This is a genomic window from Actinomadura craniellae (assembly GCF_003289645.1).
Classification (GTDB): Bacteria; Actinomycetota; Actinomycetes; order Streptosporangiales; family Streptosporangiaceae; genus Actinomadura_D; species Actinomadura_D craniellae.
In genome coordinates this window covers 115343-171440 of record NZ_QLYX01000014.1, presented here as the reverse complement: position 1 = coordinate 171440, position 56098 = coordinate 115343, and the positions used below count along the sequence as shown (strand labels likewise).

General features: G+C 72.4%; 54 protein-coding genes (2 of these 54 cut by a window edge). 29 read left to right on the top strand and 25 right to left on the bottom strand.

From position 1 onward, the window contains the following. A protein-coding gene (locus DPM19_RS26490; protein WP_111870755.1) for a Ppx/GppA phosphatase family protein crosses the window boundary here: on the top strand, window positions 1-921 show its 3' portion. The gene continues 93 nt to the left of window position 1, outside the view; only the last 921 of its 1014 coding nucleotides appear in the window; its start codon lies beyond the left edge, outside the window; its stop codon occupies window positions 919-921. A gap of 10 nt (window positions 922-931) precedes the next feature. Here the strand turns inward: DPM19_RS26490 and DPM19_RS26485 are convergent, their stop codons facing one another. The 4 genes from DPM19_RS26485 to DPM19_RS26470 form a co-directional block, all read right to left on the bottom strand. Then, window positions 932-1753: an SAM-dependent methyltransferase gene (locus tag DPM19_RS26485; RefSeq protein WP_158566900.1), complete on the bottom strand. Its 822-nt coding sequence runs from the start codon at window positions 1751-1753 to the stop codon at window positions 932-934. A gap of 87 nt (window positions 1754-1840) precedes the next feature. After that, window positions 1841-2665, bottom strand: coding sequence for an SAM-dependent methyltransferase (locus DPM19_RS26480; RefSeq protein WP_158566899.1), 825 nt, complete (start codon window positions 2663-2665; stop codon window positions 1841-1843). 116 nt (window positions 2666-2781) lie between these two features. After that, complete coding sequence (locus tag DPM19_RS26475) at window positions 2782-3582, bottom strand: SAM-dependent methyltransferase (RefSeq protein ID WP_158566898.1); 801 nt, start codon at window positions 3580-3582, stop codon at window positions 2782-2784. Window positions 3583-3716: 134 nt separating this feature from the next. Continuing rightward, complete coding sequence (locus DPM19_RS26470; protein ID WP_158566897.1) at window positions 3717-4541, bottom strand: SAM-dependent methyltransferase; 825 nt, start codon at window positions 4539-4541, stop codon at window positions 3717-3719. Between the two features lie 142 nt (window positions 4542-4683). Here DPM19_RS26470 and DPM19_RS26465 point away from each other — a divergent pair, with 142 nt between their 5' ends. The 3 genes from DPM19_RS26465 (at window position 4684) to corA (ending at window position 7770) form a co-directional block, all read left to right on the top strand. Beyond that, the gene (locus DPM19_RS26465; RefSeq protein ID WP_111870750.1) at window positions 4684-6471 is read left to right on the top strand and encodes a thiamine pyrophosphate-requiring protein; all 1788 of its coding nucleotides are present in this window, start codon (window positions 4684-4686) and stop codon (window positions 6469-6471) included. Window positions 6472-6581: 110 nt separating this feature from the next. Beyond that, on the top strand, window positions 6582-6743 hold the full coding sequence (locus tag DPM19_RS35430; protein ID WP_158566896.1) for a hypothetical protein: 162 nt from the start codon (window positions 6582-6584) through the stop codon (window positions 6741-6743). 58 nt (window positions 6744-6801) lie between these two features. Then, window positions 6802-7770, top strand: coding sequence for a magnesium/cobalt transporter CorA (gene corA, locus DPM19_RS26460; RefSeq protein WP_233510764.1), 969 nt, complete (start codon window positions 6802-6804; stop codon window positions 7768-7770). A 25-nt stretch (window positions 7771-7795) separates the two neighbouring features. Here the strand turns inward: corA and DPM19_RS26455 are convergent, their stop codons facing one another. Next, the gene (locus tag DPM19_RS26455) at window positions 7796-8302 is read right to left on the bottom strand and encodes a winged helix-turn-helix transcriptional regulator (RefSeq protein WP_111870749.1); all 507 of its coding nucleotides are present in this window, start codon (window positions 8300-8302) and stop codon (window positions 7796-7798) included. Window positions 8303-8359: 57 nt separating this feature from the next. Here DPM19_RS26455 and DPM19_RS26450 point away from each other — a divergent pair, with 57 nt between their 5' ends. The 6 genes from DPM19_RS26450 (at window position 8360) to DPM19_RS26425 (ending at window position 13793) form a co-directional block, all read left to right on the top strand. Further along, a complete protein-coding gene (locus tag DPM19_RS26450; protein ID WP_199485292.1) occupies window positions 8360-9760 on the top strand; it encodes an MFS transporter in 1401 nt (466 codons plus the stop codon). Window positions 9761-10309: 549 nt separating this feature from the next. After that, on the top strand, window positions 10310-11239 hold the full coding sequence (locus tag DPM19_RS26445; protein WP_111870747.1) for an ATP-binding protein: 930 nt from the start codon (window positions 10310-10312) through the stop codon (window positions 11237-11239). Next, window positions 11236-11673, top strand: coding sequence for a roadblock/LC7 domain-containing protein (locus DPM19_RS26440; RefSeq protein ID WP_111870746.1), 438 nt, complete (start codon window positions 11236-11238; stop codon window positions 11671-11673). Before DPM19_RS26445 ends, DPM19_RS26440 begins: the two co-directional genes overlap by 4 nt. Further along, the gene (locus DPM19_RS26435) at window positions 11670-12011 is read left to right on the top strand and encodes a DUF742 domain-containing protein (protein ID WP_111870745.1); all 342 of its coding nucleotides are present in this window, start codon (window positions 11670-11672) and stop codon (window positions 12009-12011) included. The genes DPM19_RS26440 and DPM19_RS26435 overlap by 4 nt, the downstream gene beginning before the upstream one ends. Continuing rightward, window positions 11989-12567 (top strand): GTP-binding protein, encoded by a 579-nt coding sequence (locus DPM19_RS26430; RefSeq protein WP_111870744.1) that lies wholly within the window; start codon window positions 11989-11991, stop codon window positions 12565-12567. Before DPM19_RS26435 ends, DPM19_RS26430 begins: the two co-directional genes overlap by 23 nt. Beyond that, on the top strand, window positions 12567-13793 hold the full coding sequence (locus DPM19_RS26425) for a styrene monooxygenase/indole monooxygenase family protein (RefSeq protein WP_111870743.1): 1227 nt from the start codon (window positions 12567-12569) through the stop codon (window positions 13791-13793). The genes DPM19_RS26430 and DPM19_RS26425 overlap by 1 nt, the downstream gene beginning before the upstream one ends. On the opposite strand, the gene DPM19_RS26420 is transcribed toward DPM19_RS26425, so the two are convergent. Continuing rightward, the gene (locus DPM19_RS26420; RefSeq protein WP_158566895.1) at window positions 13772-14650 is read right to left on the bottom strand and encodes a type 1 glutamine amidotransferase; all 879 of its coding nucleotides are present in this window, start codon (window positions 14648-14650) and stop codon (window positions 13772-13774) included. The two genes, DPM19_RS26425 and DPM19_RS26420, sit on opposite strands and share 22 nt — an antisense overlap. Window positions 14651-14813: 163 nt before the next feature. On the opposite strand from DPM19_RS26420, the gene DPM19_RS26415 reads away from it, so the two are divergent. Both DPM19_RS26415 and DPM19_RS26410 read left to right on the top strand, forming a co-directional pair. Then, window positions 14814-15071, top strand: coding sequence for a DUF4235 domain-containing protein (locus tag DPM19_RS26415; RefSeq protein ID WP_111870741.1), 258 nt, complete (start codon window positions 14814-14816; stop codon window positions 15069-15071). Beyond that, complete coding sequence (locus DPM19_RS26410) at window positions 15068-16036, top strand: YihY/virulence factor BrkB family protein (RefSeq protein ID WP_111870740.1); 969 nt, start codon at window positions 15068-15070, stop codon at window positions 16034-16036. Before DPM19_RS26415 ends, DPM19_RS26410 begins: the two co-directional genes overlap by 4 nt. Before the next feature lies 1 nt (window position 16037). Here DPM19_RS26410 and DPM19_RS26405 read toward each other — a convergent pair whose 3' ends face one another. After that, window positions 16038-16604 (bottom strand): TetR/AcrR family transcriptional regulator, encoded by a 567-nt coding sequence (locus tag DPM19_RS26405; protein WP_111870739.1) that lies wholly within the window; start codon window positions 16602-16604, stop codon window positions 16038-16040. 44 nt (window positions 16605-16648) lie between these two features. On the opposite strand from DPM19_RS26405, the gene DPM19_RS26400 reads away from it, so the two are divergent. The 3 genes from DPM19_RS26400 to DPM19_RS26390 all read left to right on the top strand — a co-directional run bounded on the left by DPM19_RS26400 (window position 16649) and on the right by DPM19_RS26390 (window position 19429). Continuing rightward, entirely contained in the window at window positions 16649-17167 is a 519-nt protein-coding gene (locus DPM19_RS26400) for a GNAT family N-acetyltransferase (RefSeq protein ID WP_111870802.1), read from the top strand. 280 nt (window positions 17168-17447) lie between these two features. Continuing rightward, complete coding sequence (locus DPM19_RS26395; RefSeq protein WP_111870738.1) at window positions 17448-18659, top strand: helix-turn-helix domain-containing protein; 1212 nt, start codon at window positions 17448-17450, stop codon at window positions 18657-18659. An 8-nt stretch (window positions 18660-18667) separates the two neighbouring features. After that, window positions 18668-19429 (top strand): TetR/AcrR family transcriptional regulator, encoded by a 762-nt coding sequence (locus tag DPM19_RS26390; protein WP_111870737.1) that lies wholly within the window; start codon window positions 18668-18670, stop codon window positions 19427-19429. 41 nt (window positions 19430-19470) lie between these two features. On the opposite strand, the gene DPM19_RS26385 is transcribed toward DPM19_RS26390, so the two are convergent. Beyond that, window positions 19471-19695: a hypothetical protein gene (locus DPM19_RS26385; RefSeq protein WP_146778996.1), complete on the bottom strand. Its 225-nt coding sequence runs from the start codon at window positions 19693-19695 to the stop codon at window positions 19471-19473. 178 nt (window positions 19696-19873) lie between these two features. Between DPM19_RS26385 and DPM19_RS26380 the strand changes: the two genes are divergently transcribed. Together DPM19_RS26380 and DPM19_RS26375 are read left to right on the top strand one after the other, a co-directional pair. Beyond that, entirely contained in the window at window positions 19874-20641 is a 768-nt protein-coding gene (locus DPM19_RS26380; protein WP_111870735.1) for an XRE family transcriptional regulator, read from the top strand. Window positions 20642-20670: 29 nt separating this feature from the next. Continuing rightward, on the top strand, window positions 20671-21849 hold the full coding sequence (locus DPM19_RS26375; protein ID WP_111870734.1) for an acyl-CoA dehydrogenase family protein: 1179 nt from the start codon (window positions 20671-20673) through the stop codon (window positions 21847-21849). A 38-nt stretch (window positions 21850-21887) separates the two neighbouring features. Here the strand turns inward: DPM19_RS26375 and DPM19_RS26370 are convergent, their stop codons facing one another. Beyond that, a complete protein-coding gene (locus tag DPM19_RS26370; RefSeq protein WP_146778995.1) occupies window positions 21888-22736 on the bottom strand; it encodes an expansin EXLX1 family cellulose-binding protein in 849 nt (282 codons plus the stop codon). A 202-nt stretch (window positions 22737-22938) separates the two neighbouring features. Here DPM19_RS26370 and DPM19_RS26365 point away from each other — a divergent pair, with 202 nt between their 5' ends. From DPM19_RS26365 to DPM19_RS26345, 5 genes are all read left to right on the top strand, one after another. After that, window positions 22939-23463, top strand: a complete 525-nt coding sequence (locus DPM19_RS26365; protein ID WP_111870732.1) for a toxin-antitoxin system HicB family antitoxin — start codon at window positions 22939-22941, stop codon at window positions 23461-23463. Window positions 23464-23474: 11 nt separating this feature from the next. Next, window positions 23475-24410 (top strand): DUF4097 family beta strand repeat-containing protein, encoded by a 936-nt coding sequence (locus DPM19_RS26360; RefSeq protein WP_233510763.1) that lies wholly within the window; start codon window positions 23475-23477, stop codon window positions 24408-24410. Window positions 24411-24880: 470 nt separating this feature from the next. Then, the gene (locus tag DPM19_RS26355) at window positions 24881-25819 is read left to right on the top strand and encodes an ATP-binding cassette domain-containing protein (protein ID WP_111870731.1); all 939 of its coding nucleotides are present in this window, start codon (window positions 24881-24883) and stop codon (window positions 25817-25819) included. Further along, a complete protein-coding gene (locus DPM19_RS26350; RefSeq protein ID WP_111870730.1) occupies window positions 25816-26589 on the top strand; it encodes an ABC transporter permease in 774 nt (257 codons plus the stop codon). The genes DPM19_RS26355 and DPM19_RS26350 overlap by 4 nt, the downstream gene beginning before the upstream one ends. A gap of 145 nt (window positions 26590-26734) precedes the next feature. Next, window positions 26735-27451 carry a DUF6891 domain-containing protein gene (locus DPM19_RS26345; protein ID WP_111870729.1) on the top strand — a complete coding sequence of 239 codons (717 nt, stop codon included), beginning with the start codon at window positions 26735-26737 and terminating at the stop codon, window positions 27449-27451. A 110-nt stretch (window positions 27452-27561) separates the two neighbouring features. Here DPM19_RS26345 and DPM19_RS26340 read toward each other — a convergent pair whose 3' ends face one another. From DPM19_RS26340 to DPM19_RS26315, 6 genes are all read right to left on the bottom strand, one after another. Beyond that, window positions 27562-28293: a hypothetical protein gene (locus DPM19_RS26340; protein ID WP_111870728.1), complete on the bottom strand. Its 732-nt coding sequence runs from the start codon at window positions 28291-28293 to the stop codon at window positions 27562-27564. Between the two features lie 174 nt (window positions 28294-28467). Beyond that, window positions 28468-29229 carry a class II glutamine amidotransferase domain-containing protein gene (locus DPM19_RS26335; protein WP_111870727.1) on the bottom strand — a complete coding sequence of 254 codons (762 nt, stop codon included), beginning with the start codon at window positions 29227-29229 and terminating at the stop codon, window positions 28468-28470. A 43-nt stretch (window positions 29230-29272) separates the two neighbouring features. Then, complete coding sequence (locus DPM19_RS26330; RefSeq protein WP_111870726.1) at window positions 29273-31039, bottom strand: N-acetylglutaminylglutamine amidotransferase; 1767 nt, start codon at window positions 31037-31039, stop codon at window positions 29273-29275. A 49-nt stretch (window positions 31040-31088) separates the two neighbouring features. Beyond that, window positions 31089-33581, bottom strand: coding sequence for a carboxylate--amine ligase/circularly permuted type 2 ATP-grasp protein (locus DPM19_RS26325; protein WP_111870800.1), 2493 nt, complete (start codon window positions 33579-33581; stop codon window positions 31089-31091). 63 nt (window positions 33582-33644) lie between these two features. Next, a complete protein-coding gene (locus tag DPM19_RS26320) occupies window positions 33645-34679 on the bottom strand; it encodes a magnesium transporter CorA family protein (protein ID WP_233510762.1) in 1035 nt (344 codons plus the stop codon). Further along, a complete protein-coding gene (locus tag DPM19_RS26315) occupies window positions 34676-35671 on the bottom strand; it encodes a LacI family DNA-binding transcriptional regulator (protein WP_199485291.1) in 996 nt (331 codons plus the stop codon). Before DPM19_RS26315 ends, DPM19_RS26320 begins: the two co-directional genes overlap by 4 nt. 116 nt (window positions 35672-35787) lie before the next feature. Here DPM19_RS26315 and DPM19_RS26310 point away from each other — a divergent pair, with 116 nt between their 5' ends. After that, the gene (locus tag DPM19_RS26310) at window positions 35788-37005 is read left to right on the top strand and encodes an MFS transporter (RefSeq protein WP_111870724.1); all 1218 of its coding nucleotides are present in this window, start codon (window positions 35788-35790) and stop codon (window positions 37003-37005) included. Here DPM19_RS26310 and DPM19_RS26305 read toward each other — a convergent pair. Beyond that, entirely contained in the window at window positions 36960-38525 is a 1566-nt protein-coding gene (locus DPM19_RS26305; protein ID WP_111870723.1) for a dolichyl-phosphate-mannose--protein mannosyltransferase, read from the bottom strand. The two genes, DPM19_RS26310 and DPM19_RS26305, sit on opposite strands and share 46 nt — an antisense overlap. A gap of 58 nt (window positions 38526-38583) precedes the next feature. On the opposite strand from DPM19_RS26305, the gene rsmI reads away from it, so the two are divergent. After that, window positions 38584-39432 carry a 16S rRNA (cytidine(1402)-2'-O)-methyltransferase gene (gene rsmI / locus DPM19_RS26300; RefSeq protein WP_233510761.1) on the top strand — a complete coding sequence of 283 codons (849 nt, stop codon included), beginning with the start codon at window positions 38584-38586 and terminating at the stop codon, window positions 39430-39432. A 117-nt stretch (window positions 39433-39549) separates the two neighbouring features. Then, the gene (locus DPM19_RS26295) at window positions 39550-40812 is read left to right on the top strand and encodes a glycosyltransferase family 87 protein (RefSeq protein ID WP_111870721.1); all 1263 of its coding nucleotides are present in this window, start codon (window positions 39550-39552) and stop codon (window positions 40810-40812) included. 553 nt (window positions 40813-41365) lie between these two features. On the opposite strand, the gene DPM19_RS26290 is transcribed toward DPM19_RS26295, so the two are convergent. The 6 genes from DPM19_RS26290 to DPM19_RS26265 all read right to left on the bottom strand — a co-directional run bounded on the left by DPM19_RS26290 (window position 41366) and on the right by DPM19_RS26265 (window position 48271). Further along, window positions 41366-42358, bottom strand: coding sequence for a glycoside hydrolase family 26 protein (locus DPM19_RS26290; RefSeq protein ID WP_233510760.1), 993 nt, complete (start codon window positions 42356-42358; stop codon window positions 41366-41368). Next, window positions 42288-43238 (bottom strand): 16S rRNA (adenine(1518)-N(6)/adenine(1519)-N(6))-dimethyltransferase RsmA, encoded by a 951-nt coding sequence (gene rsmA, locus DPM19_RS26285; RefSeq protein WP_111870720.1) that lies wholly within the window; start codon window positions 43236-43238, stop codon window positions 42288-42290. Before rsmA ends, DPM19_RS26290 begins: the two co-directional genes overlap by 71 nt. Before the next feature lie 192 nt (window positions 43239-43430). Continuing rightward, window positions 43431-44213 carry a resuscitation-promoting factor gene (locus DPM19_RS26280; RefSeq protein WP_111870719.1) on the bottom strand — a complete coding sequence of 261 codons (783 nt, stop codon included), beginning with the start codon at window positions 44211-44213 and terminating at the stop codon, window positions 43431-43433. 165 nt (window positions 44214-44378) lie between these two features. Next, the gene (locus tag DPM19_RS26275; RefSeq protein WP_111870718.1) at window positions 44379-45191 is read right to left on the bottom strand and encodes a TatD family hydrolase; all 813 of its coding nucleotides are present in this window, start codon (window positions 45189-45191) and stop codon (window positions 44379-44381) included. After that, window positions 45188-46981: a methionine--tRNA ligase gene (gene metG / locus DPM19_RS26270; protein WP_111870717.1), complete on the bottom strand. Its 1794-nt coding sequence runs from the start codon at window positions 46979-46981 to the stop codon at window positions 45188-45190. Before metG ends, DPM19_RS26275 begins: the two co-directional genes overlap by 4 nt. A gap of 42 nt (window positions 46982-47023) precedes the next feature. Beyond that, window positions 47024-48271: a glycosyltransferase family 2 protein gene (locus DPM19_RS26265; RefSeq protein ID WP_233510759.1), complete on the bottom strand. Its 1248-nt coding sequence runs from the start codon at window positions 48269-48271 to the stop codon at window positions 47024-47026. A gap of 272 nt (window positions 48272-48543) precedes the next feature. Between DPM19_RS26265 and DPM19_RS26260 the strand changes: the two genes are divergently transcribed. Beyond that, window positions 48544-50088 (top strand): hypothetical protein, encoded by a 1545-nt coding sequence (locus DPM19_RS26260; protein WP_199485290.1) that lies wholly within the window; start codon window positions 48544-48546, stop codon window positions 50086-50088. 146 nt (window positions 50089-50234) lie between these two features. Here DPM19_RS26260 and DPM19_RS26255 read toward each other — a convergent pair whose 3' ends face one another. After that, a complete protein-coding gene (locus DPM19_RS26255) occupies window positions 50235-51833 on the bottom strand; it encodes a serine/threonine-protein kinase (protein ID WP_111870715.1) in 1599 nt (532 codons plus the stop codon). A gap of 154 nt (window positions 51834-51987) precedes the next feature. Between DPM19_RS26255 and DPM19_RS26250 the strand changes: the two genes are divergently transcribed. The 3 genes from DPM19_RS26250 (at window position 51988) to DPM19_RS26240 (ending at window position 55168) form a co-directional block, all read left to right on the top strand. Continuing rightward, complete coding sequence (locus DPM19_RS26250; RefSeq protein WP_199485298.1) at window positions 51988-52881, top strand: 4-(cytidine 5'-diphospho)-2-C-methyl-D-erythritol kinase; 894 nt, start codon at window positions 51988-51990, stop codon at window positions 52879-52881. Between the two features lie 82 nt (window positions 52882-52963). Then, window positions 52964-53371: a hypothetical protein gene (locus tag DPM19_RS26245; protein ID WP_111870713.1), complete on the top strand. Its 408-nt coding sequence runs from the start codon at window positions 52964-52966 to the stop codon at window positions 53369-53371. A 39-nt stretch (window positions 53372-53410) separates the two neighbouring features. Continuing rightward, entirely contained in the window at window positions 53411-55168 is a 1758-nt protein-coding gene (locus DPM19_RS26240; protein ID WP_111870712.1) for an ABC-F family ATP-binding cassette domain-containing protein, read from the top strand. A 3-nt stretch (window positions 55169-55171) separates the two neighbouring features. Here the strand turns inward: DPM19_RS26240 and DPM19_RS26235 are convergent, their stop codons facing one another. Both DPM19_RS26235 and DPM19_RS26230 read right to left on the bottom strand, forming a co-directional pair. Beyond that, window positions 55172-55675, bottom strand: coding sequence for a MarR family winged helix-turn-helix transcriptional regulator (locus tag DPM19_RS26235; protein ID WP_111870711.1), 504 nt, complete (start codon window positions 55673-55675; stop codon window positions 55172-55174). A gap of 61 nt (window positions 55676-55736) precedes the next feature. Next, window positions 55737-56098, bottom strand: partial view of a toll/interleukin-1 receptor domain-containing protein gene (locus tag DPM19_RS26230; RefSeq protein WP_111870710.1) — the 3' portion only. The gene runs 37 nt beyond the window's last position; 362 of the gene's 399 nt are visible here — the last part of the coding sequence; its start codon lies off the right edge, out of view; it ends in the stop codon at window positions 55737-55739.

Genomic DNA, 56098 nt, shown 5'->3' with positions numbered 1-56098 from the left:
GTCAAGTACCCCGTCCGGCTGGCCGAGGCCACCGGCCCCGGCGGAGAGATCGAGCGGGCGGCGGTGCGCCGGCTGGCCCGGGCGGTCGCCCGGGCGGCGGACGCCGCCCGGGACGCGGGGGCGGCCGAACTGATCGCCTACGCCACCTCGGCGGTGCGCGACGCCGCCAACGCGACCGAGGTCGTGGAGCACGTCACGGCGGCCGGCGGCGTGCGGCTGGGGTTCCTGAGCGGCGCGACCGAGGCCCGGCTGACCTTCCGGGCGGCCCGCGCCTGGTTCGGCTGGTCGGCGGGGCCGATCCTGCTGGCCGACATCGGCGGCGGCTCGCTGGAGATCGCCTACGGCGACGGGACGGACCCGCAGGTGGCCCTGTCGCTGCCGCTGGGGGCGGGCCGGCTGACCCGCGAGCACCTGCCGGACGACCCGCCCGGCCGCAAGCGGGTGAAGCGGCTGCGCCGCCGGGTCCGCGACCATTTCGCCGAAGTGCTGGCCGAACTGCCGCCGCCGGCCGACCGCCGGGCGGCACGGCCGGTCGCCGCCTCCAGGACCTTCGAGCAACTGGCGATCCTGGCCGGCGCACGCCAGGGGCACGCCCCCCGGCGGCTGGAACTGTCCGCGCTCCGCACCTGCGGCCGCGACCTCGCCACCATGGAGGCGGCCCGGCGCGCCCGGCTGCGGGGCGTCTCGGCCCCCCGGTCCCGGCAGATCGTCGCGGGCGCGGCGGTGGCCGAGGCCGTCATGGTCGAGCTGGGCGTGCCGGCCTTCGACCTCTGCCCCTGGGCACTGCGCGAGGGGATCGCGCTACGCCGGTTGCAGGGGATCTCCGGCCTCGACGGCGCCGGGGACATCGCCCACCTGATCCAGCCGTTCACCCGGCCCGGCCCGCGCCGGGTGCCGGTCACCGCGTGCGCGTCGACCTGAGGTTCTCGCCTCAGGGTTTCCGGCCGATCCCGCCGACGACCCAGAAGGCGGAGGTGTCGATGGTGGGCTCGCCGGGGTCGGGCCGCCAGTCGGGGAGGGGGACCACGCCGGGCGGCACGGGCCGGAGGCCGTCCATGAAGTGCTCCACCTCCTTCCAGGAGCGGGCCCTCTCACGGTGACCGTCGACCATCCCGCGCTCCGCGTAGAGCCGGGCGAGCGCGGCGGTGGCCTCGGGCCGGATGTCGCAGATCGCGTGGGTGATCAGCAGGTATCCGTGGCCGGACGGCAGGCGCTCGACGATCCGCCGGACCATCGCGGTGGCGAGGTCGTCATCGGCGAAGTCGGCGAGCAGTGACTGGAGCAGGATCGCGACCGGGGCGTCCAGGTCGATGATCCGGGTGAGGTCGGGGTGGTCGAGCATCCGGTCGGGGTCGCGGGCGTCGGCCTGGACGAAGCGGACGGGGCCGTCGATGTCGACGCACGCCCGTCCGTGTGCCACCACGACGGGGTCGTGGTCGACGTAGGCGACCTTCGCGTCGGGGGCGACCGGTCGGAGCACGTGGTGCAGGCTGTCGGGGGTGGGCATGCCGCACCCGACGTCGATGAACTGCCGGACTCCAGCCTCGACCAGGAACCGGGCGGCACGGTCGGCGAACTTGCGGGCCTCCTGGAACAGCAGCGGAATCTCCGGTGCGATCTCCAGGGCGAGCCGGGCGAGCTCGCGATCCGGCGCGAAGTTGTCCTTGCCACCGGCGAAGCGATCGACCACCCGGGCGTGGGAGGGCATCGTGGGGTCGAACCTCGGCAGTTCGGCGGGCCCCGGTGAAGTCACGCGGCCATGGTAGCCCCGCATTCACCTACGACTCGGGCGAACAGGTTTGTTCGGTGCCGCATTATCGTTCGACGGCGATTCCGCGGTTCAGGGCTTCTGGCCGATCCCGCCGACGACCCAGAAGGCGGAGGTGTCGATGGTGGGCTCGCCGGGGTCGGGCCGCCAGTCGGGGAGGGGGACCACCCCGGGCGGCACCAGCCGGAGGCCGTCCAGGAAATGCTCCACCTCCTTCCAGGAACGGACGTTCTCCTTGTGCTCGCCCTTGACCGTCCCCTGCTCCTGGTAGAGCTGGGCGAGCTCGGCGGTGACCTCGGGCCGGATGTCGCGGACCGCGTGGGTGACCAGCAGGTATCCGTGGCCGGACGGCAGGCGGTCGATGAACCGCCGGACCACCGCGGTGGCGACGTCGTCCTCGGGGATGACGGTGAGCAGCGACTGGAGCAGGATCGCGACAGGGGCGTTCAGGTCGATGATCCGGGTGAGGTCGGGGTGGTCGAGCATCCGGTCGGGGTCGCGGGCGTCGGCCTGGACGAAGCGGACGGGACCGGTGATGTCGATGAGCGCCCGTCCGTGTGCCACCACGACGGGGTCGTGGTCGACGTAGGCGACCTTCGCGTCGGGGGCGACCGGTCGGAGCACGTGGTGCAGGCTGTCGGGGGTGGGCATGCCGCACCCGACGTCGATGAACTGCCGGACTCCGGCGTCGACCAGGAACCGGGCGGCACGGTCGGCGAACTTGCGGGACTCCTGGAACACCATCGGCAGTTCCGGTGCGATCTCCAGGGCGAGCTTGGCGAGCTCGCGATCGGCCGCGAAGTTGTCCTTGCCGCCGGTGAAGCTGTCGGTCACCCGGGCCTCGGAGGGCACCGTGGGGTCGAACCCTGGCAGTTCGGCGGGCCCCGGTGAAGTCACGCGGCCATGGTAGCCCCGCATTCGCCTACAACTCGGGCGAACGGATTTGTTCAGCGCCTGCCACCTCGGGTCGATCCCGTGGTTTCGTGCGTCGTCGAGGGGCGGCGCCCGGCGGTTCAGGGTTTCCGGCCGATCCCGCCGACGAGCCAGAAGGTCGCGGTGTCGACGGTGGGCTCGCCGAGGTGGGGCCGCCAGCCGGGGAGGGGGACCATCCCGGGCGGCACCAACTGGAGGCCGTCCATGAAGTGCTCCAGTTCCTTCCAGGAACGGGTGTTCTCCTTGTGCTCGCCCTTGACCACCCCCTGCTCCTGGTAGAGCCGGGCGAGCGCGGCGGTGACCTCGGGCCGGATGTCGCTGACCGAGTCGGTGATCAGCAGGTATCCGCAGCCGGACGGCAGGCGCTCGATGATCCGCCGGACCATCGTGGTGACGACGTCGTCCTCGGTGATGGGGGAGAGCAGCGAATCCAGCAGGATCGCGACGGGGTCGTTCAGGTCGATGACCTGGGTGAGGTCGGGGTGGTCGAGCATCCGGTCGGGGTCGCGGGCGTCGGCGTGGACGTAGCGGACGGTGTCGTGGACTTCGGCGAGTGCGCGCCCGTGCGACACCACGACGGGGTCGTGGTCGACGTAGACGACCTTCGCGTCCTGAGCGATCGGCCGGAGCACGTGGTGCAGGTTGTGGGGGGCGGGCATGCCGCACCCGACGTCGATGAACTGCCGGACCCCGGCGTCGACCAGGAACCGGGCGGCGCGGTCGAAGAACCTGCAGCGCTCGCGGAACAGCACCGGCAGCTCCGGCGCGATCTCCAGGAAGATCTCGGCGAGGCCGCGGTCGGGCGCGAAGTTGTCCTTGCCGCCGGTGAGTCTGTCGAACACCCGGGCCTGGGAGGGCACCGTGGGATCGAACCTCGGCATATCAGGAGGCTCGGGCGAAGTCACGCGGTCATGGTAACCCCGCATTCGCCTACGAACCGGGGGAACATGCTTGCTCAATTTTCGCTAACTCGGGGTGACTCTGCGATTTCGTCCGCCGCCGAGGGGTCTGCGGTTCAGGGTTTCTGGCCGATCCCGCCGATGACCCAGAAGGCGGAGGTGTCGATGGTGGGCTCGCCGGGGTCGGGCCGCCAGTCGGGGAGGGGGACCATCCCGGGCGGCACGAGCTGGAGGCCGTCCATGAAACGCTCCACGTCCTTCCAGGGGCGGGCGTTCGTCTTGCGCTCACCCTTGATCGTTCCCTGGTCCTGGTAGAGCTCGGCGAGCAGCGTGGTGACCTCGGGCCGGATGTCGCCGACCGGGTGGGTGACCAGCAGGTACCCGCAGCCGGACGGCAGGCGGTCGACGAGCCGCCGGGCCGTCGTGCGGGCGACGTCGTCCTCGGTGATGACGGCGAGCAGCGACTGGAGCAGGATCGCGACCGGGCTTCCTAGGTCGATGACCTGGGTGAGGTCGGGGTGGTCGAGCATCCGGTCGGGGTCGCGGGCGTCGGCGTGGACGTAGCGGACGGAGCCCTCGACTTCGGCGAGCGCGCGCCCGTGCGTCACCACGACGGGGTCGTTGTCGACGCAGGCGACCTTCGCGTCCGGGACGATCGACTGGAGTATGTGGTAGAGGCTGTTCGGGGTGGGCATCCCGCACCCGACGTCGATGAACTGCTGTACCCCGGCGTCGACCAGGAACCGGACGGCGCGGTCGAAGAACCTGTGGGACTCGCGGAATATCACCGGCAGTTCCGGTGCGATCTCCAGCGCGAGCCGGGCGAGTTCGCGGTCGGGCGCGAAGTTGTCCTTGCCGCCGGTGAAGCGATTGAACACCCGGGCCTCGGAGGGCACCGTGGGATCGAACCTCGGCATCTCAGGGGGCCCGGGCGACGTCACGCGGCCATGGTAGCCCCGCATTCGCCCGTGACTCAGGCGGACAAGTTTGTTCGACGCCCTTTAACTCGGGGTGATTTCGCGGTTTCGTGCACCGCTCCGGGGAAGCGCGGACGGGAGAGTACCCGGCGAAAGGTGAACGATCATGGCTCCGACGGTGGGCGACCACGTGCTCCAGCGGCTGCGCGAGTGGGGGGTGGAGTACGTCTTCGGCTACCCCGGGGACGGGATCAACGGGATCCTGGCGGCCTTCGGCCGGGCCGGCGACGACCCCCGGTTCGTGCAGAGCCGGCACGAGGAGATGGCGGCGTTCCAGGCGGTCGGCTACGCCAAGTTCAGCGGCTGGCCCGGGGTGTGCATGGCGACCAGCGGCCCGGGCGCGATCCACCTGCTCAACGGCCTGTACGACGCCAAGCTCGACCATGTGCCGGTGGTGGCGATCGTCGGTCAGACCGCGCGCAGCGCGATGGGTGGCAGCTACCAGCAGGAGGTGGACCTGCAGACCCTGTACAAGGACGTCGCCGGCGCGTTCGTGCAGACGGCGACGGTGCCCGCGCAACTGCCCAACCTGATCGACCGGGCGATGCGGATCGCGCTGGCCGAGCGGGCCCCGACCTGCGTGATCATCCCGTCCGACCTCCAGGAGGAGACCTACGAGCCGCCCGCCCACGCGTTCAAGAACGTGCCGTCCTCGGCGCCGGGCTACGTGCGGCCGGTGACCCGGGCGCCCGAGAGCGAGGTCGAGCGGGCCGCCGAGGTGATCAACGCCGGCTCGAAGGTGGCGATCCTGGTCGGCCAGGGCGCCCGGTACGCGGCGGCGGAGGTCCAGGAGGTCGCCGAGCTCACCGGCGCCGGGGTGGCCAAGGCCCTGCTCGGCAAGGACGTCCTGCCCGACGACCTGCCGTATGTCACCGGGGCCATCGGGCTGCTGGGCACCCGCCCCTCCTACGAGCTGATGCGCGACTGCGACACGCTGCTGATCGTCGGCTCCAACTTCCCCTACAGCCAGTTCCTGCCCGAGTTCGGGTCGGCCCGGGCCGTGCAGATCGACATCGACGGCCGGCTGATCGGGCTGCGCTACCCGACCGAGGTCAACCTGGTCGGCGACGCCGCGGAGACGCTGCGCGCGCTGATCCCCCGGCTGCGCCGCACGGAGGACCGGTCCTGGCGCGAAGGCGTGGAGCGGGGTGTCGCGCGCTGGTGGGAGGTCGTGGAGCGGCAGGCGCTCGTCCCGGCCGAGCCGATCAACCCGATGCGGTTGTTCTGGGAACTGTCGTCCCGGCTGCCCGACGACGCCATCGTGACGGCCGACTCGGGGTCGGCGGCCAACTGGTACGCCCGCGACCTGAAGTTCCGCGGCCGGATGCGCGGCACCCTGTCGGGGACGCTGGCGACCATGGGGTGCGGGGTGCCGTACGCGATCGGTGCCAAGTTCGCCCACCCGGGCCGGCCCGCGATCGCGCTGGTCGGCGACGGTGCGATGCAGATGAACGGGCTCGCCGAGCTGATCTCGATCAAGCGCTATCACCAGCGGTGGTCCGACCCCCGGCTGATCGTGGCCGTCCTGCACAACAACGACCTCAACCAGGTCACCTGGGAGTTGCGGGCGATGGGCGGGTCGCCGAAGTTCGAGGAGTCCCAGACGCTGCCGGACGTGTCCTATGCCGCGTTCGCCCGCTCGATCGGCCTGGAGGGCATCGAGATCGAGAAGCCCGAGGCGATCGGCCCCGCCTGGGAGCGGGCGCTGCTGTCGGACCGGCCCACCGTCCTCGACGTGCACTGCGACCCCGACATCCCGCCCATCCCGCCGCACGCGGACTTCGAGCAGATCAAGGACGTCGTCGAGGCGATCGCCAAGGGCGACCCCGACTCCTGGGGCGTGGTGCGCAAGGGTGCCCGGACCAAGGCGCAGGAGTTCTTCGGGCGGCGGTGACGGCTGCTCGCGCGCATGCCGCGCCGCATGGCCGGGTAAGCGCCCTAACGTCGGACCACAGCGGTTGACGTGGGAGAACACGGTGCGTTGAGCACCGTCTGGGGGAGACGATGAGCGAAGCGATGATCGTGCCCGAAGGTGTGCCCGAGCCGGGCGGGGTCGGCCAGACCCCGCTCGAACCGGAACTGGAGGGGCCCACCGAGCTCGGTGTCCGGCTGGAGGAGGCGATGGCCGAGGCCGGGGTGCGGCGCGAGGACCTCATCGGCGAATAGCGGTTTTCCCGGAAGGGTTCCCTGACGCCCGGCATGGTCGAGAATGAGCCGGGTGATAGTGGACCAGGCCATTTACCGCCGTGGCAGCCGGAAGACCATCACCGGTGACATCAGTGACGCCTTCGACGCGGCGAAGGCCGGGGGCGACGACTGCTTCCTGTGGATCGGCATGCACGAGCCGACCCGGGAGGAACTGGACCTGGTCGCCGACGAGCTCGCCTTGCACCCGCTGGCCGTGGAGGACGCCGTCAACGCCCACCAGCGGCCCAAGCTGGAGCGCTACGGCGACAGCCTGTTCGTGGTGGTCAAGACCCTGCACTACGCGGAGCCGACCTCCCAGATCGAGGTCGGCGAGATCATGGTGTTCCTCGGCGCCGACTTCGTCGTCACCGTCCGGCACGGCCGGGCCAATCCGCTCTCCGCGGTGCGGGCCCGGGTCGAGGCGGCCGAGGAGATGCTGTCGGCCGGGCCCGCCGCGGTGCTCTACGCGGTCTGCGACGAGGTGGTCGACACCTACTCCGCGGTGACGCACGAGATCGAGGCCGACATCATGCAACTGGAGCGGGCGGTGTTCAGCCCCGGGAACCGGGACGTCACCGCGGAGATCTACTCCCTCAAGCGCGAGGTGCTGGAGTTCCGCGGCGCGGAGGACCCGCTCGTCCCGGTGCTCCAGGACATCGTCAAGGGGCGTTACGAACTGTGCGCCGGGACCCTGGAGTACTTCCGCGACGTGCTGGACCACCTGCTGCGGGTGGACCGGCAGGTCGACGCGCACAACGAGCTGCTCAACAGCGTGCTGAACGCGCACGTCGCGCTGATCGGGCTGCGGCAGAACCAGGACATGCGCAAGATCTCCGCCTGGGCGGCGCTCATCGCGGTGCCCACCATGGTCGCCGGCATCTACGGCATGAACTTCGTCCACATGCCGGAGCTGAAGTGGGCCGCCGGCTACCCGATGGTGTGGGGCATCATGATCTTCGTCTGCCTCCTGACGTACTGGCGGCTGCGCAGGAGCGGCTGGTTCTGAGGCCGGGCACCGCGGGCGGGCGTTTTCAGGGCCGGACGGGCAGGGGTTCGAGCAGCCGGTGCGGGGACCGCAGGGCGCGGGCGACGGGGTCGTCGCGGAGGTCGCGCCCGGGGACCGTGTGGACCTCCAGGTCGGTGGGCGGGACGCCGGGGACGCCGCAGGGCGGGCAGTCGCCCGCGGGGTCGATGGGGGTACCGCATTCGGCGTGCACGAGTACCCGGGTGGGGCCGTCCGCGGAGAAGTGCCGGCCGCCCCATTGGCCCAGCATGTACACGATCGGCCACAGCTCGCGGCCGGACTCGGTGAGCGTGTACTCGCCGAGCCGCTTGGTCAGCACCCCGCTCTCGACGAGGGTCTGCAGCCGGCCGGAGAGCACGGCCCGGGGGCAGTCGAGGTGGGCGAGGAAGTCGCTGAAGCGGCGTACCCCGAAGAAGGCGTCCCGGATGATCAGGAGGGTCCAGCGCTCTCCCACCACCTCCAGGGCGCGGGCTATGGAGCAGTTCTGCCCCGCGTAGTCCTTGCCAAGGGCCATGCGTCCCAGCGTACCCGCTGGTTCGTTCATTGAACCACGCGTGCTAGCGTCGGTTCAGTGACCGAACCTGGAGGCCGGATGGTGACCACCGAGGTGCCCACCCGGGCCCCGCATGCCCGGGTCACGCTGGTGCTCGCCGGCGCGGCCACCCTGCTCGCGCTGATGAACTATTCCGCCCCGTTGGTGACCCTGCCGGCCATCGCGCAGGCGCTGGACGCCGACCTGACGGCGCAGGTCTGGATCATCGGCGGCATCAACCTGGGCCTGGCCGCGCTGCTGCTCGTCGCGGGCGCGCTGGCCGACGCCCGCGGGCGCAAGCGGGTCTTCGTCGCGGGCGCGGTGGTGCTCGCCCTGGCCGCCGCGGCCGACGCGGTCGCGACCGGTCCGCTGGTCTTCGTCCTGGGACGGATCGTCCAGGGGGCGGCGAGCGCGGCGCTGCTGGCCGCCGGGCTGGGCGCCGTCGGCCACGCCTTCCCGGCCGGGCCGGAGCGGTTGCGCGCCACCGGAGTGTGGGGCGCCATGCTGGGCGGCGGTACCATGCTCGGCCCGGTCGCGGCGGCCGTGCTCGGCGGCTGGCGGCTCTGGTACGTCGTGACCGCCGGCGCGGCCGCGCTGCTGGCGGCCGCGGCCGCGTGGCGGCTCCGCGAGTCCCGCGCCACCCGCCGCCGCGAGCCGGACCTGCCCGGGGCGCTGACGCTGGGCGCGGGGTTCGCCGCCCTGGTCGCCGCGATCACCTGGGGCCGGGCCGACTGGACGAGTCCCGAGGTGGTCGTGGCCGCCGGCGCGGCGGTGCTCCTGCTGGCCGGGTTCGCCGTGATCGAGTCCCGCCGCCGCGAGCCGATGCTCGACCTGGGGCTGTTCCGGAATCCCGACTTCACGGTGTCCGTCATCGGAGCCCTGTTCCTGGGGGTCGCGGTCATCGGGGTCATCAGCTACCTGCCGACGGTGCTCCACGTCGCGACCGGAATGTCCTTCCTGGGGGCCGCGCTGCTGTTCGGCGCGTGGTCGGCCACGTCGTTCGTGATCGCGCTCCAGGTCCGCCGGCTCGGCGACCGGGTGGCCGGCCGGCATCTGGTCGCGGCCGGCCTGGTCCTGTGCGCGGCCGGGGAGGCGGCGATGCTCGGGATCCATCCGGACACCCCGTGGTGGCGGCTGGTGCCCGGCCTGGTGGTCTGCGGGGTGGGCACCGGGATGCTCAACGCGGTGCTGGCCTCGCTCGCGGTGGCGAGCGTCCCCGCCGACCGGGCCGGCATGGGGTCCGGGGCCGGCAACACCGCGCGCTACCTCGGGGCGTCCATCGGCGTGGCGGTGATGGTGGCGGTGGCGACCGCGCCCTCCGCGCCGTCCGTGGCCGCCGCCATGACCGAAGGCGCGGACCTGGCCCTGCTCGCCTCGCTCCTCATCGCCTGCTGCGGCGCGGCCCTCGCCCTCCTGCCGCACCGCCTCGCCGCCCGGTGACGGCACCTCGCACTTGCGGGTGATTTGTAGCTAAGTGAGTCTTTTGTCCCCTCCTGAGGGAGGGAATAGGGGTTATTGCCGTATCTGGTCGGTTGCGGACGGCGAGAATTGCGACAAAGTTCGGGATAGTATGTCGCCCGCTGAGATGATCATGCCTTATCGGTGTGCCCCAGGACCCGTTCCCAGAAGAGGTGCGCAGATCGATACCATCGACCCCGCGACCGGTTCGTTCGGCAGGTACGGCACGCCGGGGCGGACGGCCCCGGCCGAGACGGCGCGGTGCGCCGGATGAGATGGCGCAAGTCCCCCCGCCGCTCCAGCGCCGAGCAGGCGCCGCCCTGGTCTCCTTGGACCGCTCCCGCCAGGGACGTCCAGCCCGCTCCCGCCGCCCCGCCGCCCGCGGCCCAGCCCGTTCCAGCCCAGCCCATTCCTGCTCAGCCCGTCCCCGCTCAGCCGGCGCATGTCCCGGCGGGGTGGGCCGGGCAGCCACCGAAACCGTGGACGCCGCCCGCCCCTGACGGGTGGTCGGCCGTCTGCGAGCAGTTCGCCGTGCAGATCCTGGTCCTGGCCGAGCAACTGCGGCCCGCACTGGACCGGCTGGAGAACGACGAGGAGGACCCCGAGCGGCTGCAGCAACTGTACGAGGTGGACCACGCCGTCACCCGGATGCGCCGGACCGCGCGGGAACTCCGGGTACTGGCCGACCGGGGAGGCGACGAGCTGAGCGGCCACACCGCGAGCCTGGTGAACGTGATCCGCGAGGCCCAGTCGGCCATCGAGCACTACACCCGGATCTCCATCGGCGTCCTGGCCGAACTGGCCGTGGTGGCCTACGCCGCCGACGACGCGGCCACGCTGCTGGCCGCGCTGCTCGACAACGCCACCCGGTACTCGCCGGGCGTCGTGACGGTCAGCGCGCACCTGCTCCCGGACGGCGGAGTGATGATCCGGGTGGAGGACGACGGCATCGGAATCGGCCCCACCCAGCTCGCGAACCTGAACGCGATGCTGGCCGGCCCGGTACCGCCGATCGACGAGCGGGCCGGCGCACACACCGGTTTCCCCATCGTGCACCGGCTGGCCCGCAAGCACGGCTTCAAGGTGAGCCTGGCGTGCCGGCCCGCGCCGCGGCAGGGCACCACCGCGATGGTGACCGTCCCGGCGGCCCTGCTGTGCGAGATCCCCGCCGAGACCGCCCCCGCCACAGCGGAGGACTCGACCGCGCACCTGCAGGCGTCGCACCGGCCGACCCCCGCCCCCCAGCCGCCCGCATCCGCCCCGGAGACCCCGGGCGCGCTGCCCCGCCGGCAGCGCGGCAGCCTGCGCGGGGACGCCCCGGCCCCGGCCGCGCCCGTCCAGGCCACGGACTCCGCCGCCGCGGCCCGCTCCTTCGCCGCCGACCTGGAGGCCTTCGCCGGCGGCGAGACCCAAGCCCGTCGGCCGCCCACGAACGACAGCTCGGAAGAGGAGCCCCGATGACCTACGCCGACGCCCAGCCGAAACGCCCCGAGGACTTCGGCTGGCTGATCGACAACTTCGTCGCGGCCACGCCCGGCGTGACCCACGCGCTGCTCGTGTCCTCCGACGGGCTGGCCCTCACCGCCTCGGCGGGCATCGCGGCCGACCTCGCCGACCCGCTGTCGGCGATGACCAGCGGCATGATCAGCCTGGGCCGCAGCGTCGCCGAGCTGGTCGGCCAGGGCGGCTGCGACCAGATCATGCTGAAATTCCCGGCCGGGCACTTCCTGTTCATGGGGATCGGCGGGCTGGCCGGGCTGGCCGTCCTGGTCGGCGACGGCGGCCAGGTGGGCGCGGTGGCCTTCCGGATGGCCCAGCTCGTGGACGCCGTCGGGCACGTCCTCACCCCGCAGATGCGCGACGAGTTGCGCCGCCGATCGGCCGTTCGGGCATGAGCGGCAGCCCCTGGGTGCGGCCCTACGTGCTGACCGCCGGGCGGACGCGGGCCAAGCGGCACCTCTTCGTGCACACCCTGGTCTCGGTCGGGCGCTACGACCCGGTGTACGCGGCGAAGCTGCTGCCCGAGGCCCGCCGGCTGTACGAGCGCGCGCACGCCGCCGTCGAGTCGGTCGCGGAGCTGTCGGCGCACTGCGAGGTGCCGCTCGGCGTGACCCGGGTGCTGCTGGGTGACCTGATCGCCACCGACCGGGTGCTGATCGTCTCCGAGACCGAATCCCCCTTCGATCGCGGCCTCCTGGAAAGGGTCATCGATGGCCTACATCAACTCGCCTGACCGCCGCACGTCGGTCAAGATCGTCATCGCGGGCGGGTTCGGCGTGGGCAAGACGACCCTGGTCGGGCAGGTGTCGGAGATCCCGCCGGTCAACACCGAGGCGTGGATGACCCAGGCGAGCCGGACGGTCGACCCGCTCGCCGAGGGCGACGCCAAGGCCACGACCACCGTGGCGATGGACTTCGGCCGGATCTCCCTGGGCCCGGACCTGGTGCTCTACCTCTTCGGCACCCCGGGGCAGCCCAGGTTCTGGCCGATGTGGGATGACCTGTGCCGGGGCGCCAGCGCCGCGCTGGTGCTCGTCGACACCCGCCGGCTGGACGTCTCGTTCCCGGCGGTCAACTACTTCGAGAACGACAGCGACGTCCCGTTCGTGGTGGTGGTCAACCTCTTCGACGGAGTGCAGACGCACCCGCCGGACGCGGTGCGCGACGCGCTCCGGCTGCCCGAGCACGTCCCGCTGCTGGCCTGCGACGTCCGCGACCGCGGGGCCGTCGTGCACTCCCTCACCGCCGCGCTGCGGCACACCCTGCAGACCACCGCGAAGGAGCACTGATGCGTAAGATCCTGATCGTCGGCGCCGGTCAGGCGGGCATGCAGCTCGGGCTGGGCCTCCAGGCCGAGGGGTACGACGTCACGATCATGTCGGCGCGCACACCGGACGAGATCCGCGCCGGGCGCATCATGTCCACCCAGTGCATGTTCGGCCCCGCGCTGCGGCTGGAGCGCGAGCACGGGCTGAACCTGTGGGAGGACCAGGCGCCGCGGCTGCGGTCGCAGCGGCTGACCGTGGTGGGCCCGCCGGGACAGGCCGCGCTGACCTTCGTGGGCGAGTGGGACGAGTACGCCCAGTCGGTGGACCAGCGGGTCAAGATGGGCGGCTGGCTGGAACTGTTCGAGCGGCGCGGCGGCAACGTCGTCTACCACTCGGTGATGACCTCCGACCTGGCGGGCCTGGCCGAACTGTACGACCTGACGATCATCGCCGCGGGCAAGGGCGAGCTGGTCGAGCTGTTCGACCGGGACGTCGCGCGCTCCCCCTATGACCGGCCGCAGCGGCACCTGTCGTGCATCTACCTGCACGGCACCACCCCGCGCCCCGACTACCCCGACCCGCATGTGCGGATCAACGCGGTGCCGGGGGTCGGCGAGCTGTTCTTCATGCCGGGCCTGACCAACACCGGGCCCTGCGAGATCCTGCTCTGGGAGGCCGTGCCGGGCGGGCCGCTGGACTGCTGGGACGACCGGCCCGGCCCCGACGAGCATCTCAAGCGCACCCAGGAGCTGATCCGGGAGTTCGCGCCGTGGGAGTACGAGCGGGTGATGGACGCCGAGCCCACCGACGCCCGGTCCACCCTGTACGGCGGGTACGCGCCGATCGTGCGCATGCCGGTCGGGCGGCTGTCGGCGTCCGCCCTGGTGCTCGGCATGGCCGACGTGGTGGTGGCCAACGACCCGGTGACCGGCCAGGGCGCCAACAACGCGGCGCACTGCGCCGAGATCTACCTGCGGGCGATCCTGGCCCGCGGCGCGCACCCGTTCGACGCCGAGTGGATGCAGCACGCCTTCGACTCCTACTGGGCGTACGCGCGGCACCCCACGGCCTACACCAACATGATGCTGGGCCCGCTGCCCGAGCACGTCCAGCAGGTCCTGGGCGCCGCCACCCAGCACGAGCCGGTGGCCCGCCGCTTCGCGCACGGCTACGCCAACCCCACGGACTTCGAGAACTGGCTGATGGACCCCGCCAAGACCGCGGCCTACCTGGCCTCCCTCGGCTGACCGGGCGGCAGGTCCCGGAAGCGGGGGCCGACGAAGTGCAGTAGCCAGTTGTCGAAGAGCTGCCGGCCGGTCTCGCGGATCTGCTTGTCCTGGCGGTGGAGTTCGTCCAGGAACTCCGCGTAGTCCGCGTCGGCCGGGCCGACCAGGCCCTCCCGGACGAGCCGGTCGCGGCGGGAGTCGGCCAGCGCGGCGGTGATGGGGGACGTCAGCTCCGGATGGGCCTGGATCGTCCGGGCGGTGGGGCCGTAGGCCAGGGCCTCGTAGGGGTAGGTGTCGCTGCGGGCCAGCTCGACCGGTGCGGGGTCGCGGGGGAGCGCGGTGACGACGTCCACGTGCGAGGTGAAGACCTCGAACTCGTCCGGAAGGTCCCGGAACAGGGGGTCGTGGCGGCCGGCGGCGGTCAGCCGCAGCCGCTCGATCCCGAACCGGCGGCCCGCCTCGCCCGGTGCGGCCCGGCCGCCGTGGGCCTCGGCCTTGGCCTGGTGTGACCAGCAGATGTGCAGCTCGGGGACGCCCGCCCGCTGCACGGCGCGGAAGAAGTCCTTGGTGCGGCCGATCCACGGCAGGTCCTCGAAGGCCGAGTGGCCCGAGCCCCCGCCGATCACCCCGTGCGCCTCGACCGTGGCCGGCAGGGGGTCGCCGTCGGCGACGTTCACCACCTCGACCCGGTCGGCCGGTGTTCCGGTGACCTCGGCGATCCACTGCCGGTAGGGCGCGAGGCCCAGGCCGGCGATCGGCGCGACCTCCTGGGTGTTGACGAAGAGGATCCGCACCCGCTCGCGGACCGAGTGCAGCGCCGCGCGCCGGTGGAGCACCAGGTCAGGGCCGGAATGTTCGGCGTCGTCGGTCAGCGTCACGGGATCATCCTGGCCGCGGCCGGAAAGGCGACGTGCCGGGTGTGCGACCGGTGGCCGGAAACGGTCACGCAAGCAACCCGGCAAAGGAGACAAGGCAGGCTGTTTGCCCTCCTCGCCTGGGGGAACTGCCGTCGCACGACCCATCTCGGAAACGGGGAACGGCATGTACAGGCTGCTTTCACTGCTGTTCAGCCTGTCCAGCGGGATGCTGGCGGCCAGGCTGTTCAAACAACTCTGGAAGATCACCAGGGGGGACGTCGACACCCCGGAGGCCACCGACCGGGACCGGTCGTGGCGCGAGGTGCTGGTCGTCGCGGCCCTCCAGGGAATGGTGCTCGGCCTGGTGAAGGCCGCCGTCGCCCGCACCGGCGCGCAGGGTGTGCGGAAGCTGACGGGGCGCTGGCCGGGAGACAGAAGATGACCGAGACGGCCAAGGAACCCGACCGTCCGGTCACCGAGCCGGAGAGCCCGACCGGCCTGCCGCTCGCCTCCTGGCGCGGCGCGCTGAAGCGCGCGGTCAGGGAGTTCAAGGACGACGGCCTGACCGACTGGGGCGCGGCGCTCACCTACTACGGCGTGCTGTCGATCTTCCCCGCCATCCTGATCGTGGTGTCCCTGGTGGGCCTGACCGGCCAGTCGCTCTCCCAGGAACTGGTCCGGAACGTCGGGGAACTCGCCCCGGGTTCGGTGCGGGACGTGCTCACCAACGCCATCACCGAGTTGCAGCGCAACAGCGGCGGCGCGAGCCTGGCCGCGCTGCTCGGCCTGCTGGCCGCGATCTGGGCGGCCTCCAACTACGTGGGCGGCTTCATGCGCGCCTCCAACGCCATCTACGACATCCAGGAGGGCCGGCCGATCTGGAAGACCCTGCCGATCCGGATCGGGGTCACGCTGGTCACGCTGGTCCTGCTGTCGGTCTCGGCCGTCGCGGTGGTGCTCACCGGCGGGCTGGCCGAGCGCGCGGGCGACATCCTGGGGCTGGGGTCGGCCGCGGTGACCGCCTGGGACATCGCCAAGTGGCCGGTCCTGCTGCTGATCGTGAGCTTCCTGTTCTCCCTGCTGTACTGGGCGTCGCCCAACGCCCGGCAGGGGTTCCGCTGGGTCAGCCCCGGCGGGCTGGCGGCGCTGGCGATCTGGCTGGTCGCCTCGGCCGGGTTCGCGTTCTACGTCGCCTCGTTCGGCCAGTACAACAAGACCTACGGCAGCCTCGCCGGGATCATCATCTTCCTGATCTGGCTGTGGATCTCCAATCTGGCGCTGCTGTTCGGCGCCGAGTTCAACGCCGAGCTCGAACGCTCCCGCTTCATCGCCGCGGGCCACCCGCCGGACGAGGAACCGTACGTGGAACTCCGCGACACCCGGGGCCTGGACGGCGACCAGGATTAGCTCAGGGGTAACGGTCGGCGAGGAACGACCGCCAGGCCGCCGTCACCCGGTCGCGGTCGCGGCCGGCCAGCAGATCCAGCATCAGCCCGCGCAGCACGGCCAGGACGAGGGTGGCCTCGGCCGCGGGGTCGGCCGCGGCGGAGCGTTCCTCGATCATCCGGCGGAACGGGGGCAGCCAGTCGTCGAGCGAGTCGGCGGCGAAGTTGCGCCAGGTGCCGTCCCCGCCCAGCGACCGCACGTACGCCTCGAAGAACAGCCGGCCCACCCCGGCCTGGGCCGGATCGACGCACCACTCCCACAGGGTCTGCAACGCCTCGTGGGCGCCCTCGGTCTCGGCGAGCGCCCCGTGCAGCAGCGCGGTCTGCTCGGCCCGGCTGCGGGCGAGCACCGCCCGGATCAGCCCCTCCTTGGAGTCGAACAGGTAGAGCAGCACCCGGGGGCTGGACCCGATCTCCCTGGCCAGCGGGCGTAGCGAGAGATCCGAGAGGCTGTGCGTCGCCACGTACTCGAGGGTGCGTTGCAGCAGCTCCTCCTTGCGGGCGGAGAGCTTGACGTCGGGCTCGGTCACCTGGCTATCCTGTCACTGAAACGAGTGTTTCAGTGGAGGATCTCATGGACGGCTCCAACCCCCCGGACCGGGCGACCATCCGGCTCGGCGACCGGCCCGGCGACCTGGGCACGGTCGTGGCGATGCACGGCGTCCTGTACGGGCGCGAGGAGGGCATGGACCAGACCATGGAGGCGTACGTCGCCACCGGCCTGGCCGAGTACGCCCTGGCCCGGGCGCGCTCCGGCGACGCCGCGGGACGGCTCTGGGTGGCCGAGACCGGCACCGGCCTGGCCGGCTCGATCGGCATGACCGCCTCGGCGGAGGAGGGGGCCGCGCAACTGCGCTGGTTCCTGCTCGACCCGTCCGCCCGGGGGCAGGGCCTGGGCCGCCGGCTGCGCGACGTCGCCCTCGACTTCGCCCGCGCGCAGGGATACCGCTCGGTCTTCCTGTGGACGATCGCCGGCCTCGCCCCCGCCCACCACCTCTACAAGGAGGCGGGCTTCACCCTCACCACCCGGCACCCCGTCCGCAAGTGGGGCATCGAGACCTTCGAGGAGCGCTACGACCTGCCGCTGACCTGAACGGCGCGTCGAGTCCGGCCCGGGTGCCGGCGGCCTGAATATTGCACCGTGCACCACAACGGCGCGTGACGGGTGCCGACGGACTGTGTCCCCGATGCTGAAAATCGTGGTGGGAGTTGCGCGTAAGTCAGCACTTTCTACGCATTGGGGCGGCCGGATTGTGCAGAATCGCAAAAAACTCGTCCGGGCATGTGTGTTCGCACAGCAGAGTGACCGGCGGCGCGTGGCCACACTGTAGGACGCCGTGTAACACAACGGGTCGCGATGAGGAGTGGTGGCGATGGTGTCGTCCCGGCTGGACACGCATGCGTTCGAGGCGATTCCGTCGCGGCTGGCCGGGCTGGTACGCGCGCGGGCGGAGGCGACCGCCGGCGACCTGTGGGGCGCGTCCCCCGACAACGACGAGGTCGTCGGCGCCGTGCGGCGCTTCTGTGACCTGGTCGAAGACTCCAGCACCGCCGGCCGGCGGCGGGTGGCCGACGCCTACGCCGAGACCGGCCGGCGCTGGGCGCGGGAGGGCCGGGGGCCGGAGGAACTGCACCACCTGCTGATCCGGGCCGCCCGGGCGGTGGGGCACATCCTGAACGGGCCGGCCGACGCCGAGATCGACCAGCGGATCCGGGCCGCGATCACCGAGGCCCAGTTCGGCTTCATCGACGGGGTCTCCACCGCGTTCGCCGAAGGGCACCGGGCCCAGGCCCCGACCGACGGCGCCGAGCGCGAGCGGTGCCGCCGGCGACTGCTGGAACTGCTGCTGGCCGACCAGCCCGCCGACCCGGAGGCGCTCGCCGGGCTGGCGGAGCGGGCCGGCTGGACGCCGCCCCGCACGGTCGCGGCCGTGGCCCTCGCCCCACGCGGCGAGCACGAGGTGGGGCAGGTGATCCTGTCGGACGAGCTACTGGTCGACCACCCCGGTGGCGCCGCGCCGCGGCTGCTCCTGCCCGACCCCGACGCGCCGAACCGCGACCGGCTGCTCCGGCCGCTGCTGCGGGACTGGGTCGTGGCGATCGGCCCGCCCATGCCCATCGCGCAGGCCGCCCGGTCGCTGGCCTGGGCCCGCGACACCCTGACGCTGATCAACCGTGGTGTCATCGACGGCACCGGCATCGTCCACAGCATTGATCACGTGCCCAGCCTGATCATCTTCCGCTCCCAGACGATCATCGACAGCGTCGCCTCGATCCGGCTGGCGGCGCTGAGCACCGTCGGGGACGCGCAGCGCCGCCGGCTCGCCGAAACCCTGCTGGCCCTGCTGGAGAACAACTTCAACGCCACCGAGGCCGGTGCCAGCCTGCACGTCCACCCGCAGACCGTCCGCTACCGGCTGCGCCAGCTGGAGGAGCTCTTCGGCGCCGAACTGCACGACCCGCGCACCCGCCTGGAGATGCAGATGATCCTGCACGCCCAGCTCGGCCGCGTCCGCGCTCCGGCCGGGTACCGGGCCGAGCCCGGCGACACCGCGCCACGCCGGCGCGCGGTCGCCGCCTCCTGAGGTCGCGGGTGGACGACGAACGCCGGACACGCGGCTCCTACCGGCGGCTGCCGTCAGGCCAGCGCCGCGACCAGATCATCGCGGCCGCGATCGCCACGTTCAGCGAGAACCCCGACGCGTCCCTGGGCGAGGTGGCCGCGGCGGCGGGGATCTCCCGGACCTCCCTCTACCGGTTCTTCGAGACCAGGCAGGACCTGCTGCACGCCGCGTTCCGCCTGGCGGGCAGCCGGCTGGTGAGCCAGGTCAACGATGTCCCGCGCGGCTCGCCGTCCACGGTCCTGGTCACCGGCCTGCACAACTTCTTCGAGTTCGTCGAGCAGTACGACACGGCCTACGTGGCGTTCATGCAGTGGGGCTCGCCGCTGGCCACGCAGGAGATCCGCGACGCCGCCCAGCAGGTCCGCGACCAGATCGGGCGGTTCGTCTGCCAGGCGCTGCGGGTCACCGAGGTCACGCCGCTGCTGGACATCACCGTGCGGACCTGGGTCGCCGGGGTGGAGAACGCCGCCCTGCACTGGCTGCGCGAGCGGCACCCGTCCCGCGGCGAGATCCAGCTGATCGTGGCCACCAACCTGGGCACCATGCTGTTCAACGCGGCGGCCTACGACCCCGCGATCGCCGAGCGCATCGACTGGTGGCTGCGGGCCGAGTCCCCCGACACCCCGATGGCCGCGCACCTGCGCTCCCTGGCCGGGATGTGCACCGTCCCCATCGTCGCCAACGTCACCAGACTCATCCTCCGCGAGGGCAGACCGGCGCCCGGCGGGTGAGATCCCTGCGGCCGGCGACGGGATCGAGCGAGACCTTCTCCTCACCAGGGGTGTGCCGGCGAGTCAGGGTCCCTGGTGGCGACGGAGAGCAGCGAGCCGTAGACATAGGCCGGGCGGACGGGGTTGAGGGTCACCCGGTGGACGAGGGCGCGCGCTCCGGACGGCGCCCGGCGCAGCGCCTCCCGGGCGGCGGCGAGGGCCCTCCGGTGGCAGCCGCTGATTCCGCAGGCGCCCAGTTCAGGGCCGTTCTTCCCCTCCGTGAGCACGGACCAGGAATACAGTTTCGGGGCGTGCATAACCGCGTCTCTCGCCGTGCCGTCGGATGACTCCAGAGATTGCCGGATTGACAGGGACGGTCACAGTCCGTTTCTGGGACGTTCGGTACGTTCCAGCGGTAGCTTCAGTGCTCGTCCTTTCTGTCCTAGGCTCAAAGGGGAGCAGGCTATGCCTAATGACGCGCTCAGAAAGGCCATGGCCGAAGCCAAGGTGACCGAAAGGGAACTCGCCGAGCGTTGCGGAGTGGACTCCAAGACGGTCGCGCGGTGGATCACCGAGGACGGTCGGCTGCCGCACCCCCGGCACCGGTGGGCCGCGTCGGAGGCGCTAGGAGTTGATGAGGCCATGCTGTGGCCCGACGCGATCCGCAAGAACGTCAAGACCGGGCCCGACCGCGAGGTCGCCGCCGTCTACCCGCACCGTTCGGACTGTCCCAAGTCGGTCTGGCGCGCGCTGATCGCCGGCGCCGACCGGGAACTGACCTTCGCCGGCTACACCAACTACTTCCTCTGGCTGGAGATCCCCAACCTGCGCTCGGTGCTGCGCCGCAAGGCCGAGCGGGGCTGCCGCGTCCGCTTCCTCATCGGCGACCCCGACAGCGAGGTCACCCGGCGCCGGGAGGAGGCCGAGCAGGTCCCGCTGACCGTCGGCACCCGGATCCGGATCACCCTCGACGAGCTCGGCAAGCTGGCGGGCGCCCCCGGCGTGGAGGCCCGCTACGGCGACGAGCACATCGCCCTGTCCGTCTTCGTCTTCGACGACGAGATGCTCGTCACCCCCCACCTGGCCCGCCTGGTGGGCCACGACTCGCCCATGATCCACCTGCGCCGGGTCCAGGAGGACGGCCTGTTCGACCGGTTCGCCTACCACGCGGCCGAACTCTGGCGGACCGGCCGCCCGGTCGACCTCACCGCCCGGGCGGCACCACCCGAGTAAAGGAGGAGCCTCGGGGTAAAGGGCGCCCCATGACCCTCGACCCGCTGGCCGGCGACCTCTACCGGATGCAGGACCTGCTCGACCCCGAGGAACGGGAGATCCTGGAACGGGTCCGCGCGTTCCTCCAGGCCGAGGTGGCGCCGATCGCCAACGACTGCTGGGCACGAGCCGAGTTCCCGCACCACCTGGTCAAGGGGTACGGCGACCTCGGCATCGCCGGGCTGGCCTACGAGGAGTGCCCGGGGGAGACGCCCAGCAGCCTGCTCAGCGGCTTCCTCGCCCTGGAGATGGCGCGCACCGACCCGTCCATGGCCACCTTCTTCGGCGTGCACACCGGGCTGGCCATGGGGTCCATCGCGCACTGCGGCTCGCGGGAGCAGCGGCTGCGCTGGCTGCCGGACATGGGGCTGCTCACCAGGATCGGGGCGTTCGCCCTGACCGAGCCGACCGGCGGCTCCGACGTCTCCCACGGCATGCGCACCACGGCCCGCCGGGACGGCGACGTCTGGGTGCTGAACGGGTCGAAGCGGTGGATCGGCAACGGCACCTTCGCCGACCTGACCGTGGTCTGGGCCCGCGACGCCGACGGCGGCGCGGTGCGCGGGTTCGTGGTGGAGAAGGGCACCCCGGGATTCACCGCCACCAAGATCGAAAACAAGATCGCGCTGCGCACCGTGCAGAACGCCGACCTGACCTTCACCGACTGCCGCGTCCCCGAGACCGACCGGCTGGCCCGCGCGGACGGGTTCCGCGACACCGCCCACATCCTGCGGCGCACCCGCAGCGGGGTGGCCTGGCAGGCGGTCGGGGTGATGCTCGCCGCGTACGAGATCGCCCGCGACTACGCGGTGGAACGCGAGCAGTTCGGCCGCCCGATCGCCAAGTTCCAGCTCGTCCAGGACCTGCTGGTCAAGATGCTCGGCAACGCCACCGCCTGCCTGGGCATGGTCGTCCGGCTAGCCCAGTTGCAGGACGCCGGCTCCTACCGCGACGAGCACTCGGCACTGGCCAAGGCGTACTGCACCACCCGGATGCGCGAGACCGTCGGCTGGGCCCGCGAGCTGATGGCGGGCAACGGCATCGTCCTCGACTACGACATCGGCCGCTTCGTCGCCGACTCCGAGGCCCTCTACTCCTACGAGGGCACCCGCGAGATCAACACCCTCATCGTCGGCCGCGCCGTCACCGGCCAGAGCGCCTTCGTCTGACCCGCGCGGTATCTCGGCGAGGTCCCGCCCGGTCGCTCTCAGCAGCGTGGTTCGGGTGCCGCCCGGGCAGGGGCCGGGGCGGGTGGCGGCGCGGCCGGGGTGACCGGGGCCAGCGGGTCCGCGGGGAGCAGGCTGAACGCGGGACGCGGGGCGGGACGGCGGGTGCCGTACATCGCCACCCGGGTGGCCTGGACCTCCATCGGGGCCAGTCGGATGCCGCCCACCACGGCCCGGTGGCCGCGGGTGTCGGTCAGCCGGACGGTGAACGGGCCGGGGCCCGCACCGTCCTCGGCCAGCCAGTAGTTGTAGTCGGCCCGTGCCAGGGCCCGCCAGCCGGCGCCCGCCCGGACCTCCACCAGGGCCAGCGGGTTGCCATGGTCGATGGCCTGGATCGCCAGCCACCACCGCGACGACCCGTTCTTGACCCGGAAGGACAGCGGGGCCGGCGGGCGCGGATCAACCGCCCAGCGGTAGGAGACGGGGACCTCGCCGGGCCGGTCGGTGACCCGGGCGAACGCCTCCGGGCTCAGGTCGATGTGCCCGGCCGCGCACTCGGGGCACCGGTCGACCACCTTGACCCGGACGGCACCGCGCGGCCCCGCCACATCCAGGTACCCGCCGCAGGCCGCCGCCCCCCGGTACTCGGATTCCGACACCGCCGCGTACAGCAGGTCGGCGGGGCGCGCCGGGTACGAGCAGTTCCCGCCGCCCTCCTTCATGGTGTATGACGTAGCCTTCCCGGCCCGGGCGAGCACGCCGGCGCACGCCGCGCCGGAGACCCCCGCCACCGTGACCGCGACGGCGATCGCGGCCAGCGCCGCGACGCCGCTCAACGACCAGTACATCCGTAACACCCGGCGCGGACCGGCCGGGGATCGTCGCCGCATGGGACCCCTCCTCCGCCGGCGCCGAGGTCCTATTGAACCGAACCCCGCAGGACCAGACGGTCGAAACGCCCCAACCACCCCACCCTCTCACCCAAAGGTGAGCCCACCCTTCCGCGCTAGTGGCGCCATGCGGTGCCCTGCTGGTTCGTGATGGCGCCATTCAGGGGTTGTTGTGGTGCCAAGTGTGTGCCATATTGGTGTCATGTACCTGGAGAGTCATGTAGACAGGCTTCGCCGCGAGCTGGCGGTCGCCGCCGAGGCCGGGGGGAGCGAGGCCCGGGAGCTCGCTGAGCGGCTCACCGCGCCGCTGGACTCGGCCGTCCGGCTGGTGTTGCTGGAGGCGCTGTCGGTCGCGGCGGAGGAGATCACTCGTGAGCTCGCCCCCGGCTCGGTGGACCTGCGGCTGCGCCGGGGAGAGCCCGAGTTCGTGGTGACCTCGCCGGTCGCCGGGGAGCCGGAGGCGGCGGCCGGGAGTGCCACGGTGGCCGAGGAGGCCAGACCGGTGGTGCCACTTGGTGCCAAGGACGGTGCCATGACGCGCATCAACCTGCGGCTGCCCGAGCACCTCAAGGAGCGGGCCGAGCAGGCCGCCGAGCGCGAAGGGCTCTCGGTCAACGCGTGGCTCGTCCGGACCGTCGCCGAGGCGGTGGACCAGGCCGGCCCCGACCAGCGCCCGCACCGCGCCACGACCCGGCGCGGGCAGGGCTTCACCGGCTGGGCGCGGTAACCGTGACCCGCGTGAACACCTCTCACCCCGCTCCCGGCGGGATCGTCCACCGGCCCGATCAGGAGGGCACCGACATGCCGACGTTCAGCACCCCCCACCCGATCTCCCTCACGCTCGACATCGTCATCGGCGACGTCCGGATCATCGCGGGCGACCGTGCCGACACCGTCGTCGAGGTCCGCCCCGGCGACCGGTCCAGGGACGTCGACGTGCAGGCCGTCGAGCAGACCCGGGTCGAGTACGCCGACGGCGCGCTGCTGGTCAAGGGCCCGAAACGGATCGGCTACCTGGTCCTCGGCCCGAACAAGAACACCCCCTCCCTCGAGGTGCAGATCGAACTGCCCGCCGGGTCGCGGGTGCGCGGCTCGCTGGGCATGGGGGACTTCCACGGGACGGGCCGGCTCGGCGAGTGCGAGATCCACACCGGTGCCGGCTCCATCCGGCTGCACCACACCGGCGGGGCGCGCCTGAAGACCGGCGCCGGTGACATCCTCGCGAACCGCGTGGCGGGCGACGCCGAGGCCACCACCGGGATCGGTGCGGTGCACCTCCGCGAGATCGACGGCACGGCGGTGGTCAAGAACTCCTGCGGCGACAACCGGCTCGGCCAGGTCACCGGCGCCGTGCGGGTGAAGACGGCGAGCGGTGACATCGTGATCGACCAGGCCCACGGCGACGTCCAGGCCAGGACCGCCGCCGGCAAGATCAGGGTCGGGGAGGTCCGCCACGGCTCGGTCGTGCTGGAGTCCGGCGCCGGTGAGCTCGAAGTCGGCGTCCAGGAGGGCGCGGCCGCCTGGCTCGACGTGCGCTCCACCGCCGGCCGCGTGCACAACCAGCTGGACGCCTCCGGCCCGCCCGCCCCGGACGAGCAGACCGTCGAGGTGCGCGCCCGCACCGGCATCGGCGACATCGTGATCAGCCGTTCCACCCCGGTCCCGCACGAGTGAGCCGCCACTGACCCCGCGCACCAGCGACAGCACCTTCCGCCGGACCGGCACCGCTCCGGTCCCGGCGGAACCCCGCCGGCCGAGCCCGGACGGCGAGCCCGGAGAACACCGTCCCCTGAGCGGCCTGCTCCATCCGGCCGTGATCCTTCAGCTTTCGGTGCGCCATGGCGCCTTGAAAGCTGAAGGATCAGCAAGCCAAGGCCCTGGCCCGGCTGATCCTTCAGCATCCAGGGTGCTCCAGCACCCCGAAAGCTGAAGGACCACGGAGGCAGCGGCCGGTGCCGGTATCGCGAGGCTCCTGACCTCGCTTCGAGGCGCGGCCCAGGCCCGTAAGCCGAGCGTACGGGCCGAGTCCGCTTAAAAGCTCTTCTCAGTCCCCTATCTGTCGGGCCGCCATCAGCCATGCCCTTTTCCGGCCGCATGGGCCGCCCCGACCCCCGTCACGACCCTGCACCACGAAAGGAAGGACCATGGTCGCAGCGATCAAGGCCACCGGACTGCGCAAGTCCTACGGCGACAAGCTCGTCCTGAACGGCATCGACCTGTACGTCCCGGAAGGGACGATCTTCGCCCTGCTGGGCCCCAACGGCGCCGGCAAGACCACCGCCGTCCGCATCCTGACCACCCTCACCGCCGCCGACGCCGGCCAGGCCCGGATCGCCGGCCACGACCTGGCCGAGAACCCCGACGGCGTGCGCGCCGCGATCGGTGTCACCGGCCAGTTCTCCGCCGTGGACGACAAGCTCACCGGCCGCGAGAACCTCATCCTCATGGCCGACCTGCACCGGCTCGGCAAGGTCGAGGGCCGGCGCCGCGCGGACGCCCTGCTGGCCCGGTTCGACCTGGAGGAGGCGGCCGGCAAGCTGGCCGCGACCTACTCCGGCGGCATGCGCCGCCGCCTGGACCTGGCCATGACCCTGGTCGGCGAGCCGCGCGTCATCTTCCTGGACGAGCCGACCACCGGTCTGGACCCGCGCAGCCGCCGCACCATGTGGGAGATCATCCGTGAGCTCGTCGCGGGCGGCGTCACCGTGTTCCTCACCACCCAGTACCTGGAGGAGGCCGACGAGCTCGCCGACCAGATCGCCGTCCTGGACCACGGCCGGCTGGTCGCCCAGGGCAGCGCCGCGGAGCTCAAGCGCCGCGTCCCCGGCGGCCACATCCGGCTGCGTTTCGCCGACCCCGCCGAGTTCGACCGGGCCGCCGGCCTGTTCGCCGACGCGGCCCGCGACGAGGAGTCCGGCACCCTCCGTGTCCCCGGCGACGGCGACATCCCGGCTCTGCGCGCCCTGCTCGACCGGCTCGACGGCGCCGCCCTGCGGCCCGAGGGGCTGGAGATCCACACCCCCGACCTCGACGACGTCTTCCTGGCCCTCACCGGCCCCGCCCCGAAGGGAACCGGCCGATGACCGCCCTCTCGTACGCCGTCACCGACTCCGCGACCATGCTGCGGCGCAACCTGCGGCACGCGCTGCGCTACCCCTCGCTGACCCTCTCGACGTCCGGCATGCCGATCATCTTCCTGCTGCTGTTCGTCTACGTCTTCGGCGGCGAACTCGGCGCCGGCCTGCCCGAGGGCGTCGGTTACGTCGACTACGTGGTCCCGGGGATCCTCCTGATGACCGCGGGGGCGGGGGCCGTGGGGACGGCCATCGCGATCTGCTCGGACATCACCGCGGGCATCGTCGACCGGTTCCGCACCATGGCGATCTCCCCCTCCGCGCTGCTGACCGGACACGTCCTGGGCAGCGTCGTCCAGGCGGTGCTCAACCTGCTGATCGTCATCGGTGTCGCCCTGCTCATCGGCTTCCGGCCTGCCGCGGGGCCGCTGGAGTGGGCGGCGGCCGGTGGCCTCATGGTCCTGCTGACCCTGGCCATCACCTGGGTGTCGGTCGCCCTCGGCGTGATCTCCAAGAACCCCGAGGCCGCCAGCAACGTGGTCCTGCCCTTCCAGTTGCTGCCCATCCTCAGCAGCACCTTCGTGCCCACGTCCTCGATGCCCACGGCCGTCCGCTGGTTCGCCGAGTACCAGCCCTTCGCACCGATGATCAACACGCTGCGCGGCCTGCTCACCGGCGGCCCGATCGGCAACGACGGGATCATCGCCGTCGCCTGGTGCCTCGGCATCACCCTGGCCGGCTACCTGTGGGCCCGCCGGGTCTACAACCGCCCGCGCTGACCCGCCCGCCCCACCGGTTCCCCCGGAGCGCCCGCGCCCCGGGGGAACCGATTCGGGTAGGGAACACGACAAATACCGGCCGACACGGTAGAACGACCAGTCGGGCCGGAGCCGGCCCGGCGTCCCGCGAGGAAGGCGAGCGCACATGCCCCGTAAGGCCGGTACCTCCGCGGCGCTGCTCCGCGCCCACGCCACGAGCCTGGACGAGGAGCACGACGACATCGACTTCCTGATCGACGAGCTGAGCGACCACGCCGAGGAACACGACCTGGACGTGACCGAGGAGGAGATCGCGACGATCGCCGCCGAGACCGTCCTCGAAGCGCAGGCCACCCTGCTGCTGGCGACCGGATACCTCGACGGCGACGAGATCGTCGACGACCTGGTGGACATCGTGGAGGACTCCGACGTCGAGTACGGCGAGGACGGCATCGAGCGGATCGTCGAACGCCTGTGGCAGGTCCGGCTCGAAGAGCAGCGCACCTGGCCCGAGACCACCGACAACGACCGCCTGGCCCGCGCCTTCGCCCGGCTCCGGGAGTCCGGGATCGTGGCCGAGGAGAACTTCACCTGCTGCCAGACCTGCGGCCTGGCGGAGATCGGCGGCCAGGTCCCCGAAGGCGCCGTCATGGACGGCTACACGTACTTCCACCAGCAGGACACCGAGGGCGCGGCGGCCGGCGGCACGCTGCTCCTGGCCTACGGCGTGTTCGCCTCCGCCCAGGACGAGGACGGGGCGACCGCGGTGGGCGCCCGCGTGGTGGCCGCCCTGCACACCGAGGGCCTGCGCACGGAGTGGAACGGCTCCTCCGCCCAACGCATCACCGTCCTCATGGACTGGCGCCGCCGCCTGCCCACCTGAACGGCGCCCGCCCGGGCCATATGGCCCGGGCGGCTTCATTGTGTTCCGCTGTGAAAGGCGAGGCCGGCGCCACCCATGAGGAGAGTTTTCGCGTCGGCCTCACGGGCCGGTCAGGGGATGGCCCGCCAGTTGTTCAGGAACGGCCACTTGACGTCGAGGGTCACCAGTTCCAGGATCCTGCCCTGCCCGTTGAAGATGATGCGTTCGTTGCCCTTGTAGTAGCTGGTCTTGGTCACGGTCGAGTTGGATTCCAGTTCCACCGAGACGTCGTCGAGATCGCTCTGGAAGCGTGCGGGGAGGAACGTCTGGGCGGAGAGCGGCGAGTCGGGGACCCGGAAGTCCCGGTCGAAGAAGATGGTGAACTGCCCGCCCCGCACCGCCAGACGGCGGATCTGGGCGGTGGATTCGCCGGTCACGACGTTGAGGTCGCTGAGACCGTCGTAGGCGCTGGGGATCGGGAAGGGCCCGGAGACGATGCCGCTGTCCTCGAAGATGATCGCCTGGTTGTCCTTGGTCCAGGTGTGCCGCCAGCGGAAGCCGGGGCCACTGAACGAGATCCCGGCCGAGTCGACGTCGTGGGTGAACTGCTCGGGCAGGAAAGGCCATTTCTGCCTGATCGACCTCGGCCCCTCGATGAGGCCGAAGTCGTTGTAGATCGCGTACTGGTCACCGATCAGCGCCATGTGCTTCCACACGTTCCGCTCGTTCACGGTGGTGACGGCGTCGAAGTCACGGAACCCGGACGCGGACGCGGGGCCGGTCATGCCGGCCACGGTTGCGGCGATCAGTAACGCCACCAGCCACCCCTGCCGGAAACGCGATCGTAGGTGTTTGTCGTGCACTTCCCGCTCCATTCATCCGGTAGGCCGAGTTCGCTCGGCGGTCAGGAGTGATTCGAGCGAAATGGCGGGCCGGATGAATCTCGGATGCTCGGGATCCATATTTTGCCGGGCAGTATGCCATGGCCGCCGTCCAGCCGGTCGGGAGCCGGCTGAACGGCGGCCGTGCCGCCCCGATCAGACCAGCGGGACGGGGGCGTCGTCGGCCAGGACGCGGTCGGGTTCGGCGCGCAGCGGGCGGACCACGGCGCCCAGCGCGTCGGCGACCAGCAGGGAGCGGTCGGGGACGGTGGTCCAGTCGCCGGCGTCGTCGTGCGGTTCGCTGGCCACCAGCACGCCGCCGGCCTCGGCCCGGTAGCACAGGGTCTCGGCCCAGGTGGTCGCCACGACCTGCGTGCCGTCGGTGGCCAGCATGTTGAGGCACGCGTTCGGGTCGAGGATCACGATGTCGTTCAGCAGGCCCTCCACCGCCTCGGCCAGCGGCAGCCCCTGCTCCAGCCGCTGCCAGAGCAGCTGGGCCAGCAGCGCCGAGTCGCAGGTGGACTCCGGTACCCGGCCGGGGTCCAGCAGCGGGCCGACCGTCCCGGTGTTGAGGTGCCCGTTCAGGCTGAGCAGGTGCCGGCCGTCGGTGAACGGCGCGTTGGCGGTCGCCTCGATCGGCATTCCGGGGCTGGCGGCCCGGACGGCTCCCAGCACGCAGCCCGCCGAAACGCCCTGGGCGAGCGCGGGGAACGCGGTGTCGTCCCAGATCGGGACGGCGGTGCGGTACACCTCGGGGACGTCACCGGTGTACCAGCCGGCGCCGAACCCGTCCTTGTTGACCAGGCCGACCTGCTGCCAGCGCGGCACGCGGGCCTGGTGCGGCAGCCCGTAGCCCGGTTCGAAGAACAGCCGGTGCAGCGAGGCGGGAGTTCCGATCCAGGAGAAATGGCGGCACATCGGGGGCGATCTCCCTTCGAGGCGGACAGCGGGGGTCTCTCCGTCACACGCCGTGGCTCTGCAACCACAGTTCCAGCAGGGCGAGCTGCCACAGCGCGCTGGCCCCGAGCGTGGTGCGGTGCTCGGTGGGCGCGGCCAGCAGGAGTTCAACGTACTCGGGCCGGAACAGTGCCCGGTCCCGCGCGGCGGGCGCGGACAGCGCGTCCCGCACCAGGTCCAGGTAGGGCCCGGACAGGTGGCGGATGGCCGGCACCGGGAAGTACCCCTTGGTGCGGTCGATGACCTCGTCGGGGACGAGTTTGCGGGCCGCCTCCTTCAGCACGCCCTTGCCGCCCGCCGCCAGCTTGAGCTCCGGCGGGCAGGCCGCGGCCAGCTCGACCAGTTCGTGGTCCAGGAACGGGGTGCGGGCCTCCAGCCCCCAGGCCATGGTCATGTTGTCGACGCGCTTGACCGGGTCGTCCACCAGCATGATCGTGGTGTCCAGCCGCAGTGCCGCGTCCAGTGCGGTCTCGGCCCCGGGCGCGGCGAAGTGCCGCTGGACGAACTCGCCGCTCACGTCGTCCGGCAGCAGGTACTCCGGGTTCAGGATCTTCGCGAGCCCGGTGTGCGGCCGGTCGAAGAACACCCGGGCGTAGGCGTCCGCCGCCTTTTCCCGGGGCACGCCGGCCAGCGGCGGGTACCAGTCGTAGCCGGCGAAGACCTCGTCGGCGCCCTGCCCGGACTGCACCACCTTGACGTGCTTGGACACCTCCTGCGACAGCAGGTAGAACGCGACCGCGTCGTGGCTGACCATCGGCTCGCTCATCGCGCCGACCGCCCCGGTCAGCGCGGGCAGCAGCCGCGCGTCGTCGATCGGGATCTTGTGGTGGACGGTGCCGAACCGCTGCGCGACCAGGTCGGAGTAGCCGAACTCGTCGCCGGACTCGCCGCCCGCCGCGGCGAACCCGATGCTGAAGGTGGTGAGGTCGCGCTGCCCGGCCTCGGCGAGCAGCGCCACGATGAAGCTGGAGTCGAGCCCGCCCGACAGCAGCACCCCGACCGGCACGTCCGCGACCATCCGCCGGTCCACGGCGGTGCGCAGCCCGGCCAGGACCGCCTCGGTCCAGTCGTCGCGGTCCATCCGCCGGGTGCAGTCCGGCGTCCAGTAGAGGGTGTCCTCTTCGGTGCCGTCCGGCCTGATCGTGCGGACGGTCGCCGGCGGCAGCTTCCGCACCCCGGCCAGGATCGTGCGGGGCGCCGGGACCACCGAGTGGAAGGTCATGTAGTGGTGCAGCGCGACCAGGTCCAGGCCGGTGTCGATCCCGCCGCCGGCCAGCAGCGCGGGCAGGGTGGAGGCGAACCGCAGCCGGGCGCCGGCGCGGGCGAGGTAGAGCGGTTTGATGCCGAGCCGGTCGCGGCCCAGCACCAGTGTCCCGGAGTCGCGCTCGTACACGGCGAACGCGAACATGCCGAGGAAGTGCTCGACGCAGCGGGCGCCCCACCGGTGGTACGCCTTGATCAGTACCTCGGTGTCGGAGGTGGAGAAGAAGCGGTAGCCCTCGGCCCGCAGCGTCTCGCGCAGCTCCCGGTAGTTGTACAGGCAGCCGTTGAACACCCCGACCAGGCCGAGTTCGCTGTCGGCCATCGGCTGGGCGGCCCGGTCGGACAGGTCGATGATCTTCAGCCGGCGGTGGCCGAGCGCCACCGGCCCGTACGCCCAGACGCCCGAGCCGTCCGGGCCCCGGGGCGCCATCGGGTCGGTCATCCGGGCCACGGCGGCCACGTCGGCGAGCGCGCCGTCCAGCCTGAGTTCCCCGGTCAGCCCGCACATCGGCGGCTCCGAGCGTTCATGTGGTTCCTCTCCTCGCGACGGGGTGGGGTCACTGCATCAGCCAGGTGTCCTTGGAACCTCCTCCGCGGGAGGAGTTCACGATCCTGCTGCCGGCCGGCGCCACCCGGGTCAGCGCGAGCGGCACCACCTCCGGTTCGGGGCCGCCGCAGACGAAGGCCCGCAGGTCCACCGCGCGGGGTTCCAGCCGGCCGTCCACGAACGTGGGGTGCGTGGACAGCCGCACGGTCTCCTGCGCGACCCAGCGGGCGGGCTCGGCCCGGATGAGCTCCTTGACCTCGGCCAGCTCGGCGGGGGAGGCGTCCGGCCCGATGACCACGCCGATCCCGCCGTAGCCGTCCACGGGCTTGACGACGAGCTCATCGAGCCGGTCGAGCACCTCCGCCAGCCGTTCCGGGTCGCGGCACAGGTACGTCGGCACGTTCTCGATCAGCGGTTCCTCGTCCAGGTAGTACCGGATCAGCGCGGGGACGTAGGAGTACAGCGCCTTGTCGTCGCCGACCCCGTTGCCGGGGGCGTTGGCCAGGGTCACCCGGCCGCGGAAGACCGCCTCCGGCATCCCGTCCATCGCCAGCAGGTCCTCCTCCTCGATCCGCCGGTACAGCACCTCGACGCGCTCGCCCGCGGCGAACACCCCCTCGCGGATCACCCGCAGGTCGGCGGGTTCGACCAGCGGCACGCCCAGCTCGCGGGCCAGCAGCCGGTGCTCGTAGTGGGCCGGGTCGGACGGGCCGGAGGTCACCACGGCCAGCGCGGACGAGGCCCGGGTCAGCGCCCGGCGCAGCGCGTTCATCGCCCGGGCGGGGGTGGGGGTGGGCAGGGCGCCGGCCGGTTCGGGCAGGATCCGGGCGGCCAGCCAGCGGTTGGCCAGCGCGTAGCCCAGCCCGGAGGGGATCCGCAGGTTGTCCTCCAGCACCGCCCAGCGCCCGGCGTCGTCGCGGACCAGGTCGATCCCGGCGACCGCGCACCGCACCGCGGCGGCGGGCACCAGCCGGCCCTCGGGACGCATTCCGGGGGACTCGTCGATCGCCCAGCCGGGCAGCACGCCGTCGCGCACCGCCAGCCGGGGGCCGTAGGCGTCGTGCAGGAAGGCTTCCAGCGCGCGCACCCGCTGCGCCAGCCCGGCCGACAGGTGCGACCAGTCCTCGGCGGCGACGATGCGGGGGATGATGTCCACCGGGAACAGCCGGTCCTGGTCCTCGCCGTCCACGTGGAAGGTCATGCCCAGCCGGCGTTGCACCTCGTCGCGCTGCCGCTCGCGTTCGCGCAGCCCCTCGATGCCGATCCGGTCGAGCGCGGTCAGCAGCGGGCCGTAGGGGTTGCGGGCGCTGCCGTCGAAGACGATCGCCTCGTCCTTGGCGGCGTCGTAGCCCGCCAGCATGGCGACGACCTCGGTGCGGTCGGGGCCCGCCCCGGGGATCCACTCGGTGTTGGCGCGGGTCTCGGCCACCAGCAGGTCGACGACCTCCTCCGGCCCGCCGCGCAGGAACGCCGCCCGCTGCCGGGCCGCCGAGTCGCCGCGGGCCAGCGCGGCCCGGCCCAGCTCGTCGACCAGCTCCCAGTCGCCGGTGCTCTCCAGGGTGGGGCGCAGCTCCGCCAGCAGCCGTTCGACGAAGGCGCGGGCGGGCACGGGCGTCCCGGCGGCCGGGTCGACGAGTTCGCCGGACAGCCCCGAGCGGGCGGCCCGCCAGGTCGCCGCGCGGATCAGCTCGGGCCGGACGGGCAGCGGGGGTTTGCCCGCGGTGATGGCGTCCAGCTCCACCAGGACGAGGGCGCGGAACAGCCCGGCGAGCAGCACCACGTCCTCCACCAGCGGGCAGGCGTCGCAGATCCGCAGCTCGACCGTGGGCAGGTGCGCGGACGGCCGGACATCGAAGTAGATCATGCCCTGGTCGCTGATCACTCCCGAGCGGACCAGGTCGGCGATGGTCCGGTCGTACTCGTGGGCGGACGCGAACTCGCCGACCGGGCCGGTGGTGGGCCAGCGCTGCCAGAGCAGGGTGCGGTAGCTGGCGTAGCCGGTGTCGTTGCCGAGCCAGTACGGGGAGCTGGTGGACAGCGCCAGCATGGCGGGGACCCAGGGCGCGATTCGGTGCGCCACCGCCACCGCCAGGTCGCGGTCGCCCACGTCGACGTGTACCTGGGCGCCGCAGATCAGCTGCTCGCGGGCCAGCACCTGGTACTCGTCCAGCATGTTCTCGTACCGCGGGTCGGGGGTGACCTTGAGCGCCTCGATGTCGGCGACCGGCACCGTCCCGGCGGCGACGATGCCCAGGCCCAGCGGCTCGGCCGCGGCGACCACGCCGCGCCGCAGCGCCGCCAGGTCCTCGGCGAGGTCGGCGAGCCGGACGAAGGGGCGGCTGTTGGTCTCCACCACGGAGCGTTGCAGTTCCGCGCCGAACCGCTCGGCCGGGAGCTGCTGGAGCAGGCTGTCGGCCCGGGGCAGCAGCCGCCTGGACTCCAGATCCACGGTGTGGAACTCTTCCTCGACGCCTACGGCCACGGACTCGGGACGCTCAGCCATCATGCGAGCGTATGTTCCACGTGTTTCGCGAAAATATCAGGCGTAAGTCAGGTATTGGTCGTTTCACAACCAGTCGCGTAGTTTGAAGATCACGTACAGCACGAGGCTGCTCGCCACCATGATCGCCGTGCCGGTGAGGAAGCCCCAGTACTGGTCCCTGCCGGGATAGGGCACGTTCTGGCCGTAGAAGCCGGTGATGGCGGTGGGCACCGCGATGATCCCGGCCCAGCTGGTGACCTTCTTCATCACCTCGTTGCGCTGGGTGTCCTGCAAGGAGATCCGGGTCTCCAGCAGGTTGGCGATCATGTCGCGCAGGCTGTCGGTGCGCTCGATGGCGTGCAGCGCGTGGTCGTAGACGTCCTGGAAGTACGGCAGCATCGGCTCCTCCACCGCGTGCACGTCGCGGCGGAGCAGGGTGACGACGATGTCGCGCATCGGCAGCACCGCCTTGCGCACCCGCACCAGGTTCTTGCGCAGCTCGAAGCTGCGCCGCTGCAACTCGCGCATCGACGCCCCCGAGTCCGCGGAGAACAGCAGGTCCTCCAGCGCCTCGGACTCGTCGTCGAGCGCCTGGATCGCGGCGACATGCCGGTCGACGACCAGGTCCAGCAGGCCGTGCAGCAGGTAGGAGACGCCGTACCGGGCCAGGTCGGGGTGCGCATCCCAGTGCCCGACCAGCGCGTCCACGTCGAACCCCACACCCTGCCGGACGGTCACCAGCGCCCGGGGCGTGACGAACGCCGACACCTCGCGCAGCGCCTGGCCGTCGCCCTCCCCCTCGGTGGAGTAGACGTTGAGGAACAGGTACTCGGGGTAGCGGTCGAGCCTGGCCCGCTCGTGCCGGCTGACCGCGTCCTCCACCGCCAGGCCGTGCAGGCCCAGCTCGGCGGAGATCACGTCCAGCTCGGACCGCTCCGGCCCGCACAGGTCGAGCCAGACCGTGGTGCCGGGCTCGGCCAGCCGGTCGCTCACCTCGGCCACCGGGAAGCCCTCGGCCACCAGCGCGCCGTCGCGCCACATCCGGGTGCGCGGCGGCGCGGTGCCGATCCGGCCCTCGGGGTGCGCGGTCAGGTCGACGGCGCTGGATGGCCGTCTCACGGCGCCGCTCCGGCGGGCGGGGCGGTGGAGCCGCGGGCCATCAGCTCCCCGGCCAGGGACCGGGACCGGGGACGCCCGCCGCCGAGCAGGTCCAGCAGCGCGGTCATCCCGTGCGCGCCCAGCGCCTCGGCGGGCAGCCGCACCGTGGTCAGCTCCGGTTCCAGCGCCTCGGCCAGCAGGACGTCGTCGAACCCGGTCACCGACAGGTCCCCCGGCACCTCCAGCCCGAGCCCGCGCGCCGCCTTGTACGCGCCCGCGGCGATCTGGTCGTCGTCGCAGAGCAGGGCGGTCGGCCGGGCGCCGGCCAGCAGGTCCCGCGCGGCCACCCGGGCGGCGGGCACGTCGATCGCGGTCTCGGCCCGGACCAGCCGGCCGTCCGGCAGGGCCGCCACCGCCTCGGCCAGCGCCGCGCCGCGGTCGCGGAAGGTCCACTCGTCCACCGCCGCCGCCAGGTGCCCGAACCGGCGGTGGCCCAGCCCGGCGAGGTGGCCGACCAGCGCGCGCATCCCGCCCGCCACGTCGAAGTTGACCGTGGGGGCGCCGCCGGCGGGGTCGCTGTCGAGCATCACCGCGGGTGTTCCCGCGAACTCGCCGAGCGACTCAACGGCCATGGACGAGGCGAGGACGCCGTCGATCGCGTCGTGCGGCGCGGCGAACGGGCTGTCGGCGGGGCCGACGCCGTCCGGCCAGGGGTAGACCACGATGCCGAAGCCGTGCGCGGCGGCGACCCGGGCGGCGCCGGTGTAGACCGCGCCGAAGAAGGGGCTCGACAGGGTGGGGACGACCAGCAGCACCGTGCGGGTGGAGCCCAGGCGCAGGTTGCGGGCGGCGAGGTTGGGCCGGTAGCCCAGTTGCTCGGCCGCCGCGCGCACCGCCTCGGCGGTGGCGGGGGAGACCCGCCCGGTCCACTTCCCGGCCAGCACCAGCGAGACCGTGGACTGGGAGACCCCAGCGGCCTGCGCGACGTCCCTGCTGGTCGGGCGGATGGACACGCTCCCTCCTCGGTGACGCAAAACAGAGTAGAGGGGAAGGCGTCCGAAGTGATACGTATGACGGGACCAGTAATACGTATGACCCCCCCTCGCCGGGTCCGAAAGCGCGGAGCCGAATGCGTACCTACGTTGTCTTCCTGCGGACCCCGCACGCCGCACGCCTGCTCGGCGGCACCCTCCTGGGCCGGCTGCCCAACGGCATGGGGGCGCTGGCGATCGTGCTGCACGTCCGCGCCCAGGGCGGCAGCTACCCGCTGGCGGGCACCCTCGCCGCCGTCTACGGCCTGGCCACCGCCGCCGGCCAGCCGGTGCTGGGCCGGGTGATGGACCGCCTCGGCCAGCCCCAGGTGCTGGTCCCCGCCGCCTGGGCGGCCGCCGCCGGATTCGGGCTGCTCGCCCTGATCGGCATCAGCCCGCTGCCGGTGGCGATCGCCGCCGTGGTGGTGGCCGGCTTCGCCACCCCGCCGCTGGAAGCCGGGCTGCGCGCGCTCTGGACGGCCGTGCTGCCCACCCAGGAGCAGGTGCGCGCGGCGTACGCCCTCGACGCCGCGTCCCAGGAGGTGCTGTTCACCGTCGGCCCGCTGATCGTGGTGGCCGCCGCGGCGCTCTCCCCGGAGACCGCCCTGCTGCTGTCCGGGGCGCTCGGCGTCGCGGGCACGCTGGTGGTGACCACCTCCGGCCCGTCCCGGCGCTGGCGCGGGGAACCCCGGGCCGCCGACTGGGCGGGCCCGCTGCGCTCACCCGGGCTGCGGGTGCTGCTGACGTCGCTGGGCTGCGCGGGCATCGCGCTGGGCGTCTACAGCGTCGCCGTGGTCGCCTACGCCGAGCGGCAGGGGTCGGCGGCGGCGTCCGGGATGCTGCTGGCGGCGATGTCGGCGGGCGCGCTGGCCGGCGGGCTCTGGTACGGCGCCCGGACCTGGACCGGCCCCGACCACCGGCGGCTGCCCTGGCTGCTGGCCGGGCTCGCCGCGGGCTACCTGCCGCTGGTGTGGGCGCCCGCGCCGCCGGTCATGCTGGTGCTGGCGTTCGCCAGCGGGATCTTCCTCGCGCCCGTGCTGGCCTGCGCCTTCAACCTGATCGACCGGCTCGCCCCGCGCGGCACGGTGACCGAGGCGTTCGCCTGGGTGGTCGCCGCGATCGGCGCCGGCGCCGCGCTGGGCTCGGCGCTGGCCGGGGTCGCGCAGGAACTGGCCGGGGTACCGGGCGCCTTCGCCGGCGCCGGGGCCGGGGGGCTGCTCGCCTGGGCGGTGATCATGCTGGGCCGCCGCCCGCTCCGCCCCGCACCCGATCAGATCCAGGTCTTGAACCACATCCGGGACAGCCAGTCGTCGTAGGCGAGCGTGTGGGCGGACAGCACCGGATAGATGTAGGCGAAGTTGGCCAGCACCACGAGCACGAAGCCCCCGGCGACGGCCGCGCCCACCACCCGCCGCGGGCCGGGCTCGCGCTCCGGGCCGATGATCATGCCGAGTGCCAGCACGATCGCGAGGATCATGAAGGGCAGCAGCGGGGTGGCGTAGAACAGGAACATCGTGCGGTCGGCGAGCGCCGAGGGGAACCAGGGCAGCCAGCCCGCCAGGTAGCCCAGCACGACCGCCCCGGCCCGCCAGTCGCGCCGGATCAGCCAGACGAGCACCATCGCGGCCAGGGCCGCCAGCGACGCCCACCAGATCGCCACGGTGCCGATGCCCAGGATCTCCTGGGAGCAGCGCTCGGCGCCGCACGTGCCCTTGGGCTCCTGGTAGAAGAACACCACCGGACGGAACAGGATCGGCCAGTTCCACGGCCACGACTGGTACGGGTGGGTGGCGTCCAGGTGGGTGTGGAAGTTCCACATCTCCAGGTGGTAGTTCCACAGGTCGGGCAGCGCCTCGAACGGCCGGGCCAGGACGAACCCGGCGACCTTGCCGCGCCCCCAGCCGCCGGCCGCGAAGATCCAGCCCGACCAGGTGGCCAGGTAGGTGACGAGGGCCACCCCCACCAGCGAGAAGAACGCCGGGACGGCCTCCAGGACCAGCGCCCCGGTGTACGGGCGCCGCACCCCCGCGGCGCGCCGCGCCCCCATGTCCCAGAGCACGACCATCAGGCCGAACGCGGCGATGTAGAAGATGCCGGTCCACTTCGTGGCACAGGCCAGGCCCAGGCAGACCCCGGCCGCCAGCCGCCACCAGTGCATGACGAACGGCCCGAACCCGGCCGTACCGCCCCCCGCCTCCACCTTCCCGGCCAGGGTGCGCCGGGCCCGGTCGCGGTCGGCGACCAGGCACGCGAACCCGCACAACACCCAGAACATCACGAAGATGTCGAGGAGCGCGGCGCGGCTGGTGACGAAGTGCAACCCGTCCAGCGCCAGCAGCAGCCCGGCCGCGCAGCCCAGCAGCGTCGAACCGGTCATCCGGCGGGCCACCCGGGCCAGCACCAGCACCGACAGCGCGCCGATCAGCGCGGGGACGAACCGCCAGCCGAACGGGGTCGCGCCGAACAGGTGCTCACCGATCGCGATCATCCACTTGCCGGCCGGCGGGTGGGCCACGAAGGCCGCCCCCTCGGACCAGATGTTCGCCCCCGGCTGCTCGATCAGCAGCTTGTCGGCGTCCTTGACGGTGTTGTGCTCGTACCCGAACTTCAGCAGCGCCAGAGCGTCCTTGGCGTAGTAGGTCTCGTCGAAGACCACGGCCTTGGGCTGGTCGAGCCGGGTGAACCGCAGCACCGCCGCGAACACGGCGATGACGAGCGGGCCCAGCCAGCCGATCAGCCGGCTGCCCGGGATCGGCGGGGCCAGCCGGTCGCGCAGCGCGGGCGGGCGCGGGGGCTCCGCCGAGTCGGTGAGCGGCTCCATGTCCGTCGTCGCCATTCGGTTATCGTACGGGCCGTCAGCAGCCCCCAACGCCGTAAGACGGGACAATGGGCCCGTGACAGAGATCGGGGCGGGGACGCTCATCCTGGCCGGGGCGCCGATCGGGCGCGCCGACGACGCGTCCGGGCGGCTGCGCGCGGCGCTCGCGGAAGCCGAGATCATCGCGGCCGAGGACACCCGGCGGCTACGCCGGCTCGCCGCCGACCTCGGCGTCGAGCCGCGCGGCCGGATCGTGTCCTACTACGACCAGAACGAGCGGGCCCGCGCCGCCGAACTGCTCGACGACCTGCGGGCCGGCCGCGACGTCCTGGTGATCACCGACGCCGGGCTGCCGGGGGTGTCCGACCCGGGCTACCGGCTGGTGACCGGGGCGGTGGCCGCCGGGGTGCCGGTGACCGTGCTGCCCGGCCCGTCGGCCGTCACCACCGCGCTGGTCGTCTCCGGCCTGCCGTCCGACCGTTTCTGTTTCGAGGGCTTCCTGCCGCGCAAGGGCGGCGAGCGTGACCGCCGGCTGGCCGCACTCGCCGCCGAGCCGCGCACCATGGTCTTCTTCGAGGCCCCGCACCGGCTGGCGGACGCGCTCACCGCGATGGCCGCGGCCCTCGGCGCCGACCGGCCCGCCGCCGTCTGCCGCGAGCTGACCAAGACCTACGAGGAGGTCCGCCGGGGCCCGCTGGACAAGCTGGCCGGCTGGGCCGCCGGCGGCGTCAAGGGAGAGATCACTATCGTGGTCGGTGGGGCACCCGAGCCCGAGGGGCTGTCCGCCCCGGCCGATCTCGCCGCCGCGGTCAAGGCACGGGAGGCGGCGGGAACCCCGCGGAAACAGGCGATCGTTGAAGTTGCCAAAGAGAACCGCCTGCCCAAGCGGGTGGTCTATGACGCTGTCCTGTCGGCCAAGGGGTGAGGGTGCCCGCAGAACACTTGCGTGCGTGCACGTAATCTGCGGGGTATCTGAGAATTCCCTGTGAGTTGCTCCAGATTGCTGCCCTGACCTGAACACTCCTGACAACCTTGGCCTGCGATGGATCACCCGATACTGACAACGTTCCTTCTGATCACCGGCTTCGCGCTGGCGCTGATCGCGCAGTGGCGCGGGTGGCGGCCGTCCCTGCGCATGGCCTTGGGCGTGGGCATCGGCCTGCGGCTGGTGCTGCTCATCATCGCTGCCGGGAGTGACTGGCAGCCGGTGGACTTCGTCCAGAGCTTCCGGCCCGCGGGCGAGGCGATCCTGGCCCGCCAGGACCCGATCCTCACCACCGACGGGGCCTGGCGCTTCCTGCCGATGATCCCGTACGTCTACGCGCTGCCGCTGGGCCTGGGCATCCCCTGGGAGATCAGCGGCCGGCTGGTCACGGTGGTCGCCGACATCGTGCTGATCGTGCTGGTCGGGAAGCTGGCCGCGGGCGGCGGCACCGACGACAAGGCCGCCGGCCGCGAGGCGCTGGCCCGCTTCCAGTACGCCTGCAACCCGCTGGCGCTGATGGTCGCGGTCATCCACGCCCAGCTCGAACCGGTGTCGCTGGTCTTCCTGGTCGGGGCGTACCTGGCCGCCCGCTCCGGGCGGGGCTGGTACGCGGGCGTGCTGTTCGGCCTGGCCCTGTCGGCCAAGAGTTGGCCGATCATCCTGCTGCCCGTCCTGCTGGCGATGCTGCCCACCTGGCGGCTGCGCGCCCAGGCGTTCGTGATGGCGGGCGCGGTGCCGGTACTGTTCCTGCTCTCGCTGCCGCTCGGGGCCGGGACCCCGCTGTCGAAACTGCGCGAGATCAGCCAGGTGCTGGGCTGGGTGCGGCCGATCGTCGGCGAGTGGGGCTGGACGGCGATGATGACCGGCGGCGAGTGGGCGCTGGTACCCGCGTTCTCCAAATACGGGCAGATGGTGCTGTACGCCACGCTGCTGGTGGTGATGATCGCCTGGTGGCGCAGCGACAAGGTGGACACCACCACGGCCATGCTGCTGGCGTTCATGCTCGTCACACCGCGGCTGGGCGCCCAGTACCTGCTGTGGTTCGTGCCCTTCCTGATCGCCCGCCCCACCCGCTTCGGCCAGGCCGCGCTGGCCTCGGCGGCCCTGTGGGCGGGCCTGGGCTACATCTATCTCACCCAGTACGTGGACTACGACTGGTGGTGGCGGCACCGCTGGTGGGCCCAGGCCTCACTCCTGGTCATCCCGGTGCTGGGCGCCGCGATCCCCTGGGAACGCCGCCGCCGGCTGCGCCGCAGCGCCGAGAAGGAGGAACCGCCCGTGGAGGCCCCGGGCGAACCCCCGGTCGGCGCCCTGCGCTGACCCACACCGAGCAGCCCCGGCGGACCCGTTCCGCCGGGGCCGCTCCATGTCCGGGCCGCTGCTCGGCCGTTGACCTCGGGGTTGCCCTCCGCTGACGGATCACCGGCGAAGCCGGCCGAAACAGAATGCCGATGCGAAGCGAGGCGGTCCGGGAGCAGCGCCCGCGTCGTCTGGACTGAGGAGTGGTGAAGATCGTGAGGTACGAGCGATCTTCACCACGACGAGGGAAGACGGCGCGCCAAGGGCGCCGCGACCAGCGAGCGAAGCGAGCCAAGCTAACAGGGAGCGGCGCCCGCGTCGTCTGGACTGAGGAGTGGTGAAGATCGTGAGGTACGAGCGATCTTCACCGTGACGAGGGAAGACGGCGCGCCAAGGGCGCTGCGACCAGCGAGCGAAGCGAGCCAAGCTAGCAGGGAGCGGCGCCCGCGTCGTCTGGACTGAGGAGTGGTGAAGATCGTGAGGTACGAGCGATCTTCACCGTGACGAGGGAAGACGGCGCGCCGAAGGCGCCGCGACCAGCGCGAGGAACGAGCGCCAAGCCAACACAGCAAACTCAGCCGCTGTCGACCGGGAGGCTGCGCGGGTTGAAGTAGGGGCTGGTGGCCAGTTCGCGTAGGGCGGCGGTCGCCGTGGGGTCGCCGGTGACCGTGTACTGGCGGCGCGGGTCGTCGCGGGAGCCGGCGTCGGAGTTGTAGTAGACGACGGCTTTGATGCGCGGGTTCTGCAGGGTCTGTGCGGCGCTGCGGAGCCATTCGGCGCGCCGCTCGCGGTAGGCGCGCGGCACGCCGAACTCGCCGATCATGATCGGTTTGGGGCGTTCCTCGGCCCAGTCGAGGAACTTCAGCAGCGAGTCCGCCAGGTCCCGGTAGTCGTGCTCGACGCCGGGGAAGGCGCCGGTGCAGATCCAGTCGACCTGGTCGTCGCCGGGGTAGTAGGCGCCGGCCGCGCCGGACCCGGCGGCGGTGGGGCACCAGACCCAGGCGACGTTGTGGACGCCCTGCCCGCGGAACACCTCGCGCAGGTGCTTCCACGCGGCGATGTAGTCGGCGGGCGAGTGCACCTTGGCGCGCAGCCCGGGCCGGTCCATCTCCCGTTCCCAGCGCAGGAAGATCGGCTTGCCGGTGGCCTTGATGGCGCGGGCCCGGTCCCGGATCAGCGCGTCGTGCCGGCCTGCCGCGATCTCCCGGGTGTCGCCGCCGCTCCAGCTCACCAGCAGGAAGCGGGTGCCGTCCAGCATCTTGAGGTCGGCCGCCTGCGGGAACGGCTGGGCCCAGGAGCGGTAGGTGTGTGCGATGTCGGCCTTCCGGCCCAGCGCCTCCTCCAGCCGGACCAGTTCGGCGGCGCGGTCGCGCTGCCGGGCGGACGGGTCGCCGGGGGCGGCGACGGTGGCGCCGAAGTAGGCGCCCTGTGCGGGTGGGGTCGGGGCCACGCCGGGACGGGCGGTCGAGGTGATCTTCGGGACGGCTCCGGCGTCGTCAGTGCATCCCGTTGCCGGAATCACTGCCATCGCGAGCATCAGCGCCCCGATCGCTCGCGCCTTCACCATGGGCCTCCGTCTCGTTTCGCGCACCGACCCCAGGACGATACTGGGCAATCTGCGCGAACGCGGCCACATCCAGAGCCTCGCCCCGGGCGGACGGATCGACCCCGGCGGCCCGCAACGCCCGCTCGGCGGCGGCCGGCGACCCCGCCCAGCCGGCCAGCGCCGCCCGCAGCGTCTTGCGGCGCTGCGCGAACGCGGCGTCGACCACGGCGAACACCTCCTGCCGGGAGGCCGAGGTCGGCGGCGGCTCCCGCCGAGTGAACGCCACCAGACCGGAATCGACGTTGGGCACCGGCCAGAACACCGCCCGGCCCACCGGCCCGGCCCGGCGCGCGGCGGCGTACCAGGCCAGCTTCACCGACGGCACCCCATAGATCCGCCCGCCCGGCCCGGCCACCAGCCGGTCAGCGACCTCCGACTGCACCATGACCAGGCCCCGGCGCAGCCCGGGCAGCGTCTCCAGCAGGTGCAACACCACGGGGACCGCGACGTTGTAGGGAAGGTTGGCGACCAGCGCGGTCGGCTCCGGCCCCGGCACCCCGGTGATCCGCAGCGCGTCGGCGGGCAGCACCTCCAGCCGGTCGGCCAGGCCCGGCGCCCGGTCGGCCACCGTGCCGGGCAACGCCCCGGCCAGCGCCGGGTCGATCTCCACCGCCACTACCCGGCGCGCCTGCGGCAGCAGCGCCAGGGTGAGCGAGCCCAGCCCGGGGCCCACCTCGATCACCACGTCGTCAGGGGCGAGTTCCGCGGCCCGGACGATGCGGCGCACGGTGTTGGCGTCGATGACGAAGTTCTGCCCGAGCGTCTTGGTCGGCCGGATGCCCAGCCGCCCGGCGAGCGCGCGGATCTCGGCCGGGCCGAGCAGTGCCTGTGTGTCCCCCACCCGCCCAGTCTCCCGCACCCCGCCGGCCGCCCGTACAGTGCCGGCCGCCGCCTGCACCTCGCTCGCTGCGCGGGCCGCTCGTCCCTCGCGACCCGCTCCGCTCAGGCTGTACCACTGCCGCCTTCGCCTCGCTCGCTGCGCGGGCCGCTCGTCCCTCACGACCCGCTCCGCTCGCTCCCTCGGCTCAGGCGGTCAGGAGAACAGGAAGCGCCCGCAGTGCGGCCACTGCCCCTGCCAGCGTCCCTGCACCCTGTTGTAGAGCAGTTGGGCGCGGTAGGTCTGCTCGGCGGGGGTGGCCTCGCTCGGCAGCCCGGTGCCGCCCACGGACGCCCAGCTGGCCTGCGAGAACTGGTACAGCCCGTAGTACCCGCCGGCCGAGTTGACCGCCTTGGGGTTGTTGTGCGACTCGCAGCCGGCCAGCCCCCGCCAGTTGAGTCGGGCGGCGGCGCCGCCGGTGCTGGTGGGCCGCGGGCCGACCGCGACGACCCGGGTCACCGGCCTGCGGGTGATCTGCTGGGCGACGATCGCCCGGACCTTCTTGCCGTTGCGCCGGACATAGGCGATCTGCACGACCCGGATCCCTGGCCGGCCCGGGCGCAGCACCTTCTCGCTCCACGCGGTCAGCCGGGCGTTCTTCTTCTCGATCGTGCGCTGCGCGATCGGCAGCCGGCGGGTGACCGGCGCCGACAGCAGCCGGACGACCTTGATCTGCGTGCCCGGCGGGGCGTCCAGAGCGGGTTCCACCAGGTGGTACCGGCCGAGTTGCACACCCACCTGGGCGAGCGCGGCCCGCACGGTCGCCGCGGCGGTCGTGATGGTGGTCTTCCGGCCGTCCACCGAAAGGACCACCTGGCGCGGGGTCGGCGTGGCCCGCTGCGGCGCGTCGGCGGCGGGACGCTTCGGCGCCTCCTCGCCACCACAGCCCGCAGCCGCCAGGACGGCCAGCACGATGGCGGCCGAGAGAAAGCGGCGCACCCGTTCCTCCAAGGATCAAACCCGTACAACGGGCCAGAACCTTACCGGCACTCTGTCGGCCGATGTCCTCATATGACGGACCCGTGACCGGCGAGCGCGCGGAGACCGGCCTGGCGCCACCTCCGGTGTGGCCGGCGCCTCCCGCGACCGGCGAGCGAGCGCGGGTCAGTCCCAGGGGCCGAACAGCCGCTCGCCGGTGGCCGCGATCGCCGCGCACAGCTCGTCCACCGGAACGCCCCTGGTCTCGGCCATGAAGCGGACCGTCAGCGGGATCAGGTAGGACGCGTTGGGCCTGCCCCGGTACGGCATCGGCGTCAGGAAGGGCGCGTCGGTCTCGACCAGCAGCAGGTCCAGCGGCGCCACCGCCAGCGCCTCCCGCAGGTCCCCGGCGTTCTTGAACGTGACGTTGCCGGCGAAGCTCATCACGTACCCCAGCTCGGCGCAGGTCCGGGCCAGCTCGGCGCCACCGGAGAAACAGTGGAACACCACCTTCTCCGGCGCGCCCTCCTCGGCCAGCACCCGCAGCACGTCGTCGTGCGCCTCGCGGTCGTGGATGACCAGCGCCTTGCCGGTGCGCTTGGCGATGTCGATGTGCGCCCGGAACGACCGCTGCTGGTCGGCGGACCCGGCCCGGTCGCGGTAGTAGTCGAGCCCCGTCTCACCGACCGCGCGCACTCCCGGCTGCCCGGCCAGCGCGGCGATCTCGGCCAGCGTCGCGTCGTCCACCCCGGCCGTCTCGTTGGGGTGGATCGCCACCCCGGCGTACACGTCGGCGTGCTCGGCGGCGGCCCGGGCCGCCCAGCGGGACGACTCCAGGTCGCAGCCGATCGTCATGATGCGGCGCACCCCGACCGACCGCGCCGCCGCCACCGCGTCGGCGACGGCGAGGTGGTCGTGCATGTCGAGGTGGCAGTGGCTGTCGAACACCTCGACCGCCAGTGCCGGCGGCGCCTCGGGCAGCGTGGTGGCGCGGCTCATGATTCGAGCCGGGCCAGCTCTTCGTCGACGATCGAGGCGTCGAGCTTGGCGAACAGCGGGGTGGGCTTGGCCAGCGGGGTGCCTGGCCGGATCGGCCGGTGCTCCCAGCGGGCCTGCTCCACCTCGTAGTCACCGGTGATCACCGGGTAGGACGGGCCGCCCTCCTCGTCCACCTCGCGGAGCTCCGGCATCGCCGACCAGGTGCCCTCGCCGCCGAGCAGCGCATGCACCTTGCCGGACGAGCTGGGCAGGAAAGGCGTGAGGAGCGTCTTGGCGTCGTCGACCACCTGGAGCGCCACGTGCAGGATCGAGCCCTTCCGGGCGGGATCGTCCTTGATCTTCCAGGGTTCCTGCTGGGAGAGGTAGCCGTTGGCGTCGCGGACCACGTCGAACGCCTCGGTCACCGCGTTCTTGAAGCGGGAGCGGCCGAGCTCGGCGCCCACCGCGGCGAAGGCGGACCGGCTGCGTTCCAGCAGCGCCCGGTCGGCGTCGGTCAGCTCGCCCGGCTCCGGGATCGCGCCGAACTCCTTGGCCGCCATGGCGACCGAACGGTTCACCAGGTTGCCCCACTGCGCGACCAGCTCGTTGTTGTTGCGCTCGCGGAAGTGCTGCCAGGTGAAGTCGGTGTCCTGGTTCTCCGGGCCGGCCACCGCGACGTAGTAGCGCAACGCGTCGACGTCGTAGCGCTCCAGGAAGTCGCGCACGTAGATGACGACCTGCCGGGACGAGGAGAACTTCTTCCCCTCCATGGTCAGGAACTCCGAGGCCACCACCTCGGTGGGCAGGTTCAGCGCGCCCAGCGAGCCCGGCGTGCCGCCCCGGTCGCCCTGCCCGGCGTAGCCGAGCAGGATGGCGGGCCAGATCTCGGAGTGGAAGACGATGTTGTCCTTGCCCATGAAGTAGTACGACAGCGCCGCCGGGTCCTGCCACCAGGCCCGCCAGGCGTCCGGGTCGCCCGAGCGGCGGGCCCACTCGACCGAGGCCGAGAAGTAGCCGATCACCGCGTCGAACCACACGTACAGCCGCTTGTTCGGCTGGTCGCGCCAGCCGTCCAGCGGGATCGGGACGCCCCAGTCGAGGTCCCGGCTGATCGCCCGGGGTTGCAGTTCGTCCAGCAGGTTGAGGGAGAACTTCAGCACGTTGGGCCGCCACTCGCCCTGCTTGCCGCGCAGGTACGCGCCGAGCGCCTCGGTGAACGCGGGCAGGTCGAGCATGAAGTGCTCGGTCTCCACGAACTTCGGCGTCTCGCCGTTGATCCGCGACCGGGGGTTGATCAGGTCGATCGGGTCGAGCTGGTTGCCGCAGTTGTCGCACTGGTCGCCGCGGGCGCCGTCGTAGCCGCAGATCGGGCAGGTGCCCTCGATGTAGCGGTCGGGCAGGGTGCGCCCGGTGGACGGCGAGATCGCGCCCATCGTGGTCCGCGGGAAGACGTAACCGTTGTCGTACAGGCCCTTGAAGATCTGCTGGACCACCGCGTAGTGGTTGCGGGTGCTGGTCCGGGTGAACAGGTCGTAGGACATGCCCAGGCCGCGCAGGTCCTCGGCGATCACCCGGTTGTAGCGGTCGGCCAGCTCGCGGGTGCCGACGCCCTCCTTGTCGGCCTGCACCTGGATCGGCGTGCCGTGCTCGTCGGTGCCGCTGACCATGAGGACCCGGTGGCCCGCCATCCGCTGGTAGCGGCTGAACATGTCGCAGGGCAGGGCGAACCCGGAGACGTGCCCGATGTGGCGGGGGCCGTTGGCATAGGGCCAGGCCGGTGCGGTGAGGATGTGTCGGCTCGACGAGGACATGCCCCAAGGGTAGAGGCCCCCGGGGCACGTCTCACACCGTTATCAGCGCTCGGCGCGCTCCTCGGCCCGCTCGGCGGCCACCTTGTCGGCGGCCTCGTCGACCACCTGCGCGGCCTCCTCGGCCGCGTCGGTGACCAGCGGCGGGTGCTGCCGGCGCCGGATGCCCAGGATGCTGACGAACAGGCAGGCGAACACCGCCTGGAGGCTCATCACCAGCGCGGTGGCGGAGGGCACCACCAGGCGCAGCGACTCGCGCGGGTCGAGCTCGCCGAAGTTGTTGATCCGCCAGTGCAGCAGCGAGGCGATCAGGCCGCCGAAACCGGCCAGGGCGAGCAGCCCGCCGAAGATCAGGCCGCGCTCCATGCTCCAGAAGCCGAAGATCTTCTGTACCCGGGTATCGGAGGGCAGGAAGCCCTCCTGCATCGCGTAGACCTTGGTGAGCAGCGCGAACACCACCGACTGGAAGCCGATGATCATCGCGGCGGCGGCGCCGATGAGGGTGTCGACGTCGAACGCGACCTCGCCCACCCGGACCGGGCCGAAGGACAGCGCGATCCCGCTGACCAGCCCCAGCGCCATGAGGAGGAGCCCCGGGATCAGGAACAGCCAGCGCGGGCTGTAGAGCATGAGGAACCGCAGGTGCCGCCAGCCGTCGCGCCAGGTGTTGAGGTGCGGCGCCCGGCTGCGCCCGTCGGGCGACAGGGTGGTGGGGACCTCGCGGATGTCGTACTTGGCGAGTGTGGACTTCACCACCATCTCGCTGGCGAACTCCATGCCGCCGGTCTGCAGGCCGAGCCGCATGATCGAGTCCTTGCGGAACGCCCGCAGCCCGCAGTGGAAGTCACCGATCTTGCTGCGGAAGAACAGCCGGCCGACGAAGCTCAGCGCCGGATTGCCCAGGTAGCGGTGCAGGGCCGGCATGGCGCCGGGCGCGATGCCGCCCTTGAACCGGTTGCCCATGACCAGGTCGGCGCCGTTCCGCAGTTCCTCCAGGAACGGCAGCAAGGTGGTGAAGTCGTAGGAGTCGTCGGCGTCGCCCATCGCGACGTACTTGCCGCGAGCAGCGCGAATGCCGCCCATCAGGGCATTTCCATATCCCCTCTCCGAGATCGGCACTACCCTGGCACCGGCGTCGCGGGCGAGCTGCTGGCTGCCGTCGGTGCTGCCGTTGTCGGCGATGACGACCTCGCCGTCGATGCCGTGCTCCGCGAAGAATCCGATCGTCTTCCGGACGCACGTCGCGACGGTTTCGGCCTCGTTCAGACACGGCATCACTACGGTGAGTTCCACGTGCTTACCCTTTCGCCACCCCATGGTCATCAGGTTCGGGGGTCGTCGACTAATCTCATCACGATCCGAGCGGGGACCAGAGTTACGCATGATGCCCGCCAAAGCGGTGTGGCGCTGCCCACTCCGCGCAAGAGCGTCCGAATCGTGTTGCAAAGTTGCAACCTTAAGGCACGCGAGAGCGCGCCTACGGACGGCAGGCTAGGGGATCAGCATACGGGCAACGCGGCCCAGGAAGGGCGGGCCGGGTTGTGAGCGATGTCGGAGGATCAGTGGTGGCGGGGGCGACACAGGTCGAAGACCGGATCACGAAGGCGCCGGCGGGGCCTCCCGAGGCGCCCGCCGAGGCCCCGGAGCGCGTCCGTGGCCTGGGGCTGCTCGCCCTGGTGGGGCGGCACCCGGCCTTCGCCGTGGTCCTCGCCCTCGGTGCGCTGCTGCGCGGCGTCACCATGCTGGGCTACCGGCCGGCGATGTTCTTCAACGACTCGTTCGACTACCTGCACGCGGCGATGGACGTCTACCCGCACCCGCTGCGTCCCAACGGGTACTCCTTCCTGCTGCTGATCTTCAAGCCCTTCCACAGCTTCGCGCTGGTGGTCGCCGTCCAGCACCTGATGGGGCTGGCGATGGGGCTGATGATCTACGCGCTGCTGCGCCGGCGGTTCGGGCTGCCGGGCTGGGGCGCCGCGCTGGCCACCGTGCCGGTGCTGCTGGACGCCTACCAGATCCAGCTCGAACACCTGATCCTCTCGGACGCCCCGTTCACCTTCCTGATCGTCTCCGCGATCACGCTGGTGCTCTGGCACGCCCGCCCGTCCTGGCAGGTCGCCGCCGGGATCGGCCTGCTGCTGGGGGCGGCCTCGCTGACCCGCACGCTCGGCCTGCCGGTGCTGCTGGTGGTGGTGGGCTACATGGTGCTGCGGCGGGTGCGCTGGCGGATCGTCGCACTGACCCTGGTGTCCGGGGTGCTGCCGCTGATCGCCTACTCGGGCTGGTTCTACAGCGAGCACCAGGTGTTCAACACCACCGAGAGCAACGGGATCTTCCTGTACGCCCGGGTCTACAAGTTCGCCGACTGCGACAAGATCAAACCGCCGGTCGACGAGATCCCGTTCTGCGTCCAGGCCGAGAACCGGCTGCCCAACTCGCAGGACGGCATCTGGAACCGCCGGTCACCGCTGCGCCGCTTCCCCGAGGCCCGGTTCAGCAGCGACCAGAACGCCCGGGCCAGCAGCTTCTCCAAGCGCGCGATCACGGCGCAGCCCGGTGACTACCTGCAGGTGGTGGCGCACGACTTCTTCCGGGTGTTCCGCTGGGAGCGCACGGTCTTCCCCGACAAGGACACCTACCGGCAGTACGAGTTCGAGAAGGAAGCGACCCCGCTGCCCGACTGGCGGATGAGCAACGACGCGACGGCCGCCCAGGAGGCCATGGCCTACGAGCAGGGCAACGCCCGCACCCGGGTGGTCGAGCCGTTCGCCGGCGTCATGCGCACCTACCAGGACCACGTCTACCTGCGCGGCACCCTGCTCGGCTTCATCCTGCTGATCGCCCTGGCGGGCATGCTGCCGCTGTGGCGCCGGTTCGGCGGGGCGGCCCTGGTCCCCGTGCTCACCGCGGTGGGCCTGCTGCTCGCCCCCGCGGCCACCGCCGAGTTCGACTACCGCTACATCCTGCCGACCGTCCCGCTGGCCTGCCTGGCCGCCGCGATGGCGTTCAGCCCCGAGATCCGCGGCCGGGTCCGCGGTGCCCGGCGCCGCCGCGCCACCGACACCGAGGACACCCCGGCCGAACCGGACCCCGAACCCGCCCTCCGCTGACGCGCTCCCGGCCCCGGACACCGACAACGCTCCCCACACTCACACCCTCCAACGTGATCGTTGAGGATTCGAGGTGCCATGGCACCTCGAATCCTCAACGATCACGCCTGAGCCGGAGGGCGGCTTTCGGGGCTGACGCGGGCTCGTCAGCGTTCGATGGGGAGTTTGACGCCGTTGCTGGTGTCGGCGTCGTGCAGGAGGAGGAAGGCGGGCTCGAAGCTGAGCGGTACGTCGAACACCAGGGTGGCGGCGTAGCGCTCGCCGGGGACGAGTACCTTCTGCTGCACCTGGGTGCGGCCCTGGACGATCCGTCGGCCGTCGTATTCGGTGCCGGCGCCGTCGCTCAGCTGCTGGTAGCCGGGGGTCAGCCGGCGGGTCTTGGTGCCGATGTTGCGCACGGTGAAGCTGACCTGGCAGTACCGGCCGTAGGTGGCCCGGACCCGGTTGATGGTGGTGGCGCCGCACCGGATCGGCTGGGCGACGAACTCGAACTGGCCGTCCCGGGCGGGCTCGCCGAAGGTGCCCTCGCCCGGCCGGGTCGCCTGGTAGACGCCGGCGCCGCCGCCGACGGCGACCCCGAGCACGATCAGGAAGGTGATCAGGCAGCCCAGGCCGCCGCGGCGCTGCCGGCCCCGGTACGCGGGGGGCATCACTGCCGGTGGCGGCAGCGGCCGGGGCGGCGGGGGCGGGGTGTGCTGCCGGACGGGCGGCGGGGTGTAGAGGGGCGCGGGCGGCGGGGTGTGGGCGCGCATCGGGACGCCGTGCGGCGGCGACGGCGGCACCCACGGCGGCGGGACCGGTAGCTCGTCGGCCCGCCAGGTGCGGTTCAGGTCCTCCTCGGCGGCGGCCGTGGCCTCCAGCACCGAGGTGGCCTCCAGCGGGGCGGCCCCCGCGGCGGGGGCGGCGCCGCCGACCAGGGCCAGCAGCAGTTCCTGGGCCGAGGGGCGGCGGCGCGGGTCGGGGTTGAGCGCCCGGGCCGCCAGCGAGCGCAGCGGGTCGTCCAGGTCGCCGAGGTCCGGGTTGTTCTGCGAGGCGCGGGCGAGCATCGTCATGGCGGTGCCGGTGCCGTGCGGGTGGCGGCCGGTTCCGGCCAGCGCGACCAGGCAGCCCCAGGCGAAGATGTCGACCGCGGTGGTCACCTCGCCCCGCTCGACCTGCTCGGGTGCCATCCAGCCGGGCGTGCCGATCACGAAACCGGCCTGGGTGTGCTGGGACGGCGCGTCGGTGGCCCGGGCGATGCCGAAGTCGATCACACGCGGCCCGGAGACCGACAGCAGCACGTTGGACGGCTTGAGGTCGCGGTGCACCAGCCCCGCGGTGTGGATGGCGGCCAGCGCCGCCGCCACTCCCACGGCGACGCCGTGCACGGTGCCGGGGGGCAGTGCGCCCTCGGCGTCGATGTAGTCCTCCAGCGGGGTGCCGTCGACGTACTCGGTGACCAGGTAGGGGCTGCCGTCCTCCTCACCGTGGTCGAGTACCGCCGCGGTGCAGAACGAGGCGACCTTCCGGGCGTTGCCGACCTCGTCCCGGAACCGGGCCCGGAACGCGGGATCGGCGGCCAACTCGGCCCGGATTACCTTGATCGCGACATACCGGCGGCCCTGGCCGTGGCCGAGGTAGACCGCGCCCATGCCGCCCTCGCCGAGCTTCCCGACCAGGTCGTAGCCGCCGATCCGGGTCGGGTCGGCGGAACTCAGCCGCTCGGCCCCTCGGGGCAGCGATGTACGCCTCGTCTGCTCGTCCACTGGATTCGGCCCTTCCCACGATCGCTGCGGCGCGCCGTGCCGCGCGGCCACGGGTAAACGCTATCCAAAGAAAAGACGCGCGGTTCGCGGCTTTCGTTCGGGGCGGCGTCCGGCCGTGCCGTGACGTCCCCTACGATTCCGGACCGTGACCGATGTGACCGTGCGCGTGCCTGCGAAGGTCAACCTCCAACTCGGCGTGGGGCCGCTGCGCGCCGACGGCTATCACGATCTCGTCACCGTCTTCCACGCCGTCTCGCTGTTCGACGAGGTGACCGCGGAGCCGTCCGACCGCCTCGCGGTGAGCGTGCGCGGCGACTCGGTCGACGTGCGCGGGGTGCCGCTGGACGGCGGGAACCTGGCAGCTCGGGCCGCGGTGCTGCTCGCCGGGCGGCTCGGTGTGGAGCCCGCGGTCTCGCTGCACATCCGCAAGGCCATCCCGGTGGCGGGCGGGATGGCGGGCGGTAGCGCGGACGCCGCCGCCGCGCTGGTGGCCTGCGCGCGGCTGTGGGGCGCCGACCACGAGGACCTGCCGAAACTGGCCGCCGAACTGGGCAGCGACGTGCCGTTCTCGCTGCTCGGCGGTACCGCGATCGGGCTCGGCCGGGGTGAGGTGCTGACGCCGGTGCCGGTCCGGGGCCCGTTCCACTGGGTGTTCGCCTGCGCCGACGGCGGGCTGTCCACCCCGGCGGTGTACGCCGAGTGCGACCGGCTGCGCGAGGTGGCGGGCCGGCCGGTCGGGCGGCCCGAGGCCGCCCGGGAACTGCTGGCGGCCCTGGAGTCGGGGGACGCCCGGGCGCTCGGCGGGGCGCTGGACAACGACCTCCAGCCGGCGGCGGTGGAACTGCGCCCCGCGCTGCGCGACACGCTGGCGGCCGGGCGGGCGGCCGGGGCGCTCGGCGCGCTGGTCTCCGGTTCCGGGCCGACCTGCGCGTTCCTGGCCGAGTCGGCGGAGCACGCGGCGGACCTGGCGGCGGCGGTGCGCGCGGCGGGGGTCGCCGAGACGGTGGTACGGGCCCACGGCCCGGTCCCCGGGGCCACGGTCATCTGACGATTTTCGCCAGAATGTGAACCCTGTACCCTTTCTCGTCGTCCAAGCCAGGAGGCCGGAACGGCGAGGGGACGGTAGGAGCATGAGCGTCTTGGGGCTCATCATCGGGCTGATGATCGTGATACTGCCGCTCGTGGCGATCGTGGTCGTCGTGATCCTCGTCGTCCGCTCCTCCCAGCAGCGGTCCCAGCAGCCCTACGGGCCCGGCTCGTACCAGCCCGGCCTGCCGTACCCCGGCCAGCCGCCGTACCCCGGGCAACCTCCGCACCACTCGCCCGGCCACGGCCCGGCCGAGTGGGGTCAGCAGCCGTACGCCGGCGGCTACGCGCCCGGCCAGCCGGGCGGCCAGTGGGGCGGTCACCCGGGCGGGTACGACTCCGGTTCGTCCTGGTCCTCCGACTCGGGGTCGTCCGGGTCGTCGTCCTCTTCCTCCTCCGACAGCGGGTCCTCCAGTTCCGGTGACTCCGGCTCGTCGAGCTCCAGCGGCTGACCGGCCGAGTCCGGAAGGCGTTGTAGCCTGGTCGGCGTCGTGAATCTGATCAATCTGGAGAACGTCGGCAAGGCGTACGGCCCGGCCCCGCTGCTGGACGCCGTCTCACTCGGCGTCGGCGAGGACGACCGGATCGGCGTCGTCGGCCGCAACGGCGGCGGCAAGAGCACCCTGGTGTCGGTGCTCGCCCGCCGCGTCGAACCCGACGCGGGCCGCGTCACGCACACCCGCGGGCTGCGGCTGGGCCACCTGACCCAGCGGGACGAGTTCGCGCCCGGCGCGACCGTGCGGTCCGTGGTGCTGGGCGACCGGGCCGAACACGAATGGGCCGGGGACGCCCGGGTCCGGGACGTCCTGGCCGGGTTGCTGGCCGGACTCGACCTGGACGCGCCGCTCGCCGGGACGTCCGGCGGCGAGCGCCGCCGGGTGGCGCTGGCCCGGCTGCTGGTGGCCGACTCGAACCTGCTGATCCTGGACGAGCCCACCAACCACCTCGACATCGAGGCCATCGCCTGGCTGGCCGCGCACCTGAAGGCCCGCCGCACCGCGCTGGTCGTCGTCACCCACGACCGGTGGTTCCTGGACGAGGTGACCGACCGCACCTGGGAGGTCGTCGACGGCCGGGTGGAGCGGTACGACGGCGGCTACTCCGCGTACGTGCTGGCCAAGGCCGAGCGCGCCCGGATCGCCGCGGCGACCGAGGAGAAGCGGCAGAACCTGCTCCGCAAGGAACTGGCCTGGCTGCGCCGCGGCCCGCAGGCCAGGTCGTCCAAGCCCCGGTTCCGGGTGGAGGCGGCGCACGCCCTGATCGCCGACGTGCCCCCGCTGCGCGACTCGGTGGAGCTGACGAAGTTCGCCACCGCGCGGCTCGGCAAGACCGTCTACGACATCGAGGACGTCACCGTCCGGGTAGGGTCCCGCACCCTGTTCGAGCACCTGACCTGGCGGCTCGGGCCGGGCGACCGGATCGGGCTGGTCGGGGTGAACGGCAGCGGCAAGAGCACCCTGCTGCGGCTGCTCGACGGTGCGGTCCAGCCCGCCGGCGGGCGGATGGTGCGCGGCAAGACCGTCCAGCTCGCCCACCTGTCCCAGGACCTGGAGGACCTCGATCCGGCCCGCCGGGTGCTGGAGTCGGTGGAGGAGATCCGCCGCCGGATCACCGTCGGGAAGCGGGAGTGGACCGCCAGCCAGTTGCTGGAGCGGCTGGGTTTCCGCAAGGAGGCGCAGTGGACCCCCGTGGGCGACCTGTCCGGCGGGGAGCGGCGCCGCCTGCAGGTGCTGCGCCTGCTGATGGGCGAGCCGAACGTGCTGCTGCTGGACGAGCCCACCAACGACCTCGACATCGAGACCCTGACCGAGCTGGAGGACCTGCTCGACGGCTGGCCCGGCACGCTGGTGGTGGTCAGCCACGACCGCTACTTCCTGGAGCGCGTCACCGACCACGTGGTGGCGCTGCTGGGCGACGGCCGGGTGCGGATGCTCCCGGGCGGGGTGGACGAGTACCTGTCCCGCCGGGCCGCCGCCGTTGCCGTGCCCGCCCCGGCCCGGGCCCCGGCCCCCGCGCCGGCGCAGCCCAGGCGCTCCTCGGGTCAGGACTGGAAGGCGCGCAAGGAACTCGACCGGCTGGAGCGCCGCCTCGACAAGCTCACCGCCCGCGAGGCCGAACTCCATGCGGCCCTCGCCGAGGCCGCCGCCGACTACGAGCGCCTGCTCGCCCTGGGCGACGACCTCAAGGCCGTCCAGGCCGAGCGCGAGCAGGTCGAGGAGGAATGGCTGCTCCTCGCCGAGGACCTCTGATCGTCAGGGCAGCGGGTCGTCGCTGTCGAAGGGGATGAGCAGGGTACGCAGCAGGCCGGAGAGGGTGGCGCGGTCGGCGGGGGAGAGACCGGCCAGCAGGGCGTGCTCGCGGGCGAGGAGGTCGGCGAAGGCGCCGTCGACCTTGCCCCGCCCGGCGTTGGTGAGCCGGACCTGGACGCCCCGCTTGTCGTTGGGGTCGGGCAGCCGGTCGACCAGCCCGGCCTTCTGCAGGCGGTCGATGCGGTTGGTCATGGTGCCCGAGGTGACCAGGGTGGCGCGCAGCAGGCGGCCCGGGCTGAGCTGGTAGGGGGCGCCCGCCCGGCGCAGCGCGGTCAGCACGTCGAACTCCCAGGGTTCGAGGTCGTGCGCCACGAACACCGCGCGCCGGGTGCGGTCCAGGTGCCTGGCCAGCCGGGAGATTCGGCTGAGGACCTGGAGCGGTTCGACGTCGAGATCGGGGCGCTCGGCGCCCCACGCCGCGACCAGCCGGTCGACCTCGTCCTCCACAACCGTTCACCATACCTTTCTTGACATCGAGACAAGGGTCGGTACGGCTCGAAGGCGAGGATCAGCGGCGCAGGGCGCTCACCAGCAGGTTGATCAGGGCATCGTAGTCGTCGATGCCGAAGTCGAGGAGGGGTGTTCCGGTGAGGAAGCCCGGCGGCGCGATGTCCTCGATCCCCACCGGGACGAAGGCCCGGCCGTCCTCGGCCGCCCGGCGCATCAGGACGCCGTACTCCTCGTGCACCCACGGGCTGGCCGCGGAGGCCCGGCTGCACACCACGATGCTGGCGGCGGTCGCCAGGATCGTCTGCTCCAGCGAGTGCCGCACCGGATCGTCGGGTCCCCCGACCAGCCGGTCGTAGGCCACCCGCAGCCCTTCGTCGCGCAACCGCCGGACGAACGTCTGGACCCAGCAGTCGTCCTCGG

What these genes read in the sequence shown, in the direction of transcription:
- DPM19_RS26475 (WP_158566898.1), bottom strand. Translation starts at nt 3,582, where the DNA reads ATGCCGAGGTTCGATCCCACGGTGCCCTCCCAGGCCCGGGTGTTCGAC.
- DPM19_RS26465 (WP_111870750.1), top strand. Translation starts at nt 4,684, where the DNA reads ATGGCTCCGACGGTGGGCGACCACGTGCTCCAGCGGCTGCGCGAGTGG.
- DPM19_RS35430 (WP_158566896.1), top strand. Translation starts at nt 6,582, where the DNA reads ATGAGCGAAGCGATGATCGTGCCCGAAGGTGTGCCCGAGCCGGGCGGG.
- DPM19_RS26455 (WP_111870749.1), bottom strand. Translation starts at nt 8,302, where the DNA reads ATGGCCCTTGGCAAGGACTACGCGGGGCAGAACTGCTCCATAGCCCGC.
- DPM19_RS26440 (WP_111870746.1), top strand. Translation starts at nt 11,236, where the DNA reads ATGACCTACGCCGACGCCCAGCCGAAACGCCCCGAGGACTTCGGCTGG.
- DPM19_RS26435 (WP_111870745.1), top strand. Translation starts at nt 11,670, where the DNA reads ATGAGCGGCAGCCCCTGGGTGCGGCCCTACGTGCTGACCGCCGGGCGG.
- DPM19_RS26430 (WP_111870744.1), top strand. Translation starts at nt 11,989, where the DNA reads ATGGCCTACATCAACTCGCCTGACCGCCGCACGTCGGTCAAGATCGTC.
- DPM19_RS26425 (WP_111870743.1), top strand. Translation starts at nt 12,567, where the DNA reads ATGCGTAAGATCCTGATCGTCGGCGCCGGTCAGGCGGGCATGCAGCTC.
- DPM19_RS26415 (WP_111870741.1), top strand. Translation starts at nt 14,814, where the DNA reads ATGTACAGGCTGCTTTCACTGCTGTTCAGCCTGTCCAGCGGGATGCTG.
- DPM19_RS26410 (WP_111870740.1), top strand. Translation starts at nt 15,068, where the DNA reads ATGACCGAGACGGCCAAGGAACCCGACCGTCCGGTCACCGAGCCGGAG.
- DPM19_RS26400 (WP_111870802.1), top strand. Translation starts at nt 16,649, where the DNA reads ATGGACGGCTCCAACCCCCCGGACCGGGCGACCATCCGGCTCGGCGAC.
- DPM19_RS26395 (WP_111870738.1), top strand. Translation starts at nt 17,448, where the DNA reads ATGGTGTCGTCCCGGCTGGACACGCATGCGTTCGAGGCGATTCCGTCG.
- DPM19_RS26380 (WP_111870735.1), top strand. Translation starts at nt 19,874, where the DNA reads ATGCCTAATGACGCGCTCAGAAAGGCCATGGCCGAAGCCAAGGTGACC.
- DPM19_RS26375 (WP_111870734.1), top strand. Translation starts at nt 20,671, where the DNA reads ATGACCCTCGACCCGCTGGCCGGCGACCTCTACCGGATGCAGGACCTG.
- DPM19_RS26370 (WP_146778995.1), bottom strand. Translation starts at nt 22,736, where the DNA reads ATGCGGCGACGATCCCCGGCCGGTCCGCGCCGGGTGTTACGGATGTAC.
- DPM19_RS26365 (WP_111870732.1), top strand. Translation starts at nt 22,939, where the DNA reads ATGTACCTGGAGAGTCATGTAGACAGGCTTCGCCGCGAGCTGGCGGTC.
- DPM19_RS26355 (WP_111870731.1), top strand. Translation starts at nt 24,881, where the DNA reads ATGGTCGCAGCGATCAAGGCCACCGGACTGCGCAAGTCCTACGGCGAC.
- DPM19_RS26350 (WP_111870730.1), top strand. Translation starts at nt 25,816, where the DNA reads ATGACCGCCCTCTCGTACGCCGTCACCGACTCCGCGACCATGCTGCGG.
- DPM19_RS26345 (WP_111870729.1), top strand. Translation starts at nt 26,735, where the DNA reads ATGCCCCGTAAGGCCGGTACCTCCGCGGCGCTGCTCCGCGCCCACGCC.
- DPM19_RS26335 (WP_111870727.1), bottom strand. Translation starts at nt 29,229, where the DNA reads ATGTGCCGCCATTTCTCCTGGATCGGAACTCCCGCCTCGCTGCACCGG.
- DPM19_RS26330 (WP_111870726.1), bottom strand. Translation starts at nt 31,039, where the DNA reads ATGTGCGGGCTGACCGGGGAACTCAGGCTGGACGGCGCGCTCGCCGAC.
- DPM19_RS26325 (WP_111870800.1), bottom strand. Translation starts at nt 33,581, where the DNA reads ATGGCTGAGCGTCCCGAGTCCGTGGCCGTAGGCGTCGAGGAAGAGTTC.
- DPM19_RS26310 (WP_111870724.1), top strand. Translation starts at nt 35,788, where the DNA reads ATGCGTACCTACGTTGTCTTCCTGCGGACCCCGCACGCCGCACGCCTG.
- DPM19_RS26305 (WP_111870723.1), bottom strand. Translation starts at nt 38,525, where the DNA reads ATGGCGACGACGGACATGGAGCCGCTCACCGACTCGGCGGAGCCCCCG.
- DPM19_RS26295 (WP_111870721.1), top strand. Translation starts at nt 39,550, where the DNA reads ATGGATCACCCGATACTGACAACGTTCCTTCTGATCACCGGCTTCGCG.
- DPM19_RS26290 (WP_233510760.1), bottom strand. Translation starts at nt 42,358, where the DNA reads ATGGTGAAGGCGCGAGCGATCGGGGCGCTGATGCTCGCGATGGCAGTG.
- DPM19_RS26275 (WP_111870718.1), bottom strand. Translation starts at nt 45,191, where the DNA reads ATGAGCCGCGCCACCACGCTGCCCGAGGCGCCGCCGGCACTGGCGGTC.
- metG (WP_111870717.1), bottom strand. Translation starts at nt 46,981, where the DNA reads ATGTCCTCGTCGAGCCGACACATCCTCACCGCACCGGCCTGGCCCTAT.
- DPM19_RS26245 (WP_111870713.1), top strand. Translation starts at nt 52,964, where the DNA reads ATGAGCGTCTTGGGGCTCATCATCGGGCTGATGATCGTGATACTGCCG.